Below are 57,314 nucleotides of genomic sequence, written 5' to 3'. Positions count from 1 at the left end.
CTGCACATCCAATTAGGGAGAGTGTTGATGCCCGTATTTATTCTCTGGGCCGTGCCGGCGATCGTTGTGATCGGCGGCGGCATCTATCTGATTGGCCACATGCACTAGGCCTCTCGCGGGAGGCGGGCGGACCTCTGCGTGCAGCGCACAGGCCCGCAAGCCTTCCGCTTTTACGAGAGCCGGAAGTGGCGCATGCGGCCTTGCGCCAGCAGGAACGCGAGTTGCAGTGCAACAGATCGCGCAGGCGCAGCTCTGCGACGAAGAGGAGCGACAACGTACGCGAAATGACTTCCGTCCCGCCGTAGTTTTTCATACGCTCCCCGAACGCCGGCCGTAAGCCGGCCGCGCTCACGCCCCGGCCACAGGGGCGGAGCATCAAAGGGAGGGGAGACGATGAAGCGAAGGTCATTTCTCGCTGGTATCGGTGCGACCGCTGCGGCGGCTACGATCGGCATGCCGTCGATCCTCAGGGCGCAAGCACCGATCACGCTGAACGGCGCCGTCCAGTTCAACGACGATCATGCCTTCAACCGGGCGCTGATCCGGTTCGAGGAGCTGGTGAGGAAGTACTACGGCAAGCCCGTCAACTTCACGCTGCACAAGAACTCCTCGCTCGGCCTCGAGAAGCAATATTTCGAGTATATGTCGCAGGGCAAGGCGGTCGATTACGGCATCGTCTCGCCGGCCCATATGTCGACCTTCGCCAAGGCGGCCCCATTCATCGATGCGCCCTTCGTGTTCAAGGGCATCGAGCACATGAACAAGGTCGTCGAGGCCAATATCCTGACACCGATCGCCGACGAGGTCGCGGCGAAGGCCGAGGTCGTTCTGATCGGTTATGCCGGCGGTGGCATCCGCAACATCTTCGCCAACAAGCCGCTCAAGAATCTCGCCGATCTTAGGGGTCTCAAGGTTCGCGTGCAGGGCGCGCCGATCTGGTCGAAGACGTTTGCGGCGGTCGGCATGAGCCCGACGGTGATCGCCTATAACGAGATCTACAACGCGATTCAGAATGGTGTGATATCGGCCGGCGAAAACGAGGCGGCCGGCGTCGAAGCGATGAAGTTCTATGAAGTGGCCCCGCATCTCAGCCTGACGCAGCACGCGGTGTCGATCCGGCCGATCTGCTTCTCGGTGAAGACGCTGAAGACCTTGCCGAAGGATCTGCAGGACGCGATCATGAAGGCCGGCAAGGAGGCAGGCGACTACGGCCGTCAGCTCGAGTCGAGCGAAGAGGTCGTCAAGCTCGACACGCTCGAGAAGGCCGGCAAGCTCAAGCGCGTTCCCTTCGAGGAGCGCGACGCCATGAAGAAGCTCGCCGATCCCGTGATGGCCACCTACGCCAAGGAAATTGGTGCCGAAGCCATTTTCGAGAAGATCAACGTCGTCTGAGGTCGCTCTGTCCGCCGACATTAGTCCGGGCAGGCCCCGCTTCTTGCCCGGAAGGCGGATGAACTGCCGCAGGGAGCCCCAATGTCTGAAATGCCCGTCCCGTCCACACCGTCGTTGTGGCGTCGCGTCACGGCGGCCTATGGGAAGCTGCTGGAATTCCTGCTGGCCGCCAGCGTCGGTATCCTGGTTCTTCCGGTCACGCTGCAAATCATCTCGCGCTACACGCCCTTCATTCCTTCCTACATCTGGACGGAGGAGATGGCGCGGTTTCTCTTCATCTGGACGATCATGATCGGGGCCATGGTCGGTGTGCGGGAAGCGCAGCATTTTGAGGTCGACGTGTGGCCCAATCTGTCGCGGCGATCGGAGGCCGCGGTGCGGATCCTCGCCCGTCTCGGCGTGCTGGCATTGGCGCTGGTGTTCCTATTGGCCGGCATGGAGTTTACCCGCTTCGCCTGGAACAGAACTTCGGAATTGGCCGATCTGCCGCTTTGGTTGATTCACATTGCCTGGCCCGTGACCGGCGCGACGTGGATCGTCTTTGCAGGCGAACAGATCATTGATGAAATGCGCGTTCTGGTTGGGGCGGGGCGATGAGCGGCAATGTACTCTCTGCTGGACAGGCCGCGATGGTGCTGTTCGGGGTTTTCATCGGCCTGCTCATCGTGCGCGTGCCGGTCGCTTTCGCGCTCGGCCTTGCCTGCGTGCCGATCCTGCTGATCGAGCCGCACCTGTCACTGATGACGCTCGCGCAGGAGACCTTCAACGCGTACAATTCATTCATCCTGCTCGCGGTCCCGTTTTTCCTGCTGACGGCGAATCTGATGAGCATCGGCGGCATCACCGACCGCCTGGTGGCGCTATCGCGATCGTTGGTCGGGCACTGGCCGGGATCCCTGGCGCAGATCAACGTCGTGCTGTCGGTGTTCTTTGCAGGAATCTCCGGGTCCTCCACCGCCGACGCGGCGAGCCAATCAAAGATCTTCATCGATGCACAGACCAAGGAAGGCTACGATCTCTCCTTTTCCATCGCCATCACCGCGGTTTCTGCGGTGCTGGCTGTCATCATCCCGCCGTCGATCCTCATGATCGTCTGGGGCGGGCTGATCTCGACCTCGATCGCGGCGATGTATCTGGCCGGCATCGTGCCGGGCCTGCTGATCGCGGGCGCGCAGATGGCAACGGTGCACGTCTATGCCGTGCGCCGCGGCTACCCGACCTATCCGAAGGCGACCTGGGTCGAGATGCGATGCGCCATTTGGCGGTCGATACCAGCGCTGATGACTCCGTTCATCATCGTCGGCGGCATTCTGCTCGGGTGGTTCACTGCAACCGAGTCCGCCTGCGTCGCGGTGCTCTATTCCGTCGCGCTCTCGGCGTTCTTCTATCGCGAGACAGGCCCGCGCGAATTATACAAGGCCCTGCTCGATACCGGGCGCCTTTCCGGCGTGGCGCTGTTTTGCGTCGGCACCGCGAGCGCGTTTGGCTGGCTGCTTGCCTATTACAGGATCCCGCAAGAGCTGCTGGCCAACGTCTCGACATGGGGCATGGGCAGCGTCGGGGCCGGCTTCTTCATCGCCTTCTGCTTCCTGGTGGTGGGCTGCTTCCTCGACGCCATCCCGGCGATCATCATCGTCGGCACGGTGCTGGAGCCGCTGGCTAAATCCGTCGACCTCCATCCGGTCCAGTTCGCGATCATCTCCATCGTCTCGCTGGCCTTCGGACTGGTGACGCCGCCCTATGGTCTATGTCTGATGATCGCCTGTTCGATCGCGGGCGTGCGGCTGCGTTATGCTCTGAAGGACACGGTGATCATGCTGATTCCGATGCTGCTCGTGCTGGCGGCGCTCATCGTTTGGCCGAGCGTGTCGCTGTTCTTGCCGCGTCTGATCGTGCCGGAGATGCTCAAATGAGCGTCTGATGGCGCGATCCCGCGGCCAAGGCCGCGGGATCCATTCCATCCCTTACAGATTGCTCTCGGTGATCGCGGCGTAGACCATGCTGCGCAGCTCGCGACGGATCGGATAGGCGCTCGAGGGCAATACCTGCGTCATGAAGATCGTGATCAGCTCTTCGGCGGGGTCGATCCAGAACGAGGTCGTCGCCGCGCCGCCCCAATTGTATTCGCCGGGGCTGCCGGCGATCAGCGTGTCGGCCGGGCGCATGGTCACGGCAAAGCCAAGGCCGAAGCCGATTCCGTTATAGGCAGCTTCCGAAAACAGCGAGCGTGACACCTCGGGCAGGAAGCGTCCGCCCGGAATGTGGTTGCTCGTCATCAGCGCCAGCGTCTTCGGCCCGATCAGCCTGACGCCGCCGAGCTCGCCACCGTTGAGCAGCGCGCGGCAGAAGGTGAGATAATCGGCGACCGTCGAGCACAGCCCGCCGCCGCCGGAGATGAAGGAGGGCGGCGACAGGAACGAGCTGGTTGCCGGATCATCCTGGAGCGTCAGGCCCTCGCGCCGCTGGCCGGCATGGAACGTCATTCCGCCGCCTGGATCGGCGGAATAGCAGGCCGCGAAACGATGCGCCTTCGAGGCTGGCACGTGGAAGTCGGTGTCGGTCATGCCGAGTGGATCGAGGATGCGCGCTTTCAGGAACTGCTCGAACGGCATGCCTGAAATCTTGGCGACGAGATAGCCGAGCACGTCGGTCGCGACCGAGTAGGTCCAGGCCTCGCCCGGCGAGAACTCCAGCGGGATCTTTGCAAGGCTCTCGATCATGGTCTGGAGCGTGCCGGACTTCTCGACCTCCCCGATCTTCTCGGCGCGATAGGCGGCATCAACATTGGAGCGCTGCTGGAAGCCGTAGGTGAGGCCGGAAGTATGGCGCAGGAGGTCGACGATCAGCATCGGCCGGGACGGCGGCCGGGTCAGGAAGGCCGGGTAGGTGCCGGCGACGAATACGCCGAGATCCTTCCATTCCGGAATGTACTTGGCGACAGGCTCGTCGATCGCGACGAGACCTTGCTCGACCAGCATCATGAAGGCGATGCTGGTGAGCGGCTTCGTCATGGAATAGATGCGGTAGATGGTGTCGTCCTTGACCGGCACTTTGCGCTCGACGTCGGCAAGGCCCTGAACCGAGCTGTGTGCGACCTTGCCGCGGCGGTAGACGAGGAGATGCGCGCCGGGGAACCGGCCCGCGTCGATGTACCGGTTCTTCAGATGCGTATCGACGCGGTCCAGTGCGGTCTTAGACATGCCGACGCATTCGGGCGAGGCGGGTGTGGGCGCGAGCATCTGTTCCTCCGGGCAGTTTTTGTCGCTCCGTTGATAGCCGAAATGGCGGGCTCATTCCAAGCTGGTCGCGCTTAACGCCGGGCGGCCGGTTAGTGTAGGCTCCAACCTGGAACGCCTCCAAGCAGCCCAAGAGATCCCAACGGGCCAACGAGAAAACGCAGGCAAACGCACCATGACCCAGTTCAACGAGACCGAGCTCACCGAAGCCGTCGTCCGGAGCTTTGACCAGACACCCGACCCGCGCGCGAAATTCCTGCTCCAGGAATTGGTGAAGTCGCTGCACGATTACGTGAGCAAGACCGGTCTCACCTTCGAGGAGTGGGAATACGCCATCGATTTCCTGACCCGCACCGGCCAGAAATGCACCGACACCCGCCAGGAGTTCATCCTGCTATCCGACGTGCTCGGCGTCTCCATGCTGGTCGACGCAGTCAATCACCGCGACCGCGAGGGCGCCACCCAGACCACGGTGCTCGGCCCGTTCTACGTCGGCGAGCACAAGGTGACCGCGCACGGCACCGACATCTCGCCGAACAATCAGACCGGCGAACGGATGTTCGTGCAGAGCCGCGTCACCGATCTCAAGGGCAAGCCGCTCGCGAATGTCCCCGTCGACGTCTGGCATGCCGACGATGACGGCTTCTACGATTCACAGAAGCCGAACTATGACGAGGTCGGCGCCTCAGCGCGGGCGCGCTTCATCACCGATGACGACGGCCGGTTCTTCTTTCGCACCATCCTGCCGTGCAGCTACCCTATCCCGACCGACGGTCCGGTCGGCGAGATGATCATGCAGACCAACCGCCACCCGATGCGCCCGGCGCATGTCCATTTCCTGGTCAATGCAAAGGGTTATGAGCCGCTGATCACCCACGTCTTCATGGATGGCGACAAATACCTGGATTCCGACGTGGTGTTCGGTGTGAAGGACGATCTGGTGGCCAAGGTCGAGCCGCGCAACGACCTTGAGATGCCCGACGGCACCAGGGCGAACGGGCAGTGGCACCTGATGAGCTATGAATTCCACCTCAAGCCGGGCGGCGGTATGGCGCCGAAGCCGCTGGGGACGAAGGCGGAGGAGCCGGCCTGACGGTCAGGCGCGAGCAGCGCGCGCCGCCTCTCAGCGCCCGATGAAGGCCGCCAACTCGTCAGGCGTCCCCATCGGAAAGGCTTCTTTCATGAAGTCGAGGAAGGCGGATACGCGCGCGCTCAAGAGCCGCCGCGATGGATAGAGCGTCCACAACGCGATCTCTGGTCCGTCGATGTTGCCCCAATGCACCAGCGTGCCGGCAGCCAGGTCGTGACTGACCAGTGACACGGGAAGGCGCGCGGCGCCGACGCCCGCCCGGACTGCATCGCGGACCATGACGAGCGATGACAGGCGAAGGACCGGATCAACCGTGATGCGCGATCGTCCGCCTGGCACCGTCACCTCCCAGGTTGTTAGCTGGTCGCCCGCTCCGCGCATGACAGCCGGCACAGCGATACCGTCCCGCGGTCGCTTCAAATCCGGGCTCGCCACGACCACTAGCCGGTCGCGCAGAAAGATCCGGCCCACAAGGCTCTCGTCCGGAGCCGGATTGACCCGAATGACGAGGTCATACCCTTCCTCCACCATGTCCACGGAGCGATCTTCCGTCGTGACCTCAAGACGGACCTCCGGATATCTGAGCGCGAACCCGGCCGCGAGATTCCCCATTGCAGTTTGCGAAAACAGCAAAGGCGCGCTGATCCGCAGGCGACCCCGCGGCCTGTCCCCACCCGAAGCGATTGCCGCGGCCGTCTCGTCGAGCTCGACGAGCAATGCCCCCGTCCGCTCGTAAAGGGCGCGTCCTTCCTGCGTGAGTTTCAGGGCGCGCGCGCCGCGCTCGAACAGGCGCAGGTCGAGCGCGGCCTCCAGCTCGGCGACCCGTCGGGACAGGGTGGCTTTCGGGCGCCCGGCGGCCCGTGCGGCGCGTCCGAACCCGCCGTGTCGGGCGACGAGGTTGAAATCGGCGAGTGCGAGCAGGTCCATCGTTCCACCAGTGAGACGGTCAGTCTACATATATCGTCTATCGGTTCAAATGTGGATCACTAATTTCCCTTGTGTCTTCTGCACCCAACCCGGAGTGATCCCATGACCATCCTCGTTACCGGCGCAACCGGCACCATTGGCCGCCACGTCGTCGAACAACTCGTCAAGCGCGGCGCCGATGTCCGTGCTCTCGCCCGCGATCCTGCAAAGGCAAACCTCCCGACAGGCGTCAATGTCGTGCAGGGCGACCTGCTCGATGTCGACGCGCTCCGCGGCGCGTTTAGCGGAGTCTCGACCCTGTTCCTGCTCAACGCAGTGGTGCCGGATGAATTCACGCAGGCGCTGATTGCGCTCAACGTGGCCCGCGAGGCCGGCGTCGAGCGGGTCGTCTACCTCTCGGTGATCCACAGCGATCTCTACGTGAACGTGCCGCACTTTGCCGGCAAGTTCGGTGTCGAGCGGATGATCGAGCAGATGGGCTTCAACGCCACCATCCTGCGCCCCGCTTACTTCATGAACAACGACGTCACGATCAAGGACGTGGTGACCGGATACGGCATCTATCCGATGCCCATCGGGAGCAAGGGACTCGCCATGATCGATGCACGCGACATCGGCGAGATCGCCGCCATCGAACTGATCCGTCGAGAGCGAGCCGCAGCCTCGCTGCCGCTCGACCGCATCAATCTCGTCGGTCCCGAAACGCTGACCGGCGCGAAAGCCGCCGCCGTCTGGTCGGAGGTTCTGGGTCGCACCATCGCCTATCCCGGCGACGATACCGCCGGCTTCGAGAAGAATCTCAGGCAGTTCATGCCGAGCTGGATGGCCTTCGACATGCGGCTGATGAGCGAGCGTTTCCTCACCGAGGGAATGGTGCCCGAGGCCGGCGACGTCGAGCGTCTGACCGCGCTGCTGCGCCGTCCCCTGCGCTCCTATCGCGACTTCGTCTCCGAGATCGCCGCCTCCGCCTGACGATACGGCACGCCCCAATCCTCACAAGGAATTCGATCATGATCGCTTCGACCGGCGCCGTTCCGGCGAATCCGGAGGGCGCAGCGAAGATACTGGTACTTGGCGCCACCGGCGCCACCGGCCGGCTGATCGTCAGCCAGGCGGTGGCGCGGGGGTACGAGGTCACCGTGCTGGTGCGTTCCGCCGAAAAGGCGAGTGACATCACGGGGGCGAGGAGACGCCCGCGACGAAACAGTTTTGCTCGAAGCCCTCGAAGGCCGTGACGCCGTCGTCAGTGCGCTGGGTACACCGGTAAGCCCGTTCCGCAAGGTAACGCTTCTCTCGAGCGCGACGCGCGCGCTCGTGAGCGCGAGTGAAGGCCAAACATGTCTCCCGTCTGGTTTGCATTACGGGGATCGGCGCCGGCGACGGCGCCGGGCACGGCGGCTTTCTCGCCGACAATGTGATCTTTCCGCTCCTCCTGAAGAAGGTGTACGCCGACAAGAACCGGCAGGAAGCCATCGTCAGAGACAGCGGGCTGGACTGGGGTCCTGGTTCCTCCTTCCGCCCTGAACAACAAGCCCGGCCGCGGCTCGGTGCGGGCCCTGACGGGTCTTTCGGACTTCCATGGCGGCAGCATAGCGCGCGCAGACGTCGCAAAATTCGTGCTGGATCAGGTGCGCGCCGATGCATGGCTGCATCAGTCTCCGCTGATCACGTGGTGAGCCCTGCGAGGCCACGCCCCTGATCAGCGCGCGTGCAATATCGCCAGCAGCACGACGACCGCGCAGGCGAGCGCCGCCGTGGTCAATTTCCAGAACATCAGCGGACTGCGCTCCAAAAGCGGCGTGATCCGCGTGTCGAGATAGACCGGATTGGGCGTGCGGAGCTCGTAGACGAATTCGGACAGATCCTCGTGCCGCTTGTAGGGATCGGGATGTAGCGCGCGCCTGAGCGCGCCGTCGACCCAGGCCGGCACATTGCGGTCCTCGTCGGCCGGGCGATACTGAAGTCGCCGCACGTCCGCCTTGCGCCGAATTCGGGCAACCTGGGTGCCATAGGGCAACTTCCCCGTCAGCATCTGGTAGCAGATCACAGCCAACGAAAACATGTCGGAGCGCGGCGAGCCGCCTTCGCCGAGAAAGTACTCCGGCGCCGTGTACTGGACCGTTCCCAGGATGTCGTCGGCCTCGTCTCGCGGCGCCGCTTCCGCGACGCCGGCCACCCTGACCGATCCGAAGTCGATGATCTTGGCGGTGCCGGTCTTGTCGATCAGGATGTTGTCCGGCCTGAGGTCCTGATGCAGCATCTCCATGCGGTGGAAGGCGCGTAAGCCCGCGGCGACCTGCTCGATCAGGCCGCGGACGGTTTCGAGATCGGGGCGTGGATTGTCGGTCATCCACTGCTTCAAGGTCTGGCCTTCGACGAATTCGGTCGCGATGTAGAGATAGCTGCGCCGTCTCGACTGTGACCGCGGCTTCAGCACGTGCGGGCTGTCGATCCGGCGCGCGATCCATTCCTCCATCAGGAAGCGCTTGAGATAGGCGGCGTTATCGCGCAGGTCGACCGACGGCAGCTTGAGCGCGACCGGCTCCTCGGTCTCGGTGTCGACGGCAAAGTAGATATGACTGCGGCTGCTGCCGTGGATCTCGCGGATGATCCGGTAGCCGTCGAAGATCGCGCGCGGTTCCGGCAGCGGAGGCAGCGGCAATTGGGACGTCTGATTGAAGATGCCGGCCGGCTCGCGCTGGGGCACTGCATCGATGCGCAGGATCTGGACCGTGATGTTGTCGTCGCTGCCGCGCCGGTAGGCTTCCTCGACGATGGCCTTGGCCGCCGCGTCGAGCTCGCCTGCGTGCTCGTTCAGCGCGCTCGTGACGAAGCGCGCGTCGACGAATTCGTAGGCGCCGTCGGTCGCCAGCAGAAAGGTGTCGCCCGCCTCGATCTCGAAGGCCTGATAGTCGATCTCGAGCTGCGGATTGATGCCGAGTGCGCGGCCGAGATAAGTCTGCTCCGACGACACGATGATCCGGTGATCGTCGGTCAGTTGCTCGAGCGCCTTACCGGCGACGCGGTAGACGCGGCAGTCACCGACATGGAAGATATGCGCGGTGGTCGCCTTGATGACCATGGCGGTGAGGGTGCAGACATAGCCCTTGTCGCGATCATAGGCGTATTGACTCTTGCGCGTCTGCGCGTGCAGCCAGGAATTGGTGGCATCCAGCACGCGGCGGGCAGACGTCTTCACCGTCCAGGATTCCGACGTGCAGTAATAGTCCATCAGGAAGCTCTTGACCGCCGACTCGCTGGCGATCTGGCTCACCGTGCTGCTCGAAATGCCGTCGGCGAGGACGGCGGCGATGCCCTTCAGGCTGAGCAGCGGCTCCTCTGGAATGAGGACGCCGTGAAAATCCTGGTTGAGGGGCTTGCGACCCTTGTCGGAGTGCTGGCCGACCGAAATCAGGAGTCCGGGGGTCATCGTCGTCACCAGGAAAGAGGAGCCTCACCCTGCGCAGGCGAGGCTCCTCTGTCGAGACGTATTCGATCAGGCCGCAACGCGGGGCTTCGTAGCCTTGCCGACCTCGCGCTTCGGCAGGGTCATGACGTGCGTAGCGTAGAGGGTCATGCCGGTGAAGGCGAGGCCGCCGACGAGGTTGCCGAGCACGGTCGGGATCTCGTTCCAGATCAAATAGTCCAGGATCGAGAACTTTGCGCCGAGCAGCAGTCCTGACGGGAACAGGAACATGTTCACGACCGAATGCTCGAACACCATGTAGAAGAACACCAGGATCGGCATCCACATCGCAATAACCTTGCCGGGGACCGAGGTCGAAATCATCGCGCCGACGACGCCGGTCGAGACCATCCAGTTGCAGAGCATGCCGCGCATGAACAGCGTCGCCATTCCGGCCGCACCATGCGCGGCGTAGCCGAGCGTCCGGCTTTCGCCGATGATCCCGATGGCGGTGCCGACCTTGTCAGGCGGCTGTGTGAAGCCGAAGGTCGTGACGAAGGCCATCATGAAGGCGACCGTGAACGCGCCGGCGAAGTTACCGACGAACACCAAGCCCCAATTGCGCAGCACGCCGCCGAGTGTGACGCCGGGACGCTTGTCGATCAGGGCGAGCGGCGAGAGCACGAACACACCGGTCAGGAGATCGAAGCCCAGGAGGTACAGCATGACGAATCCGACCGGAAACAAGAGCGCGCCGACCAACGGCTGGCCGGTGTTGACGTTGATCGTGACAGCGAACCATGCGGCGAGCGTGAGGATGGCGCCGGCCATGTAGGCGCGGATGATGGTATCCCGGGTGGACATGAAGATCTTGGACTCGCCCGCATCCACCATCTTGGTGACGAATTCCGAAGGCGCGAGATACGACATCAATGGATCCTTTTGCTTCGTAAGTGAGATCGACACACCCTCATGGAGAGCGCGCTGAACGTCTTGGCGTCGTGCGGGCTGGCCTGCCGCGCACGAGGGCTATGGAGTTGGAAGCCTTGGGAATCGCGTCACGACGAGCGAGAGGACCGCGAAGCAGTTGAGCTTCCGGAATGCAGCCGCCAGAGGCTGCAACCATGCGGCAAGCCGCAGTCTTCGTTGACGCCCAAGTAAATGCAAGTTGCGTGCCGCTCGTGCGCGGAGGAAAAATGAAGCGATATCAGCGGGATGTGTCTCTGCTCAAACGGTCCCCGAAGCGCCTGTCGGCCTCCTGCTTGAGCTGCTGCACAAGGTTTGTGCGTCGCACAAAGATTGAGCAGATCGCAAGTTTCACATGCGAAGCGGTGATGCGGCAGCCTGCCGCAATTCCAATAACATGTTGATTGTTCTTACCTATTATGGCCATCAGGCTTGGCACGAAGCTTGAATAGTTCCGTGCCGACGCCATTGAAGCCGTCCCGCGAGACTTCTCATCCGACTTGCCGACGCCACCGGACGGGGGTTTCCCCGGTCGTGCGTTCGCATGCGCCAAATACGGCGCCGCCGGACGGACGGGCTGATCGTGTGCACTGAAGCCATCAATTCTGCAACGACGCAAAGGACGACCTGCCTATGACCAAGCGCACCCGCCGGCCCTCGGATAACGGGCTTAGCCGCCGCCAATTGATGAAGGCGACCGGCGCTACCGCCGCACTTCTCGCCGCCGCAAAACTGAATTTTCCCGCCGGCGTCTTCGCGCAGGAGGCAGGCCCTGAGGTCAAGGGCGCCAAGCTCGGCTTCATCGCGCTCAGCGACGCTGGCCCGCTGTTCGTCGCCAGGGACAAGGGGCTGTTCGCCAAGCACGGCATGCCCGACGTCGACGTGCAGAAGCAGGCCTCCTGGGGCACGACGCGCGACAACCTCGTGCTCGGCTCCGAAGGCAATGGCATCGACGGCGCACATATCCTCACCCCGATGCCGTATCTGATCTCGGCCGGCAAGGTGACGCAGAACAACCAGCCGACGCCGATGTACATCCTGGCCCGGCTCAATCTCGATAGCCAGTGCATCTCCGTTGCGAACGAATATGCTGACCTCAAGCTCGGCGTCGATGCGACGCCCTTCAAGGCTGCGCTGGACAAGAAGAAGGCGTCCGGCAAGGCCGTGAAGGCGGCAATGACCTTTCCCGGTGGCACGCATGATCTCTGGATCCGCTACTGGCTCGCCGCCGGCGGCATCGATCCCGACAAGGACATCGAGACCATCGTCGTGCCGCCGCCGCAGATGGTGGCCAACATGAAGGTCGGCACCATGGACTGCTTCTGCGTCGGCGAGCCCTGGAATCTGCAGCTGATCCATCAGAATATCGGCTACACCGCGGTAACGACCGGCGAGCTCTGGAATAAGCATCCGGAGAAATCCTTCGGCATGCGCGCCGCCTTCGTCGACAAATACCCAAAGGCCGCCAAGGCGCTATTGATGGCGGTGATGGAAGCCCAGCAATGGGCCGACAAGGCCGAGAACAAGGCCGAGCTTGCCGCCATCATGGGCAAGCGGCAGTGGATGAACTGCCCGGTCGAGGACGTGCTCGATCGTACCGCAGGCAAGTTCGACTACGGCATCCCCGGCAAGGTGGTGGAGAACTCTCCACACATCATGAAGTACTGGCGCGACTTCGCCTCGTACCCCTTCCAGAGCCACGATCTCTGGTTCCTCACCGAGGACATCCGCTGGGGCAAGTACGAGGCGAATTTCGACACCAAGGCGCTGATCGCCAAGGTCAATCGCGAGGACATGTGGCGCGATGCGGCCAAGACGCTCGGTGTCGCGGCCTCCGAGATCCCGGCCTCCACCTCGCGCGGCAAGGAAACCTTCTTCGACGGCAAGGTATTCGATCCGGAAAATCCGGCTGCTTATCTGAAGTCGCTCGCGATCAAACGTGTCGAAGTCTGATGGGGGCCAGCGGCCGCCTTTGCGCGGCCGCATCGTCTTTTGAAGCCGGAGAGAGATTGCAATGAATATGTCCGCCGCCAAGATTGAGATTGAAACGGCGACGCCTGCGGCCAGCGCCGCGCCGGTCGTCGCGATGACGCCAAAGCGTCCCCCGCGCACCGAAGCTTACGCACGCATGGCGCGGCAGACGGCCGCGCGCGTGATCCCGCCGCTGGTCGTGATCGCGCTGCTGACGCTGGTCTGGGAGCTGGTCTGCCGCCGCGCCGGCTCGGCGCTGCCGCCACCATCAAAGGTGTTCAAGGACACCAAGGAGCTGATCCTCGATCCGTTCTTCGACCATGGCGGTATCGACAAGGGCCTGTTCTGGCATCTCTCCGCAAGTCTCCAGCGCGTCGCCTTCGGCTATTCGCTCTCAGCGATCGCCGGCATCGCGTTGGGCGTGCTGGTCGGACAGTCGGTCTGGGCGATGCGCGGGCTCGATCCGCTATTCCAGGTGCTGCGCACCATCCCGCCGCTCGCCTGGCTGCCGCTCTCGCTCGCCGCCTTTCGCGACGGCCAGCCCTCGGCGATCTTCGTCATCTTCATCACCTCGATCTGGCCGATCATCATCAACACCGCGGTCGGCATCCGCAACATCCCGCAGGACTATCGCAACGTCGCGGCCGTGGTGCAGCTCAATCCGCTCGAGTTCTTCTCCAAGATCATGATTCCGGCGGCCGCGCCCTACATTTTCACCGGCCTGCGCATCGGCATCGGCCTGTCGTGGCTCGCGATCGTCGCCGCCGAAATGCTGATCGGCGGCGTCGGCATCGGCTTCTTCATCTGGGACGCCTGGAACTCCTCGCATATCAGCGAGATCATCCTGGCGCTGTTTTATGTGGGCATCGTCGGCTTCGTGCTGGACCGCCTGATCGCGGGCATCGGCAAGTTCGTCACCCGCGGCACCGCGCAGAATTGAGAGGAGGGCACATGACCGCCTATTTGAAGCTCGACCACATCGACAAGGTCTTCACCCGCGGCGCGGCCACCACGGAGGTGCTCAAGGAGATCAACCTGACGATCGAGAAGGGCGAATATGTCTCGATCATCGGTCATTCCGGCTGCGGCAAGTCGACCCTGCTCAACATCATCGCAGGCCTGACCGGCGCGACCACCGGCGGCGTGCTGCTGGAGAATCGCGAGGTCAACTCGCCGGGGCCCGATCGCGCCGTCGTGTTCCAGAACCACAGCCTGCTGCCGTGGCTGACCGTCTACGAGAACGTCAGGCTCGGCGTCGATAAGGTCTTTTCCAGGACCAAATCCCGCGCCGAACGCGACGCCTGGGTGATGCACAATCTCAGCCTGGTGCAGATGGCCCACGCCAGGGACAAGCGTCCTTCCGAAATCTCCGGCGGCATGAAGCAGCGCGTCGGCATTGCGCGGGCGCTGGCGATGGAGCCGAAGGTGCTGCTGCTCGACGAGCCGTTCGGCGCGCTCGACGCGCTGACCCGAGCGCATCTCCAGGACTCCGTGATGGCGCTGCATCAGAAGCTCGGCAACACCATCCTGATGATTACTCACGACGTGGACGAGGCGGTGCTGTTGTCCGACCGCATCGTCATGATGACAAATGGGCCGAGCGCGCGCATCGGTGAGGTGCTGGAGGTGCCGCTAACGCGGCCGCGCAAGCGGCTCGAGCTTGCGACCAGCGCCACCTACTTGAAGTGCCGGCAGCGCGTGCTCGAATTCCTCTACGAGCGCCATCGCTTCATCGAGGCCGCGTAACCGAAGCGTTAACGCGCGACATGCGCGCGCCTAATTAATTGACATGTCGCTCAATCCTTGTGCGTCGCACAAGGATTGAGCGAATCGCAAATTTAGCGTGCGGAAAGGCCTTGCAAGAAATTCGGGCAATACGAATAACGTACTGAAATCCCTATATTTCCAGCGTGCGCGCAACTGGCACGGAAATTGAAATGTGATTGCGCGACGCCAACGACGACGTCCCTCAACATCATCAATCAGCATCGTGAACTCGCCACCGGGGTGACGCCTCGGAGCGTGCCTCCGTGGCCGGAGGCTGAGCCTGCAACGACGCAGCGGTGAGCCTAGAAGGGATACTCAATGACGAAGAATCCAACCTGGATTTCAGACTGGCGCCCCGAAGATGAGGCGTTCTGGAATACGACTGGCAAGACCATCGCGCGACGCAACCTGATCTGGTCGATCGTGGCCGAGCATATCGGCTTCTCGGTCTGGCTGATCTGGAGCATCGTCGCCACCAAGCTGCCGCAGGCGGGCTTCCACTACACCACCGACCAGCTGTTCCAGCTCGTCGCCGTGCCGGGCCTGATCGGCGCCCTGATGCGCTTCCCCTACACATTTGCCGTGACGACCTTCGGGGGCCGCAACTGGACCGTCTTCAGTGCAGCGATCCTGTTTATTCCGACGCTGTCGCTTGCCTATTTCGTGAGCCAACCCGACACGCCGTTCTGGCTGATGCTGCTGGTTGCCTCGGCCGCGGGCCTTGGCGGTGGCAATTTCGCCTCCAGCATGACCAACATCTCCTTCTTCTTCCCCGACCGGATGAAGGGATGGGCGCTCGGCCTCAACGCCGCCGGCGGCAATATCGGCGTCTCCAGCGTGCAGCTCTTGACCCCGATCTTGATGACGCTCGCGGTCATCAACCTGTTCCAGGCCACGCCCGTCGACGGCGTCTTCCTCCAGAACGCCGGCCTGATGTGGGTGCTGCCGATCGCGATCGCGGTGTTCGGCGCCGTGTTCTTCATGAACAATCTGACCTCGGCGAAATCGTCGGTGAAGAACCAGCTCGCGATCGTCAAGCGCAAGCACACCTGGATCATGGCGTACCTCTATATCGGCACGTTCGGATCCTTCATCGGCTACTCCGCCGCGTTCCCGCTGCTGATCAAGACGCAATTCCCGGCCGTGACGATCTCGATCGCGTTCATGGGACCGCTGGTCGGCTCGCTCTCGCGCCCGCTCGGCGGCTGGCTTGCCGACAAGATCGGCGGCTCGATCATCACCTTCTGGAACTTCATCATGATGGCGGGCGCCACGGTTGGCGTGCTCTACTTCGTGGGACAGAAGGATTTCATCGGCTTCCTGTCGATGTTCCTGATCCTGTTCGTGACGACGGGCATCGGCAACGGCTCGACCTATCGCATGATCCCTTCGATCTTTCGCGAGGAGAATCTGTTCAAGGTGCGCGGCAAGGGTGATACGGCGCGCGCACTCGCGCTGAAGACGGCGAGCATCGAGAGCGGCGCGGCGGTCGGCTTCATCGGTGCGATCGGCGCGGTCGGCGGCTACCTGATCCCGACCGGCTTCGGCAAGTCGATCGCCCTGACCGGCGGACCGCAGCTCGCGCTCGCGATCTATCTCGCCTTCTACGCCTCCTGCCTCGCTCTGACCTGGTGGTTCTACCTGCGTCGCAGCCCGCAGGGTGAAGGCGCGTCGAGCCTTGCGGAAGCAAGAGTGTGACACTCGGTACGAAGCTCGCTTCTCCCCGTACGCGGGGAGAAGCTCCACCGCAGGCTATGGAATAGGGAATTGCCATGAGTGAACCGCTCGTCATTGTCGGTAACGGTATGGCGGCCGCGCGACTGGTCGATGAGCTCGCCAAGACCGCGCTCGGCCGCTACGCGGTCGCCGTCATCGGCGAAGAGCCGCGGCTCGCTTACAACCGCGTGCTGCTCTCATCCGTGCTGGCTGGCGAGACCGGCTCGCACGAGATCGAGCTCCGGCCGGCCGATTGGTGGCGCCATCGCGGCGTCACGGTGCGCTACGGTTATCGGGTCACCGAGATTGATACCGGCCGCCGCGAGCTCAAGATCGCCGGTGAGGAGAGCATGGAATATTCCAAGCTGGTGCTCGCCACCGGCTCGACGCCGCTGCGGCTTAACGTGCCGGGCGCCGATTTAGCCGGCGTGCACACTTTCCGCGATACGCGCGACGTCGATCTGTTGCTGACGCTAGCTGCGGCGAAGAAGCGCGTCATCGTGGTCGGCGGCGGCCTGCTCGGTCTCGAAGCGGCGTATGGACTTGCCAAGGCCGGCGCGCCGGTGACGCTGCTGCATCTGATGGACCGGCTGATGGAGCGCCAGCTCGATGGGCCGGCCGCCGATCTGCTCAAGACGCTGGTCGAGCGCAAGGGCATCCGGATCCTGCTCAATGCCTCGACCGCCCGCATTCATGGCGAGGGCCGTGTCGAGGCCGTCGAGCTTGCCGATGGCAGCCGTATCGAGGCCGACGCCGTGATCTTCGCCGCCGGCATCAAGCCGAACGTTGCACTGGCCGAGGACGCCGGCATCGCTGTCAACCGCGGCGTCGTCGTCAACGATGTGATGCAGACGGCTTCGCCCGACATCTTCGCGCTGGGCGAATGCGCCGAGCATCGCGGCATCTGCTATGGCCTGGTCGAGCCGGCTTACGAGCAGGCGCGGGTGCTGGCGCGGCATCTGGCCGGCCGTCCGGCCGCCTACCAGGGCAGTGTGGTCTCGACCAATCTGAAAGTCTCTGGCGTCGGCGTGTTCTCGGCCGGCGACTTCATGGGCGGCGAGGGCAGCGAGAGCCTCGTGCTCACCGACCGCAGGCGCGGCACCTACAAGAAGCTCGTCATTGCTGACGGCCGGCTCACCGGTGCCGTGCTGATCGGCGATACCGTCGATGCGCTCTGGTATCTCGAACTGATCCGCAATCGCGACAAGGTGGCGGCGATCCGCACCGACATGATGTTCGGCCGCGCGCTAGCGCGTCCCTCCAAGGCGGCTTGACAAGGCGGCTTGATAAGGCAGTTCGATATGACGGCGATCGATCCCGCGCTCCGCACGACCAAGACGACCTGTCCCTATTGCGGCGTCGGCTGCGGCGTGTTGGCGACGCCGGACGGCAAGGGCGGCGCGGCTATCGCGGGCGACCCCGAGCATCCCGCCAATTTCGGCCGGCTGTGCTCGAAGGGCTCGGCGCTGGGCGAGACCGTCGGCCTCGAAAGCCGTCTGCTCTATCCGATGATCCGCTGCAAGGGCGTGCTCGAGCGCGTCGCCTGGAGCGATGCGCTCGATCACGTCGCCCACCGCATGCAGCACATCGTGGCGCGCGACGGCACCGACGCAGTCGCGTTCTATCTCTCCGGCCAATTGCTTACCGAGGACTATTACGTCGCCAACAAGCTGATGAAGGGCTTTGTGGGCACCGCCAATGTCGACACCAATTCGCGGCTGTGCATGTCGTCCTCGGTCGCCGGTCATCGCCGCGCCTTCGGCGCCGACACTGTGCCCGGCTGCTACGAGGATCTCGACCAGGCTGACCTGCTGGTCTTCGTCGGATCGAATGCGGCCTGGTGCCATCCCGTGCTGTTCCAGCGCATGCTGAAGAACCGGCAGGAGCGTGGTGCGCGGATGATCGTGATCGATCCGCGCCGCACCGACACCGCTGATGACGTCGATCTGTTCCTCGGCCTCAAGCCCGGAACCGACACCGCGCTGTTTTCCGGCTTGTTCATCCATCTCGCCGACAACGGCGCGCTGGATCAGAACTACATCGCGAACAACACCTCGGGTTTCGACGATGCGCTGGCTCGCGCGCGCAACATTGCTGGCAGCGTCACTGCGACCGCGCTGGCCACGGGCCTCTCCGAACAGGATGTTGCGGCCTTCTTTCAGATGTTCCGCGACACGCCGCGCGTCGTCACGCTCTATTCGCAGGGCGTCAACCAGTCGGCGCAGGGCACCGACAAGGTCAACGCGATCCTGAACTGCCATCTTGCGACGGGACGCATTGGCAAGCCGGGCGCTTCGCCGTTCTCGCTCACCGGCCAGCCCAACGCCATGGGCGGCCGCGAGGTCGGCGGCCTCGCCAATATGCTTGCCGCCCATATGGGCTTCACGCCGCCCGACATCGATCGTGTCAGACGGTTCTGGAAGGCGCCGCGCATCGCCACCCATGAAGGATTGAAGGCAGTGCAATTGTTCGAGGCGATCGACTGCGGCGAGGTCAAGGCGCTTTGGGTGATGGGCACCAATCCCGCGGTGTCGCTGCCCGATGCCGACTTCGTGCGCGAGGCGCTGAAGAAGCTCGAGCTGTTCGTGGTCTCCGAGAACGTGCTTTCCAACGACACGGTTGAGGCGGGTCCGCATGTGCTGCTGCCGGCGCTCGCCTGGGGCGAGAAGTCGGGCACGGTGACCAACTCCGAACGCCGCATCTCGCGCCAGCGCTCGTTCCTGCCGGCGCCCGGCGAGGCGCGCCCCGATTGGTGGATCCTGAGCGAAACCGCAAAACGTCTCGGCTTCGGCGACAGCTTCAACTACAGATCGGCCGCCGAGATTTTTCGCGAGCACGCGGCGCTCTCGGCCTTCGAGAACGACGGCAGCCGTGATTTCGACATCGGCGCGCTGACCTCGCTGTCGGACGAAGCTTTCGATGCACTCAAGCCGGTGCAGTGGCCGGCGCGCCAAGGCGAGGCGCCCGGCGCGCGCTTCTTCGCGAATGGCGGCTTCTTCACCAATGACGGCAAGGGCCGCTTCGTCGCGCCGGAAGTGCCGGCGTTGCGCAGCGAGACCGGCGCCTCGCGTCCCCTGAGGCTCAACACCGGACGCATCCGCGACCAGTGGCACACCATGACGCGCACGGGCCTCAGCCAGCGGCTCGGCGCGCATCTGCCCGAGCCGTTTGTCGAGATCCACCCGGACGACGCCAGCAAATACGGCATCGTCGATGACGGCTATGCCCGCGTCAGCACTGATTACGGCCAGTGCATCCTGAAGGTCGCTGTCACAGAACGCCAGCAGCGCGGCACGCTGTTCGTTCCGATCCACTGGAGCGCGATGAATGCCTCGCATGGTCGCGTCGGGGCGTTGGTGCAGTCGTTCACGGATCCGTTCTCCGGACAGCCCGAGTCCAAGGCGACGCCGGCCGCGATCGCGCCTTACGAATACGTCTTTCGCGGCTTTGCGCTGTCGCGACAGCAGCTCGATCTGCCGCCGAACCTGTTGTGGACCCGCGTCACGGTCCCCGGCGGTTTCGGCTATCTGCTCGCCGACAATGCGGATCTATCGCGCTGGCCGGCCTGGCTCGACGGCGTCGCCGGCGAGGACGTTGTCGAATATCGCGATTTCGGCGGCGGCATCTATCGCGCAGCCTCGTTCGCGGGCGATCGCATCGAGGCCTGCCTGTTCGTCGGCCCCGGGCATGATGCCGGCGATTGGGAAGTGGTCAGAAATGTCTTTGCCTCCGATCACGTCACCGACGAGCAGCGCCGCATGCTGCTGGCAGGCAAGTCGACGGAGGGCGCGGCCTCGACCGGGCCGATCGTCTGCGCCTGCTTCGGCGTCGGCCGCGGCACCATCTGCGACACCATCGCCGGCGGGGCGCGCACCGCGGTCGAGATCGGCGCCAAGCTTAAGGCCGGCACCAATTGCGGCTCCTGCATCCCCGAGCTGAAGCGGTTGATTGCAACGACGGAAGTGCCGGCGAAGCAGGGCAAGCTTGCGGGGGCGGCGGGGTAGCAGCGCGCTGCTTCCATCTCATCGCGCGCGGAACGGAACTGTCGCCACGGTCTTCTGTAACAACATCTCCCTGTGGTAATGGTCCTGCTTTCGTCAGGACGACATAGGCAGCGGAGATAGGATTGCAGATGAAATCAAACCCGTTCGGCACGACCGACGCCAACGTCTCCGTCATCGGACAGGGCACCTGGTATCTCGACCATGGCGACCGCAAGCGCGCCGTTGCCGCGCTTCAGCGCGGGCTCGATCTCGGCATGACCCACATCGACACCGCCGAGATGTATGGCGATGCCGAGCTCGTCATTGCGGATGCGATTGCGGGCCGTCGCGATGAAGTGTTCCTCGTCTCAAAAGTGCTGCCGAGCAACGCCTCGCGCCGCGGCACGATCACGGCGTGTGAGCGTTCGCTGAAACGGCTGAAGACCGATCGGCTCGACTGCTATCTGTTGCACTGGCGCGGCTCCTATTCGCTCGAGGACACCGTCGCCGCGTTCGAAGAGCTGGTGAAGACCGGCAAGATCAAGTCCTGGGGCGTCTCCAATTTCGACGCTGAGGATCTTGACGAAATCCTCGCCGTTGGGGGCGAGGGGCGGATCGCATGCAATCAGGTGCTCTATCATCTCAAGGAACGCGCGATCGAGCATGCCGTGATTCCCTGGTGTGAGCGGCATGGTGTCGCCGTGGTCGCCTATTCGCCGTTTGGTCATGACGATTTCCCGGACACGCGCAGCAAGGGTGGCGCCGTGCTCGGGCGCATTGCGGAGGCGCGTCGCGTGACGCCGCGTCAGGTCGCACTAAGCTTCCTCACCCGTGCAACTACGGTGTTCGCGATTCCGAAAGCCTCGTCTGCGGAACATGCCGGCGAAAATGCGGCTGCCGGCGATCTCGTGCTGACGAAAGACGAGATTGCGGCGCTCGATGCGGCGTTTCCGCGCGGGCCGAAGCCGCGCAGCCTGCCCATATTGTAATGCACAAACGCTCATTATTAATGGAGTATTGACGCGCGCGGGCGTCAGCGCATATCGGCATCCTGTTTTCGGAAGTTGCGGGCGCGGCGCATTTGTCGTTTTTTACGAGCGTTCTCGATTCGCATTTTCCCGGGTTCCAGCCGTGACACCGCCGCCCGCCGCAGCCGCAAGGCTCGACAATATTCCCATGCCCGTGCCGGAGAAGAAGCAGGAAGTTCGCCGCGCGCCCGCGCGCGTCGATCATCCCTTCAAAGGCATTGCGCTGGTGTTGGTGTCGACGGTGTTTCTCGGCACATCCGACGTCACAGCGAAATATCTCTCGACCAGCCTGCCGTCGATCGAGATCACCTGGATCCGCTTCGTCACCTTCGCGCTGATGTTCACGCCGGTGATGCTGCCGGGCTCGCCGCTGCATGCGATGCGCACCGAGCGCCTCGGCTTGCAATTGATGCGCGGCGCCGCGCTGCTCGGCTCCTCCCTGTTCTTCATCACCGGTCTCCGCTTCCTCCCCATTGCGGAAGCCTCCGCCACCGGCTTCGTCTCACCGCTGTTCGTCACCGCGCTGTCGATCATCTTCCTGAGCGAGAAGGTCGGACTGCGCCGCTGGATCGCCACCGCGATCGGCCTGACCGGCGTGATGATCATCCTGCGCCCGGGCTCCAGCGCATTTCATGCCGCGGCGTTCTTCCCGATCATCTCGGCGTTCTGCTGGGCTGCCGCGCTGATCCTGACGCGCATGATGAGCGGTCGCGAGGCGGTTCTCACCACCATGGCTTACTCGGCGCTGACGGGCGTTGCGATCCTTTCCGTGATGGTGCCGTTCGTCTGGGTCACGCCGAGCTGGACCGCGATCGGGCTTGGCATCGTGATCGGAGTTGCCTCTACCGTCGGCCAGTGGATCATCGTGCTGGCCTATCGCTATGGCGATGCCTCGGTGCTGGCGCCGTTCTCCTACACCCAGCTGCTCTGGGTCAGCATTCTGGGCTTCTTCATCTTCGGTGAGGTGCCTGACCTCTGGACCATCGTCGGCGCGGCCTTCATCGTCGCGAGCGGCCTCTACATCGCTCATCGCGAGCGGGTGCGCCGCGCCCAACTCCTGGTGCTGGAAGAGCGCTCTCCGAACCCCTGACGCAAGATCGCGCGTCGCGCGTCGTGGTACCAATGGCTCCAACACCACGGGAGGAGCCGGATGCGCGCTGCGATTTTCAGGAACGGTGAGATTGTTGTCGACCGGATGGCGGAGCCGACGCCGGGTCCCGGCCAGGTTCTGGTCAAGACGCTCGCCTGCGGCATTTGCGGGTCCGATCTGCACGCACGCCAGCACGCCCATCGCATGGTGGAGATGGCGCGGAAGACCGGCCGCAAGCCGATGGACCTCAGCCGCGACGTCGTGTTCGGTCATGAGTTCTGCTGCGAGATCGTCGACTACGGACCGGGCACCGAACGCAAACTGAGGCCGGGGACGCGAGTTTGCTCGCTGCCGGCCCTGGTGACGCCGCAGGGCATTGAAGGCATCGGCTATTCCAACGACAATATCGGCGGCTATGCCGAGGCGATGCTGCTGAGCGAGCCGCTGCTGCTCGAAGTGCCCAATGGCCTTGCGCCGGAACATGCTGCGCTGACCGAGCCGCTCGCCGTCGGCGTTCATGCCGTCGCAAAAGCCAATATCCGAGGCGGCGAGGTGCCGCTGGTGATCGGCTGCGGCCCGGTCGGGCTTGCGGTGATCGCTGCGCTCAAGCTCAAGGGGCTGCATCCGATCGTAGCCGCCGACTATTCGCCGGCGCGGCGCGCGCTTGCGGCCAGGCTTGGCGCCGATATCGTGGTCGATCCCCGGATGTCGCAGCCTTATGCGACCTGGGCCGAGCACGCCCAGATGTCGGAGGCCGAGAAGGCGGCGCGACCGCCGTTCCAGGCCATGCTGCCGGCGCTGAAGCCTGCGATCATTTTCGAATGCGTCGGCGTACCCGGCCTCTTGCAGCAGGTGTTCGAAGGCGCGCCGCGTGATGCGCGCGTTGTCGTGGTCGGCGTCTGCATGGAAACCGACAAAAGCGAGCCGATGCTGGGCATCATGAAGGAGCTCAACGTCCAGTACGTGCTCGGCTACACCCCGGACGAGTTCGCAGCGTCGCTGCGTCTCATCGCGGAAGGGCAGGTGGATGCGGCGGCGATGGTGACGGCGGAGGTCGGTATTGACGGCGTCGCAAAAGCGTTCGCCGATCTTGCCAATCCCGAGGCGCACACCAAGATCATCGTGCAGCCGTGGCGGTGATACGCTACACCGGCAGCGCGATCGAATACTTCACCTGGCTCAGCGCAAAGCTCGATTCGATCGAAGCGATGCCGTCGAGCCGGGTCAGCTTGGTCTTCAGGAACGTCTCGTAGGAGGCGAGGTCGGCGGCCACCACGCGCAGCAGATAGTCGCGATTGCCGGTCATCAGATAGCATTCCAGCACCTCGTCCCATTTCGAGATCGCGCGGGCGAAGCGGTTGAGGTCTTCCTCCTTCTGCCGCGCCAGCTTGATCGAGATGAAGACGCTGACGTGTAGCCCCAGCGCCTTCTGGTCGACGGTCGCAACGTAGCGCGAGATGACGCCGCGTTCCTCCAGAAGCTTGACGCGGCGGTGGCAGGGCGAGACCGAGAGCCCGACCTTGTCGGCAAGCTCCTGCATGGTCATGCGGCTGTCGGTCTGGAGCAGCGCGAGGATTTTTCGATCGATGGTGTCGAGCTCGGGCATTGGGATCAAACCTGTATATTTGGCCTTCCGTTGGTAAAGTATCCCAAGACAAGCGGGTATGGCGCGAAAAATTGAGAAGTCTGGCGCGGCCGGCAGGCGTATCATCGGCCGACCTGTTTCCGGGAGCATTGCCATGCCCGTTGATTCCGCCCGCCTCGACATCCTGACCGCCCTTAGCCGCAAAGCGCTGTGGCTCTCGTCTTGGACCATCCACCACGCCAACCACATCCGCCCGAGCGGGGACGGCCTCAAGGTCGGCGGCCACCAAGCCTCATCCGCCTCGCTCGCCACCATCATGTCGGCCCTGTATTTTAGCGTGCTGAGACCTGAGGATCGCGTCGCAGTGAAGCCGCATGCGAGCCCGGTGTTCCATGCCATCCAATATCTGTTCGGCCGGCAGACCCGCGAGAAGCTGGAGAATTTTCGCGGCTTCAAGGGCGCGCAGTCCTATCCCTCACGCACCAAGGATGTCGACGACGTCGATTTCTCCACCGGCTCGGTCGGCCTCGGCGTCGCGCAGACGCTGTTCGCCTCGCTGGTGCAGGATTACGTTAAGGCGCATGGCTGGATGAAGGATCGCCGCGAAGGGCGGATGATTGCGCTGGTCGGCGATGCCGAGATGGACGAGGGCAACATCTTCGAAGCCCTTGCAGAAGGCTGGAAGCACGGCCTGCGCAACACCTGGTGGGTGGTCGACTATAACAGGCAGTCGCTCGATGCCGTCGTGCGCGAAGGGCTCTGGGAAAAGTTCGAGACCATGTTCCGCAATTTCGGCTGGGACGTGGTGATCGTGAAATATGGCCGGCTAATGCGCGAGGCCTTTGCCGAGCCGGGTGGCGAGGCGTTGAAGCGCTGGATCGATAATTGTCCGAACGCGCTCTATGCGGCGCTGTGTTTTCAGGGCGGCGCGGCGTTCCGCAAGCATCTGCACGATGAGATCGGCGACCAGGGCCCGATCACCAAGCTGATTGACAAGCGCAGCGACGACGAGCTCTTGGCGCTGATGTCGAATCTCGGCGGCCACGACATGGCGAGCATGCTGGAGGCGTTCGAGTCCATCGACCACGATCACCCGGTCTGCTTCATCGCCTACACCATCAAGGGCGTCGGCCTGCCGTTCCAGGGTCACAAGGACAACCACGCGGGGCTGATGACGGTCGCGCAGATGGAGAAGTTTCGCGACAGCCAGAACATCCGGCCCGGGCATGAATGGGACAAGTTCGAGGGGCTCGCGCAAGACCCGGCCGAACTCGAAGATTTTCTGGCGCGGGTGCCGTTCAACCAGGATGGCCGTCGCTTGAGCGCGCCGGTGGTCGAGGTGCCTCAGCAGCTCGCGTTCAAGCCGTCACCGCAGATGTCGACCCAGCAGGGCTTTGGTCTCGTGCTGAACGAGATCGCGCGCAGCGACAGCGAGCTCGCGAAGCGCATCGTCACGACCTCGCCTGACGTGACCGTCTCGACCAATCTTGGCCCCTGGGTCAATCGCCGCGGCCTGTTCGCCCGCGCGGAGAAGGCGGACTTATTCCGCAGCGAGAAAATTCCTTCGACCTATAATTGGGATGCTTCCCCCAAGGGGCAGCATCTCGAGCTCGGCATCGCCGAGATGAACCTGTTCATCATGCTCTCGGCGCTCGGCCTGTCGCATCAGATCAACGGCGAGCGGCTGCTGCCGGTCGGCACGCTCTACGATCCCTTCATCGAGCGCGGTCTCGATGCGCTGAACTATGCCTGTTATCAGGATGCGCGCTTCATGGTGGCGGCAACGCCATCGGGCATCACGCTTGCGCCCGAAGGGGGCGCACACCAGTCGATCGCAACGCCGTTGATTGGGATGGCGCAGGATGGGCTCGCCTCATTCGAGCCGGCCTTCGTCGACGAGCTCGCGGTCATCATGGCTTTCGGTTTTGAGCACATGCAGCGCGAGGCCGGCGAGGGCGGCTCGATCTATTTGCGGCTGTCGACGCGCAGCATCGAGCAGGCGCAGCGCATCATGACTCCGGAGCTGAGGCAGGGCATCACCGAGGGCGCCTATTGGCTGCGCAAACCGGGGCCGAATGCCGAAGTCGTGATCGCCTATACCGGCGCAGTCGCGCCGGAAGCGATCGAGGCGACCGGCTTCATCGGCGAGAGTCGCCGCGATGTAGGCCTGCTCGCGATCACCTCGGCCGACCGTCTCCACGCTGGCTGGACCGCCGCGCGAAGATTGCGGCGCGACCGCCGCGGCGTGCAGCATCTCAGCCACATCGAGAAACTGCTGGCGCCGTTGCCGCGCGACTGCGGCATCGTGACCGTGATCGACGGCCATCCCGCCGCGCTCGGCTGGCTCGGCAGCGTCCGCGGCCAGCGCGTCGAGGCACTCGGCGTCGAGCAGTTCGGTCAGACCGGCACGATCGCCGACCTCTACCGGCACCACGGCATCGATGCCAACGCCATCATCGATGCGGCCGAAAGCCTCACCACCGGCGCACCGGTGCTGCACCGGAAGATGGCGGTATAGTTGAGTTGACTCCGCTGTCATTCCGGGGCGCACGTTAGCGCGAACCTCAGGTGCGCAATTGCGCACCGGGGAATCTCGAGATTCCGGGTTCGGCTCTTCGAGCCGCCCCGGAATGGACGATCGAGAGAACCTTGCCACGTTCCCACCGCCGGCTCATATAGCCTCAGTCCGCCGCAACGCTGGCCCCGCATATGGCGGGTTCAATTGCCGGCGCTTTCGTGCAAGGATGCCTGCCGAAACGCCCCCTCCAAGCCCCCAAGAAGAGGTTAACGATGGTCAATCGCATGCAATTCTATATCGACGGCGCCTGGGTCGATCCCGCCGTCAAGAAGTCCACCGCCGTGGTCAATCCGGCGACGGAAGAGGCGATGTACGAGGTTGCGCTGGGCTCCAAGGCCGACGTCGACAAGGCCGTTGCCGCCGCCAAGCGCGCCTTTGTAACGTTCTCCCAAACCAGCCGCGAGGAGCGCGTCGCGCTGCTCACGAAAATCATTGAGATCTACAAGGGCCGCCTCAAGGAGATCGGCGCCGCCGTCTCTGACGAGATGGGCGCGCCGCTGCCGATGGCAGAGAAGCTCCAGGCCGGCGCCGGCCTCGGCCATCTCATGACCACGCTCGACGTGCTCAAGAACTACCATTTCGAGGAGCCGGTCGGCACCGCCATGGTGCTGCGCGAGCCGATCGGCGTGGTCGGCATGATCACGCCCTGGAACTGGCCGCTGAACCAGATCGCCTGCAAGGTTGCGCCTGCGCTCGCCGCCGGCTGCACCATGATCCTGAAGCCGTCGGAGTTCACACCGACCTCGGCGCTGATCTTCGCGGAGATCCTGCATGAAGCGGGCGTGCCGAAGGGTGTGTTCAATCTCGTCAACGGCCTCGGCCCCGAGGTCGGCGCCGCCATGAGCGAGCACCCCGATATCGACATGATCTCGTTCACCGGCTCGACCCGCGCCGGCATCGACGTGGCGAAACGCGCAGCTCCGACCGTCAAGCGCGTCAGCCAGGAGCTCGGCGGCAAGTCGCCGAACGTCATCCTCGAAGGCGCCGACCTGCAGAAGGCGGTGACCGGCGGCGTGATGCATATGTTCAACAACTCCGGCCAGTCCTGCAACGCGCCCTCGCGCATGATCGTGCCGCTGTCGAAGATGAAGGAAGTCGCCGCGATCGCGAAGGCTGTCGCCGACAAGACCAAGGCAGGCGATCCCCGCGCCGAAGGCACCACCATCGGTCCGGTCGTCAACCGCGGCCAGTGGGACAAGATCCAGGCGCTGATCAAGAAGGGCATCGACGAGGGCGCGACGCTCGTTGCCGGCGGCCCGGGCCTGCCCGAAGGCGTCAACAAGGGCTTCTATGTCCGCCCGACCATCTTCGCCGACGTCACCAGCGACATGACGATCGCCCGTGAGGAAATCTTCGGACCGGTGCTGACCATCATCGGCGCCAAGGACGAGGCGGATGCGGTGAAGATCGCCAACGACACGCCATATGGTCTTGCCGGCTACGTCTCGGGCGCGACCGTCGAGGACGCCAAGCGGGTGGCGCGTCAGATCCGCGCCGGCAACGTCAACCTTCAGGGCGTGCCGAACGACCGCACCGCGCCGTTCGGCGGCTACAAGCAGTCCGGCAACGGCCGTGAGTGGGGCAAGTACGGCCTGGAAGACTTCCTCGAAGTGAAGGCCGTCGCCGGCTTCAACGCGGCGTAACCTTTATCGTCTGAACCAAATTTGACGCCGGAGCGGGAAACCGCTCCGGCGTATTTCGTTTCCGTCATTGGGAGGAGCCCTTGCGACGAAGCAATCCAGGCCGTCTCCGGGGAAACAGTCTGGATTGCTTCGCGGAGCCTGTCATCGGGCCGCGCTGCGCGCGGACCCGTTGGCTCGCAATGACGACCGGAGCACCTATCCCCCGAGCGCACCTTGCGTGTTCACGTACAACGCGTAGATCGACTGGCTCGCCGCCATGAACAGGCGGTTGCGCTTGACGCCGCCGAAGCAGAGATTGGCGCAGCGCTCGGGCAGCGCGATGCGGCCGATCATGACGCCGTCAGGCGCGAACACGACCACGCCGTCGAGCTCGGGATCCCCCATGCCCCAACCGCACCAGAGATTGCCGTCGATGTCGCAGCGCATGCCGTCCGGCGTGCCGGGACCTGCATCGATGTGGACGCGCTTGTTGGCGACCGTGGTGCCGTCCGCCGCGACGTCATAGGCGAGAATCTTTCGATTCGGCACGCCGCGCGATTCCACGACGTACAGAATCTTCTCGTCCGGCGAGAAGCACAGCCCGTTCGGTCCGAGCACGCCTTCTGCGACGATGGTCGCCTTGCCGCTCGCAGGATCGAGCCGGTAGACGTTCGGTTCGATCTCGGGCTCGGCCTTGTAGCCCTCGTAATTACCGAGCAGGCCGAAGGTCGGATCGGTGAACCAGATCGAGCCGTCGGACTTCACCACGACGTCGTTCGGCGAGTTCAGCCGCTTGCCATTGAACGAATCCATCAGCACGGTGATGGTGCCGTCATATTCGGTGCGGGTCACACGGCGGCCGCCATGCTCGCAGGTGACGAGCCGGCCCTGGCGATCCCTGGTGTTGCCATTGGCGAAATTCGAGGGTTTCCGGAACACGCTGACGGTGCCGGTTTCCTCCTCCCATTTGATGATGCGCTGGTTCGGGATGTCGCTGCACAAGAGGTAGCGCCCGTCGCCGAACCACACCGGCCCCTCGGCCCAGCGCAGGCCGGTCGCCAGCCGCTCCACCGCCGAAAGTTTTAGCCAGTATTTTTCGAAGCGGGGATCGAGTGCACGTATTGCCGGATCGGGGTAATAGGTCGCCGGCCGCCAGCCTTGTGTGTGGGACGATGCATCGTTCATGTGCAGGTCTCGTTGTTGCGTTCCCTCTGTGCAAGTCTGCTAGCATCAGATATCTACGGCCGCAAATCGGTCGCTACATACGAGGAACGACATGCCGCGCATTTTGATGACGGGAGCTTCGGGCGGGATTGGTACGCGGCTGCGGAAATTGCTGCCGCCGATTTACCCGGACCTGCTGCTCAGTGACATCCGCAAGCCTGCCGATCTCGGCCCGAATGAGCAGTTCAAGGCCGCCGACCTCGCCGACATTTCGCAGGTCGAGGCGATCTGCGAGGGCGTCGACGGCATCATCCATTTCGGCGGCTATTCGGTCGAAGGCCCCTGGGACGACATCCTTCAGGCCAACATCATCGGTTGCTACAATCTGTTCGAGGCCGCGTACCGCAAGGGCGTCAAGCGCGTGGTGTTTGCCTCGTCGAACCATGCCGTAGGCTTCTATCCGCGCCACCACAAGATCGGTACCGACGTCACCCCGCGCCCCGACGGCCGCTATGGCGTCAGCAAGGTGTTCGGCGAGGCGGTCGGCGCGCTCTACGCCGACAAGCACGGGCTGAAGGTGACTTGCCTGCGCATCGGCAATTTCGGCGACATGCCGCTCGACCATCGCCGGCTCGCGATCTGGCTCAAGCCCGACGACCTCGTGCAGCTCTGCCAGATCGGGCTCGAGCATCCCGACATCCATTTCGAGATCTTCTACGGCGTATCCCTGAACGAGCGCGCCTGGTGGGACAACCACCGCGCCTACGAGTTCGGCTATCGCCCCACCGGCCGCTCTGAGGATCATGTGGCGCACGCAATGGCCGAGCAGGCCAAGCTCAAGCCGGATCCGATCGGTGATCACTATCAAGGCGGCGCCTTCTGCAGCAACGAGTTTGACGGCGACGCGAGCCGGATCATCGACTGGAATAAGCGGTAGACGGGTTTCCCATGCCTGACATTTGCTGCAGTCGGACCAAGCGCCCGGCTGCGGCTCAAGGCGGGCAATTGTAGCCGATCAACGCATGTCCGCGAGCGCCGCGGGCAAATCGTTCGTGACGTGCTCGAACAAGGCGGAGCCCGTGTGATCGCATGAGCTGGCCCACGTCATTTTGCAACCCGCGCTTCCTGTTTCTTGGTCACATGCCAGAGCACCACATGGTAATGCGGCACATCCACGCCGGGGTGACCCGCGTTGAAGTAGAGGCTGACATGATCAACCGGTGCCGCGGACCCCGCCCCGTCCAATGACTTGTGATCTTCGACGTCCTTGTTCGGGACCATGTACACGGTCGCCACCAAGCGATCCCTGCGATCGAAGCACAGGAACGGCCCCAGCGGTAAAGTGTCGGGCTTGACGAAGATGATGCCGAGGCCCGGAAAGAACTTCGGGAAGTTCACGAGATCGCTGACCCGCTTGTATCCGTTTCTTTCGGCGACCTTCCGCTGATTTGGCGGCCGACGAACGACTTTGTGCTTCTCCTCGTGCTTCCTATCCGCCTTGCTGCTTCGGTGAGGGGCTGTCCTGGTTTGCTCGGTCGTGTCGGCCGGCGGCGCGGTGGTCGGTGCGAACGTCTGCGGCGCTGGCGGAAAGAAGGGAGCAAATTGGGCTGCAGGATGCCTCACGTCGGCGATCAAGGCGAGCAACGCAGCCAAGGCTGCGCTCACAAGCGCGTTGCGCATCGACACCTCCCGAAATTTGCCTGCCAAATTTTGGCTCATTTATCCGGATTGCGTTCTCGCCAGCGCAGGAAGTCCCGGAACAATTCTTCGCGGTCTGGCGGATTGGCGGTTGGCTTTCCCTCGAGGAACCGGCCGAACGCCTTGCGAAGCGCGGCCTCGCCGCCGGATTGCTGCTGGAGCCAGCGCTCTGCCGGTCGGAATCGTTGCCATCCCGGGAGCAGCGCGGCCAGGTTGACCTCGCGCCATTTGGGGTGATGTGCGTCGCCGAGAAATTCAGGAAAACGCGTGAACAGTGTCTGGACGAACAATTCCAGCAGCCGAAACCGTTCGCTGCGTGGCGGCCAGTTGTAGGCGAACAGAGCGGATTTGATCGCGATCGTGTCCACAGCTGCATTGAACCCGATGAGATCTGGGTAATCCTCGTGGCGAAGCGTCGATGGCAGATAGTTTTGCTGCAGCAGCTCGTTGGAATAGGGGATGGGCAAGAAGTGAATGCCCTTGGCCTGCCCGGCCCATGCGAGGAAGCTGACTGGTTTTCCTGAGACCAGTAGGGCGGCCGAGATGTCTCCCTTCCGCATCCCCTCCAGCGCGGCGTCCGGCCCCAGGTTCGATTCGCTGATCTTGACGCCCAGACGGTTCAGCACCTCGCGGCCAAGCACGGCGCCCGCACCGCCGTCCTCGCCAAGATTGACCCTCTTCCCCGCAAGATCCGTCAGGCTTGCGATCTCCGGCCGTGCGAGGAGATGGAACTCTTCGACATGGAGCGAGGCAATGTAGGCAAGCTTATCGGAGATGTCTCCGAACGTCTTTGCCTCCCGGAGCCGGTCGACCAGGATAACAGGTGCGATCGCCACGTCGGCACCTGCCAGAGTGAGCACGTCGAGGATGCTGCGGGTGCCGCCGTTTCCCACGATTGGCACGACCCGCAAAGCGACTTCGCCATGCGGACCCGTCTCCTGGCCACTGGCCAGTGTGGTCGCAATGTCCTGAGCTATTGCGAATTCAGTGCATTGCGGCGTACCGGTGACGAAGCCCACCGTAAATGGGTCCGCAGGTCGTCTCGTTTCTTTCCGGGGGGCGCTTTCTTTTCGCGGAGACGCTTTCCCGGATTCACTCGGAGACGCGGAAGGTTGCCGTTGTGCGAGGGACTCCTGGACCTGTCCGCCGAGCCAGGCCGCTGCAATCAGTGCGAAGAACAAACCGGCCCGCATCGCTCCGCAGACCCTTATGTTCAAACCTGTGCGGTAGCCAGCCCTCCCTTGGGCTGACATGTTCCGATCGATCGTCACCCGGCTACGCGCGCGAATGAATCTCGCTCGAGCCTTCCAACGCGCCCCGGCTAGCGGCGTTCCTTTTTGGACGTATACGGCTCGTTCGTGGCAGGTACTTGCTCACCTAGAGTCCGGCCCCATCATCGGCGATGCGCTTGAGGTAATCTTTCTTGCTGAACTGCATGTGATCCACGCAGAGTTGCGCGAGCGCCCAACTGTCGCGGCCCTTGAGCAGCTCGATCATCAGTTCGTGCTGGCGCCGCGATTGTGCGAGGCCCTCGCGATCGGCGAGGTTCTTCGCGCGCATCGGCAGCGTCAGGTTCATGTAGTCCTGGAGCGAGCGCACCAGATAGGGATTGCCGCAGGCCGAGAACAGCGCAAGGTGGAAGGCGTCGTTGGTCTCGTGAATGCCGCGCAGATCCTGCGCGTCGGCCCTTGCGCAGTATTGCCGTTGCAACGCGGAGAGTTCGTCGATCAGGCCTTGCGGCGCGGGCAGGGGGATCATCAGCGCAGCCTGCCGCGTCAGCATCTCCCGCACCTCGTAGATCTGATGGACTTCCTCGGCCGAGTAGAACCGTACGGTGGCGCCGACATTCTTCTCACGACGGATGATGCCGCGCCGCTCCGCATCCAGCAGCGCTTGGCGCACGAAGTGCCGCGAGGTGGCGTAGCGCGACATCAGCGCGTCCTCGGTAAGGCGCGCGCCCGGCGCAAGGCGGCCGAAGATGATGTCCTCTTCCAGGCGCGCGACGACGTCGTCCGGATCGTCGCGCCGGACCGGTATTGCCTCAGCAGTGCGAATGTCGGACATGCCCTTAGCCTCCCGACGGTCGGCCGGTTGGTCCTGTGGAGCAGGAGAGGCTTGGATTGTCAATAATCTGTGCCCCAAGCGGCGCCAAAAGCCAGAAGTGCGACAATATTGGCCAATCTTATTGACAATCCTGGGCGAGGCTGTACCACGATGGCAACTCGGAAGGAGTGGCATGATGACGAGTGGCCTGCGCAAGGGTTTGACGAGCTATGGCGATGCCGGCTTCTCGCTGTTCCTGCGCAAGGCGTTCATCAAGGCCATGGGCTATTCCGACGATGCGCTGGAGCGCCCGATCGTCGGCATCACCAACACCTATAGCGACTACAATCCCTGCCACGGCAACGTCCCGCAGATCATCGAAGCCGCCAAGCGCGGCGTGATGCTGTCCGGCGCGATGCCGTTCGTATTCCCGACCATCTCGATCGCCGAGAGCTTTGCCCATCCGACCTCGATGTACTTGCGAAATCTCATGGCGATGGACACCGAGGAGATGATCCGCGCCCAGCCGATGGATGCGGTGATCGTGATCGGCGGCTGCGACAAGACTCTTCCTGCGCAGGTGATGGCGGCGATCAGCGCCGATTTGCCGACCGTGGTCATCCCCGTGGGGCCCATGGTGGTCGGCCATCACAAGGGGGAAGTGCTGGGCGCCTGCACCGATTGCCGCAGGTTGTGGGCAAAATACCGCGCCGGCGACATGGGCGATGCCGAGATCGAAGCAGTCAACGGCCGCCTCGCGCCGTCCGTCGGCACCTGCATGGTGATGGGCACGGCCTCGACCATGGCCTGCATGATCGAAGCCATGGGCCTGTCGCTGCCGATGAGCGCGACGATCCCGGCGCCGCACGCCGAACGTTTCCGTCTTGCGGAGGCCAGCGGCAAAGTCGCCGCCGAGATGGCAAAGACGAAGGGGCCGAAGCCGAGCGAGTTGCTGACGCCGGCCTCGTTCCGGAACGCGCAGGTCGTGCTTCAAGCGATTGGCGGCTCGACCAATGGCCTGATCCATCTGACCGCAATGGCGCATCGCTCGCCGTACCGGCTCGATCTCGAAGTGTTCGACCAGATCGGCCGCGAGGTGCCGGTGCTGGTCGATCTCAAGCCGTCCGGCGAACATTACATGGAGCATTTCCATCACGCCGGTGGCGTGCCGAAACTGCTGGCGCAGCTCGGTGATCTCGTCGATCTCGATGCCGGGACGATCAGCGGCCAGACGCTACGCGACGTCGTGGCGAATGCGGAGCACGTGCCGGGCCAGGACGCGATTCGTTCGCGCGACAATCCGATCAAGAAGGAGGGCGGTCTTGCCGTCCTGCACGGCAATCTCGCGCCGCGCGGTGCGGTCATCAAGCAATCGGCCGCCAGTCCAAAGCTGTTGCAGCACACCGGGCGCGCGGTGGTTTTCGAATCCGTCGAGGACATGACCCTGCGGGTCGACGATCCCGACCTCGATGTCACGGCCGACGACGTGCTGGTGCTGCGCAATGCCGGCCCGAAGGGCGCGCCGGGCATGCCCGAGGCGGGCTATCTGCCGATCCCGAAGAAGCTCGCGCGGACCGGCACCAAGGACATGGTGCGCATTTCGGACGCACGCATGAGCGGCACCGCGTTCGGCACCATCGTGCTGCACATCACGCCGGAATCTTCTGTCGGCGGGCCACTCGCGCTGGTGCAGAACGGCGACATGATCCGCCTCGATGTGGCCAAGCGCAGCATTGAGCTGTTGGTCGATGCCGCCGAACTCGAGCGGCGCCGCGCCGCGTTGAAGCCGGCCGCAGCGCCGGAAGAGGCCCGGCGCGGCTACGCTTGGTTGTTCAATGAGACCATCATGCAGGCCGACGAGGGCTGCGACTTCGATTTCATGCAGAGGACTGGACCAAAGACTGAGAAGGAGTGAGGGACCAGCCCCACGGCAGCTACTTGCCCTTGCTGGTGAACTTCTTCACGGCGGCGCGGAACTCCTCCGTGTTCATCGCCATGATGATCTTGTGCTCCTCGGCATCCAACTGCTGCTTCACCGGCGTGGTCGCGGCCTGGTAGACGAGCGATTTGGTGCCGGTGATCGCCGCCGGCGGGTTTTGCGCGAGACGCTCGGCGAGTTTTTGCGTGGCTGCTTTCAGATCAGCGGCGGGAACGATCTTGGCAACCAGGCCCCACTCGTAAGCCTGCTGCGCGGTAAAATTATCCTCGGACAGGAAGATTTGTAGCGCGCGGCGGGAGCCGACCGTGCCGACGATGCCGACCGTGGAGCCGCCGTCCGGCGACACGCCGATCTTGGTATAGGCCGGCGTGAACTTGGCGTCGTCGGCGGCAATACAGAGATCGGTGACGAAGGCGAGCCCCATGCCGGCGCCGGCGGCAGAGCCGTGGACGCTGGACAGCGAGATCTTTGGCATGCGGCGGATGATCTCGATGAAGGCGTGATAGTGCTTCAAGAGCTCGCCGACCACGGGCGTCACCGTGCCTGCTTCGGCGGCTGCCCCGATCGTCTGAAGATCGCCGCCGGCCGAGAAGGCGCGGCCTTCGCCTTCGAGGACAACGACCTTGAGGTCGTCCGCGCCTTCGATATAGGCCGCGAGCTGCTCGAGCTTCTGCGCGATCGCCAGGTTGATGGAGTTGAACGCGGCAGGGCGGTTGAGCGTGATGGTCGCGATCGGGCCGTCGATCCGCAGCAGGGCGGGATCATCGGGCTGGGAGATAGGAGCTGGCATCTGAGAAAATCCCCGGCAAGAGGTTCGTTGCTGCAACTAAATCGCAGAAGGCGAGGGGTGACAATCCCCGCCCGCCGCTCTTGCGCTGGGCGGAACGATAGGCTCAAATGGGCCCGCCTTCGCCAAGGAACGGACACGAGCGCCGGCTCCTCGTCAGGCCAGCAAACCAAAATCAGCGAGAGAGGAGACGACATGGGTCACGCTCGTGTCTTGCGGAAGTGGGCTGTCCAATGACGGATGGTCCGGTGATCATCGTCGGGGCCGGCCATGGCGGCTACCAGGTCGCGGCATCCCTGCGCCAGGCGGGCTTTTCGCAGCGCATCTGCCTGATCAATGACGAGGCGCATCTGCCCTATCAGCGGCCGCCGCTGTCGAAAGCCTACATCAAGGGTTCGGCGGGGCCGGAGAGCCTGATGTTCCGGCCGGAGAAGTTTTACCAGGACCAGAAGATCGAGCTGATCGCCGGCCGCGCCGTCTCGATCGACCGCGCCGACCGCAAGCTGCATCTGGCCTCGGGCGAGACGCTGCCTTACGGTCACCTCGTGCTGGCCACGGGCGCGCGCAGCCGCCTGCTCGACCTGCCCAACGCCAATCTGCCCGACGTGAAATACTTGCGCATCCTCGACGACAGCGAGGCACTGCGCAAGGTCATCCCGTCGAAGACACGCGTCGTGGTCATCGGCGCCGGCTTCATCGGCCTCGAATTCGCGTCCACCGCGCGGATCAAGGGCCTCAAGGTCGACGTGCTCGAGCTCGCCCCGCGCGTGATGGCGCGCGCGGTGACGGCGGAGGTCTCCGAATATTTTCAGGCGCGGCATCGCGGGGCCGGCATCCGCATCCATCTCGGCGTACAGGCCACTTCCATCGAAGCCGAAGGCGGCAAGGTTACCGGCGTCTCCTTGAGCGACGGACGGCATCTGCCCGCCGATCTCGTCGTGGTCGGCGTCGGCGTGCTGCCGAACATCGAGCTCGCGGCTGAAGCGGGCCTTCCCGTTGCCGCCGGCATCCTCGTCGACGAATATCTTGCGACGGCTGATCCCGATATTTCGGCGATCGGCGACTGCGCGCTGTTCGCAAGCCCGCGCTTCGGCGGTTCGCTGCGGCTGGAATCGGTGCAGAACGCCACCGATCACGCCCGCTGCCTCGCGGCGCGGCTGACCGGCGACAGCAAGCCCTATGACAGCCATCCCTGGTTCTGGAGCGACCAGGGCGAGGACAAGCTCCAGATCGCCGGCCTCACCACCGGTTACGATCGCGTCGTGCTGCGCGGCAACCCCGCGAGCAAGGCGTTTTCGGCGTTCTGCTACAAGGGCGAGACGCTGCTGGGCATCGAGTCGATCAACCGCGCCGGCGACCACATGTTCGGGCGCCGATTGCTGGCCATGGACCGCTCGATCACACCGGAGCAGGCCGCGGACGAGAGTTTTGACCTGAAGAGCGCACTGGCGTGATCAGCTTGCGTCGATCACGGCAGCCACTTCCTTTGCCGTCGGCATCGACGGCCCCGCGCCCATCCGCTGCACGCTGATCGAAGCGGCCGCGTTGGCAAACGTGAGCGCGTCGCGCAGTGTCGCGCCGTCAGCCAGTTGCGCCGCGAGCGCGCCGACGAAGCAATCGCCGGCGCCGGTAGTGTCGACCGCCTTCACCGTGCGCCCCTGCACCGAAATCTCCTCGCGCCCCGCCAGCGCGAGCACGCCGCGCTTGCCGAGCGTGACGCAGATGGTCTGGTCCCGCCGCCCCTGAAGTTGTCGCGCGACGTCGATGATCCGCGCGGCCTCGTTGCCGTCGGAGAGCTCGGTCCCGGCGAGCAAGCCGAGCTCGGTCTCGTTCAGCACGAGGATATCGACCAGCGCGAGCAGCTCGCCGGGCATGGTTTGCGCCGGTGCCGGGTTGAGCAGCGTCGTGGCTCCGGCGGCGCGTGCCCGCTGGAAGAACGCGGCAATCGCCGGCAGCGGAATTTCGAACTGGCTGACCGCAACGTCGCCCTCCAGCAGCGGCACGACGCTGACGTCATCAGCGTCGACCAATGCATTGGCGCCGGGGATGACGACGATGGTATTGTCAGCCTCCGCCACCGTGATGATGGCCGTACCGGTGTGCGCGTCAGCCGTCTGCTGCACGTAGCCGAGATCGATGCCCTGACTGCGAAGGAAAGCCTTCAGCTCGGTCCCAAACGAATCCTTTCCCAGCCGCCCGATCAGCGTGGTCCTGGCGCCAAGCCGCGACGCGGCGACCGCCTGGTTCGCGCCCTTGCCACCCGGAAAATACAGCACCTGCTTGCCAGCAACGGTCTCGCCGAGGCGTGGATGGCGGTCGGCTGTTGCCACCACATCCATGTTGATGCTGCCGGCGACGAAGACGCGACCCATGACACACCCTTTGCGAACGCTAGACCCTGACCTCGAATTCGTGCCTGACCTTGGCGATGTCGACGAGCGTCGGCAGGCCGGCCTCGTTGCCGAGGCGCTGGATCTTGAAGGTGGAGGCGGCGCGGGCGAAATCAAAATGCTCGCGCCAGCTTTTGCCGGGATGGGCGAGGTAGGAATAGACATAGGCGCCGTGGAAGACGTCGCCGGCGCCGTTGGTGTCGATCACGCGCTCGCGCGGGATCGGCATCGCCGGCATCACCTGCACCGTCCCGGTCTCGTCGTACCAGAAGAGGCCCTTCTCGCCCATGGTGACGCCGCCGATCTTGCAGCCGCGGCTCTTGAGGTAATCGAGCATCTTCTCGGGCGTCAGGTCCATCTGCTCGCACAGCCGCTCGGCGACGATCGCGACATCGATGAACTCCAAGAGCTCATGGGTGTTGGTGCGCAGGCCGCCGCCGTCGAGCGAGGTCAGGATGCCGGCCTCGCGGCACACTTTTGCGTAGTGGATCGCGGCATCCGGCTGATGGCCGTCGACATGCAGCGCGCGGCAGCCGCCGAGATTGAGCATCGGAAACGGATGGATGTGCTCGTCGTCGCGGCAGCGGACGATGGCACGCTTGCCGTCCTTGGGCATGATGAAGGAGAGCGAGGACTGGTTCACCTTCCGCCCGTGCAGCGAGATTGCGTATTTCGCGCACATGTCCTGGAACATGCGCCCCAGCCAGTCATTGGCGACGGTTGCGATGAGATCGGGCACGATGCCGAGCTTGGCGCAGCAGAACGCCGCCGTCACCGCGTTGCCGCCGAACGAAACCGCGTAGTCCGAAGCTACGTGCTTCTCGTCGCCGGTCGGCATGTGGTCGGTGATGAAGACGACGTCGATATAGGTCTGTCCGATGAAGAGAGCCTGCATTGCTTGTCCGTGATGCGCTTGTGGTCCCGGCCGGCGCGTTTACTCTAGCACCGGTTCCGCTCCGGAGGGACGCTGAAATTATTCGCAAATCTGCCGCCCGGAGCGCTTGAGGTCAGCATGGTGCCGGAATACGACCATGACAGGCCAATGCCAAGCCCGGACAAACGCCGTCTTTCGGCCCAGGGGTTCCAGGTCAATTAAGAGTCGGTAAAGGGGGGAAGATGATCATCGGGCTCGATCACGTCGTCGTCCTGGTCAGGGATATCGCTGCGGCCAAAGCGGCCTATCAGATGCTGCTCGCCCGCGCGCCGGCCTGGCAGAACTCCGGCGAGGGCGCCGACCGGGTCCTGTTCACATTGGACAACATGACGATCGAATTGATGGCGCCGAGCGGCTTCAGTGTCGCCGCCGACCGCATGCGCGCGCTGCTCGACGATCAGGAGGGCGTGCTCGCCAGCCTGTGCTTTCGCGTCGCAGACATGAGCAAGACGCACCGCCGGCTGGAGCGCGTGGCCCTGAGACCGGATCCGGTCGCGGAGGTCGAAAGCAGCGATGCCGCATCCGATGCCGTGCTGCACTGGAAGCGCACGCGTGCCGCCACGGAGCTCACGCGCGGCGTGCGCATTTTCTTCCTCGAGCTCGCCGACGAGCGCCCCAAGTCCGTTGCGACCGACATCGCGCCGATCGAGGCGCTTGATCACGTCGTGATCACCACGGAGGATTCCGAGCGCGCCGCCGCTCTCTATGGCGCGCGGCTCGGGCTCGATCTGGCGCTCGACCGCTCCCACCAGGATTGGAGCCAGCTGATGTTCTTCCGCTGCGGCGATCTCATCGTCGAGGTGGTGCGCCGCCCGGTGGCAGGCGGCGATGCCGCGCACGACCTGCTCTGGGGCCTGAGCTGGCGGGTGGCCGACATCGACGCCACCCGCGCCCGCCTGATCGCTGCCGGTCTCGAGGTCTCCGAGGTCCGCAACGGCCGCAAGCCGGGCACGCGGGTGATGACGGTGCGGAACGGCACCTGCGGCATCCAGACCGTGCTGCTGGAGCGTTCGCCGAAGCCGGTGGATTGAGGGACGTCTTTCCTCCGTCATTGCTAGCCAACGGGTCCGCGCGAAGCGCGGCCCGATGACAGGCTCCGCGAAGCAATCCAGAAGCCCTCCGCGGTGGCAGTCTGGATTGCTTCGTCGCAAGGGCGCCTCGCAATGACGACTTCCTCGTGGTACACGCTGATCTGAGACCACCCAGCGAGCAACCGGTTTGGCGAAGGCAAAGCGAACTCTGAAATGGCAGCGCGATCCCGAGGGGATGCGGCTGCGTATTCTCGAGGCCGCCAAGCAGGAGTTTGCGGCCCACGGGCTCGCCGGCGCGCGCGTCGACCGCATCGCCGCCAAGGCTGGCGCCAACAAGCGTATGCTCTACTACCATGTCGGCAACAAGGACGAGCTCTATCTCGCCGTGCTTGAAGGTGCCTATGACAAGATCCGCAGCGAGGAGCGCGGGCTCGATCTCGAGCATCTCGACCCGCCCGAGGCGATCCGGCGGCTGATCGAATTCACCTGGAATTACTTCCTGCGCAATCCCGAATTCCTGTCGCTGCTCCAGACCGAGAATCTCGCGCGCGCAAAGCACCTGAAGCGCTCGACCAAGGTCAAGTCGATGCACTCGCCCTTCGTCGAGATGATCCGCACCGTGGTGCGCCGCGGCGTGGACAGCGGCGACTTCCAGGTCGCGGTCGATCCGGTGCAGCTCTACATCTCGATCGCGGGACTCTGCTTCTTCTATCTCTCGAATTCGGCGACGCTCAGCGTGATCTTCGGCCGCGATCTGCTGGACAAGAAGGCCAAGGACGAACGGCTGGCGCACATGGTGGGCCTCGTGCTGGCTGCGCTGACGGGTCAGTCCCTGGCGCTGTTCGAGATCGCGAAAGCGCCGAAATCGCGCAGCGTGGTGGTTCAGACAGCGTAGCTGCGCGTCCCCGCGCCCTGGCGGATTTGGCATTCGCCGTTCCTCAATCTCCGCTGTCATTCCCCGCTTTCGCGGGGAATGACACCGAGATTTTTCCCGGCAGTCCCGCTACGCGGCCCTTCACACGACATCCTTCACGTTCAGCGACTGGAACCCGCCCAAAAGGTCACAGGGAAAGCTCTGGACAGTATTTATCCAACGGGTTAATTTCTCCGCCAACGACAAAGATTGCCGGGAGTGAGACGTGGCTGAGTTGAAGCCGCAGAGTGCGGTGTCCAAGATGCTGAATGCGGCCTGGGTTCGGCCGTTTTTGTTCCTGGTCTTCATCGTCGTGGCTTGGGATCTGGCGATCCGGCTGTTCAAAATTCCCCCCTACCAGATCCCGTCGCCTGCCGACGTCGTGGCGGTGCTGCGCACCGAATGGCCGGAACTGCTGCGCCAGTCTTGGCCGACCACCTATGCGACCGTGTGCGGCTTCGTGCTGTCGGCGCTGTTCGGCATTCCCGTCGCAATGCTGATTGCCGGCTCCAAGACGGTGGAGAGCTACGTCTATCCGCTGCTGGTGTTCTCGCAATCCGTGCCGAAGATCGCGATCGCGCCGCTGTTCGTGGTCTGGTTCGGCTTCGGCATCATCCCGAAGGTGATCTCGGCGTTCCTGCTGGGCTTCTTCCCCGTCGTGGTCTCGGCCGTGCAGGGCTTTAAATCGGTCGATCCTGATATGGTCGATCTCGCCCGCGCCATGCAGGGCAGCCGCTTCCAAGTGTTCCGCGCGGTGAACCTGCCGCATGCGCTGCCCGCGATCTTCTCCGGTCTCAAAGTCTCGGTGACGCTCGCCGTGGTCGGCGCGGTCGTCGGCGAGTTTGTCGGCTCCAATTCCGGCATCGGCTACGTCATGCAGCGCTCGATCGGCACCTTCGACCTGCCGACGATGTTCGCTGCCCTCGTGATCCTGGCACTACTCGGCGTGGTCCTGTTCTGGATCGTGGACCGGATCGAGAAGCTGGTCATCCCCTGGCATGTGAGCCAGCGTGAGGACGTGATTTTCGCCTCTTAAGTAATTTTCGGCTCTGAAGTGAAGCAACGAACGGCCACCAACGGCCGACGCAATAACGACAAGCAAGGGAGAGTAACGATGAAGCGGTGGATAGGGGTCGTCTCGGCAGCGCTGATGGTGTTTGCGGCGATGCCGGCACAGGCGGCCGATAAGGTCGTGCTGATGCTGAACTGGTACGTCTATGGCGAGCACGCGCCGTTCTATTACGGCAAGGCCAAGGGCATCTATGCGGCCGAAGGCATCGACCTCGAGATCCAGGAAGGCCGCGGCTCGGCTGCGACCACGCAGGCCGTCGCCGCGAAGACCGCCGATTTCGGCTATGTCGACGTTCCCACCATGATGCGCGCCGCGATCAAGGGTGCGCCGGTGGTTGCGACCGGCGTGCTGCTCCAGACCAGCCCGATGTCCGCCATGGGCTTCGTCGACAAGAACATCAAGAAGCCCGAAGACATCAAGGGCAAGACGGTAGCGATCACGCCGGCCGATTCCATGACCCAGATCTGGCCGCTGTTCCTGAAGAAGACCGGCCTGAAGGAGAGCGACTTCAAAACCGTTGCCGGCGACGGCCAGACCAAGCTCAACGCCGTCATCAACGGCCAGGCGGATCTCTTGCTCGGCTACGTCATGGACCAGTCGATGAAGATCAAGGACGCCACCGGGAAGGACGTCTATCCGATCAAGTTCGCCGATTACGGCATCAACATGGTTTCGTCAGGCATCATCGCCAACACCGACTATGTGAAGGCCAATGCCGATCTGGTTCGCCGCTTCATGTCGGCGACGACAAAAGCGGTCGAGGCCGCCGAGAAGGAGCCGAACGCCGCGGCGCAATCGATCCTCGATGCTAATCCCAAGGGCGGCAAGATCGATACGCTGACACAGGGCTTCGAACTGACCATCCCGCTCTACCGGACCGCGGACACCAAGAGCAAGCGGCCGTTCCAGGTCACCGACCAGAACATGACCGAGACCGTCAATCTTCTTGTCGAATATGGCGGCCTCGATGCCAAGGCCAAGGAGAACCCGAAGGCGTTCTACACCAACGACTATTTGCCGAAGAGCGGATCGTGAAGATAACAACACCGTCATTCCGGGATGGTCCGAAGGACCAGACCTCAGGTGCGCAATTGCGCACCGGGGAATCTCGAGATTCCGGGTTCGGCCTTCGGCCGCCCCGGAATGACGGCTCACATTGTCGAGTGGACTTGACGAGATGACCCCAGCAACGAAGGTGGTAGGTGACGTCCAGCCGGCCGCGCATCTGCGTCTGGTGTTAGGCCGTGCCGGCGAGGCGTCGGGCATCAAACTGTCCGGCGTGTCCAAGACCTACCGGACGCGCGACGGCGATGTGCCGTCGCTGCGGCCGCTCGATTTCAACATCAATGATGGCGAGTTCTTCGTCGTGGTGGGCCCAAGCGGCTGCGGCAAGTCCACGCTGCTCAAGCTGATCTCGGGATTGCTGCCGCCGACCACGGGCGAGATCCTGGTCGAGGGCGAGAGGGTGACGACGCCGCACGGCAATGTCGGAATCGTCTTCCAGAACGCGTTGCTCCTGCCCTGGCGCAACATCCTCAACAACGTCATGCTGCCGATCGACATGAAGCGGCTGGCGCGGGCCAAATATCTCGCCCGCGCCAAGGATCTGTTGAAGCTGGTCGGGCTCGAAGGCTTCGAGAAGAAGCTGCCATGGCAGCTCTCCGGCGGCATGCAGCAGCGCGCCTCGATCTGCCGAGCGCTGGTGCACGATCCCAAGATCATGCTGATGGACGAGCCGTTCGGCGCGCTCGATGCGCTGACGCGCGAACGCATGAACGTCGAATTGATGCGGATCCAGCGCGAGACCAGGAAGACGGTGCTGCTGATCACGCATTCGATTCCGGAAGCCGTCTTTCTCGCCGATCGCGTACTGGTCATGACCGAGCGCCCCGGTGCGATCGCCGCGATCTATGATGTGCCGCTGCCGCGTCCGCGCTCGCTCGACGTGATGGCCGATCCCGTGTTCACCGATCTCGTGCAACGCATCCGCAAGCATTTCTTCTCCCAAGGTGCATTGGACTGAAGCCATGGGATATCTCGGTCGCGACCACCAAGCCGGTGCGCTCCCTCCCCCGCCTGCGGGGGAGGGCTGGGGAGAGGGTGTCTTGGCTGGCAAGAACCCCCAAGAGGATAGAACCCTCACCCGGCGCTTCGCGCCGACCTCTCCCGCAAGCGGGAGAGGCGCGTCGCCCGCGGCCATACCGCTCGCACCAAGTTCAACTCGTTTTGTCATTACACCATGTCACCCCGTCTGAAGCTGCGAGATATCGCATTCTTCGAACGTCCCGTGCATTTCGCGCGGCCGTTCCGCTTTGGCGCGATTGCCATCAGCGCGACGCCGCAGCTGTTCGTGCGGGTCGAGATCGAGGTCGAGGGCAAGGGAAGCGCGGTCGGCGCCAGCGCCGAGCTGCTGGTGCCGAAATGGTTCGACAAACGGCCGGAGCTGTCGCCGGCGCAGACGGTCGATGGTTTGCGACGCTCGCTGGAGATTGCGCGCGGACTTTATCTGGCGCGGACTGGATATTTGACGGCGTTCGATCTGCATGCCTCGTGCATCGGCACCCAGGTCGCGACCTGCGCGAAGAAGAACATTCCGGCGCTTGCCGCGGTCTATGGTCCAGCGGAAATCGACAAGGCGATCCTCGATGCCCTGCTCCGCGCCGCCGAGACCAGCTTCTTCGATGGGATGGCCGCTAATATCGCGGGCATCGATGCGCGGCTGTCGCCTGACCTGAGCGAAAGGGACATCAGAACGTTTCTCTCGAGCCGGAAGCGGCTGGAGCGTGTTGCCATCAGGCATACCGTCGGCCTTGATGATGCCGTTGAAGGTGAGGGCGGAGTTGCCGACTCACGCGAGAACGCCGGTGCTCGCTATTTCAAGCTCAAGCTGTCGGGCGATCCCGCCGCCGACGCGGCGCGGCTGGCGCGGATCGGCAAGGAGCTCGATACGCTCGGACATGATTACAAGGCGTCGCTCGACGCCAACGAGCAATACGCCGATCTCGCCGCGTTGCAGGCGCTGGTGGATCGCCTCGATCATGATCCCGCGTTGCGGCCGATCGCCGCGCGCCTGCTCTATGTCGAGCAGCCGATGCCGCGCGACATCACGAGGCAATCGCCACTGGGCTCGCTCGGCGCGCGCGGTTTCATCATCGACGAAGCCGACGATAGCTACGATGCGTTCCCCACAGCGCGGGCCCTTGGCTATCGCGGTATCTCCTCGAAATCGTGCAAGGGTCTCTACAAGGCCCTCGTCAACGCCACGCGCGCGGCGAAATGGAGCGCGGAAGGCGAGGCGTTCTTCGTCACCGCCGAGGATTTGACCTGCCAAGCCGGCCTTGCCGTGCAGCAGGACCTTGCGCTCGGTGCCCTGATCGGCGTCACTCATGCCGAACGCAACGGCCATCACTATGTCGACGGCTTTGGCGATACGCCCGCCGCTGAAGCTGCGGCCTTCGCGGCGTTGCATCCCGATCTCTATGCCGATGCCGGGCAGGGCATCCGTCTCTCCGTTCACGACGGCGATCTCCTGACGGGATCGCTTCATGCTGCGGGCTTCGCCACCTCGGTCCATCCGGACTGGTCGGCGCTTCGCCCGCTCGAACAGCCAAAATCACTTCAGGAGCAATTGGCATGACCACTCAACGCCTCGGCCTCATCATGAACGGCGTCACCGGCCGCATGGGGCTCAACCAGCATCTGATCCGCTCGATCGTCGCGATCCGCGACCAGGGCGGCGTCCGCTTGAAGAACGGCGACCGCGTGATGCCCGACCCGATCCTGGTCGGCCGCAGCGCCGACAAGGTCGAGGCCCTAGCCAAGCGCTACAACATCACGCGCTGGACCACTGACCTCGACGCCGCGCTCGCCGACAAGAACGACACCATGTTCTTCGACGCCGCGACCACGCAGGCCCGGCCGGGCCTTCTGACCCAGGCCATCAATGCCGGCAAGCATGTCTATTGCGAGAAGCCGATTGCGACGAATTTCGAGGCGGCCGTGGAGGTCGTGAAACTCGCTAACGCAAAGGGCGTCAAGCACGGCACGGTGCAGGACAAGCTGTTCCTGCCCGGCCTGAAGAAGATCGCCTTCCTGCGCGACTCCGGCTTCTTCGGCCGCATCCTCTCGGTGCGCGGCGAGTTCGGCTATTGGGTGTTTGAAGGCGGTTGGCAGGAGGCGCAGCGGCCGTCCTGGAATTACCGCGACGAGGACGGCGGCGGCATCATCTTGGACATGGTCTGCCACTGGCGCTACGTGCTCGATAATCTCTTTGGCGAGGTCGAGAGCGTGAGCTGCATCGGCAACACCGACATTCCCGAGCGCTACGACGAGCAGGGCAAGAAATACAAGGCGACTGCGGACGACTCGGCTTACGCGACGTTCCAGCTCAAGGGCGGCGTCATCGCCCACATCAATATGTCCTGGGTGACGCGGGTCTACCGCGACGACCTCGTCACTTTCCAGGTCGACGGCACGCTCGGCTCCGCGGTCGCAGGGCTCACCGATTGCGTGATCCAGGCCCGGCAGGCGACGCCCCGTCCGGTGTGGAATCCCGATGAGAAGCGGCTGCACGATTTCTACGGCGACTGGCAGAAGATGCCCGACAACGTCTCCTACGATAACGGCTTCAAGGAGCAGTGGGAGATGTTCATCCGCCACGTCTACGAGGATGCGCCATACAAGTTCACGCTGCTCGAAGGCGCCAAGGGCGTGCAGCTCGCCGAGTGCGCGTTGAAGAGCTGGAAGGAGCGGCGCTGGATCGACGTCGCCCCGATCACGGCCTGAAGTCGAGTCCTAGTGTCAGTTGAGCCGTCATTGCGAGGAGCGAAGCGAAGCAATCCAGACTTTCTTTGCGGAGACGTTCTGGATTGCTTCGCTTCGCTCGCAATGACGGAGAGAGGTCAAAAATCATGAACAAGCCCGTCCAGCCCAAGCCTGCGCCTTCAATGTCGTCATTGTCGCTCAAGCTGCCGAAGGCCGATCGTTCGATCGAGACCTACCGGCTCGCGGCCTCGCGCACGTTTCCCGCAAAGCTCGAGGGCCCGCTGAGCCGCATCGCCTTCTCGGCCGTGCACACGGTCGCCGACCCCTTCGCCGACAACGATCCCTGGCTTTCGGTCGCTGTCGACTGGGACAGGACCATCGCCTTCCGCGAGCACGTCTGGGACCTCGGTCTCGGCGTTGCCGAGGCGATGGACACCGCGCAGCGCGGCATGGGGCTGGACTGGCCGACCTCGCTGGAGCTGATCACACGGTCGGTCGCTGCCGCCAAGCGTCGCAACGCACTGGTGTTCTCCGGGGCGGGCACCGACCATCTCGCGGTCGAGGATGCCAAGACCATCGACGACGTGATCCGCGCCTATGAGGAGCAGATCTCGGCGGTCGAGAAGGTCGGCGGCCGCATCATCCTGATGGCGTCGCGGGCGCTTTCCAAGCTCGGCCGCAATGCCGATGATTACGCCAAGGTCTATGATCGCGTGCTCTCGCAGGTCCGAGAGCCCGTGATCATCCACTGGCTGGGCGATATGTTCGATCCGGCGTTGACGGGCTATTGGGGTACCAAGGATCTCGACAACGCAATGGATATTGCGGTCGCCATCATCAACGCCAACGCTGCCAAAGTCGACGGCGTCAAGGTCTCGCTGCTCGACAAGCAGCGTGAAATCGATATGCGCCGACGCCTCGACAAGCGCATCAAGATGTACACTGGCGATGATTTCAACTATGCGGAGCTGATCGCCGGGGACAGCGAAGGCTTTTCGCATGCGCTGCTTGGCATCTTCGACGCCATCGCGCCGGCAGCATCCTACGCGCTGTCGCGGCTGGCGGCCGGCGATGAAGCCGGCTTCCACGACGTGCTGGGACCGACCGTTCCCTTGTCGCGCCACATCTTCAAAGCGCCGACGCGCTTCTACAAGACCGGGGTGGTGTTCATGGCTTATCTCAACGGCCACCAGGACCACTTCACCATGGTGGGTGGCCAGGAGAGCGCGCGCTCGATGCTGCATCTGGCCGAGCTGTTTCGCCTTGCTGACCAAGCGGGCCTGCTCGCCAATCCGGAACTCGCGACACAGCGGATGAAGTCTGTGCTGGCCTCGCACGGACTTGAATCCTGATGCGCGATTTCTCGTCCGACCATCGCTGGCTGTCGCTGAACACGGCGACGGTCCGCAAGCAGGGTGACCTCATCGAGATCATCGATGCCTGTGCGAAGCAGGGCATCCGCGCCATCGATCCCTGGCGCGACCAGGTTGCTTCTGTCGGGCTCGACCGCGCGGTACGCGCCGTGCGCGACGCCGGCCTCGATCTCTCAGGTTATTGCCGCGGCGGCATGTTCACCTCGGATTGTTCGCGCCGGGGCGAAGTGCGCGACGACAACCGGCGCTGTGTGGATGAGGCGAAGGCGCTCGGCGCGCCCTGCATCGTACTCGTGGTCGGCGGCCTGCCGCAATATTCGCGGCCGGGCAGCAAGGCCTCGAAGGACATCGCCGCAGCGCGCGGGCAGGTCGAGGAAGCGCTGGCCGAGATGCTCGATTACGCCAAGCAGGCAGGCCTGCCGTTGGCGATCGAGCCGTTGCACCCGGCCTATGCAGCCGACCGCGCCTGCGTGAACACCACAAAACAGGCGCTCGACATCTGCGACCGGCTCGACCCCGGCCGCAGCGGCATGCTCGGCGTTGCGCTCGACGTCTATCACATCTGGTGGGATCCGGAGCTGATGGGCCAGATCGCGCGCGCCGGCCAAGATCGCCTGCTCGCCTTCCACGTCTGCGATTGGATGGTGCCGACCAAGGACATCCTCAACGACCGCGGCATGATGGGCGACGGCGTCATCGACATCAAATCCGTGCGTCAAGCGGTCGAAGCGCAGGGTTTTGCCGGCTATTCGGAGATCGAAATCTTCTCCAATGACTGGTGGGCCAAACCGATGGACGAGGTGCTGCGCACCTGCATCGCGCGGCACAAGACGGTGGTGTAGGTCACGCGCGCGCTGCCCTTACGGTCCTGCAACCTGTTGCAGCGTGTTGAAGCGCGCCTTCTGCTCGCTGCTCAGCGTCGCGTAGAACTCGTCCAGTGCGGGTTGCACCAGCTTGGCGGCGGCGAGCATGGCTTGGAGACGATCCGCCATGGCTTCCAGGCGTCCGACTGGTGTCAACGGCACACTGTCCGGGCAGACGGCTTGCAGTGCTGCGACTGCCTGCTTCGTCGCATCGTCCAAGCGCTCGAGCGCATCCTTCTGCTTGCCTGCCGGACGGACAACGGCGTCGATGCGTTCGATCGGCAACTGGGTCAGGCCGGACTTCGGATCGCCGCAACCCTCGGCACTGGCTTCCTGCTGCTGTGACGAGCGGTCGCCGACAGGGGGCCCAAGCGCGTTGAAGCGCGCTTGCTGTTCGTCGCTGAGCGAGTTGTAGAATTTCTCCAGTGCCGGTCGCACGATCTTGACCGCTTCCAGTGTCGCGCTGATGCGATTCATCATCGCGCGCAGGCGGCCAGGCGGCGTCAATGCATAAGTCTCCGCGCAGGAATCCTTGAACACGGCGGCCGCGTTGGCCGCCGCGGTCTTCAACTCGTCGAGCAGCGCGCGTTGCTCCGGCGTCGGCTGCACTGCTTTCGCGATATCGGCAAGCGGCCAAGCCGTCACGCCCTTGTCTGGTGTGCCGCACAATTGCTGTAGCGTCTGCGGGCTCACGCTGGCGCGCGGGCGCGCCCGGCGGCCGCCGCCGGCTTGCGGATAGTCATACGGGTTGGTGCTGGCATAGGCGGAATAGGGGCCGTCACCGCCCCAGAACACGGTGTCGACGAAATCGTCATACGCGTACGCCCAATAGCCGGGCTCATAAGCATAGGACCAGAACGTGTAGTTGAAAATGTCGGAATAGGCGTATGGCCAGAACACCGGCCCAAGCCACGCCACGAAAGCCGCGGGATGGCGGTGACGCCAGGCCTGCCGGGGAGCCCAGCCGCTCTGGCGGGTGAGGAGGGCCGCTTGGGTCTGCGGATTGGCCTGCTCACGGAAGCGCGCGGCAAACCGCCCGCGCTCAGCAGCCTGCGCGGTGGTCGTGGTGGTCGGGGTGCGCGCGGCCGGGGCCTGGAGGCCAAGCCGCTGCTGGCGCGCCAGGTCGCTCTGCTGCGCGCGCTGCTCACGATCAAGCAAGCGGTTCTGCGCCTGGAGCGTCCTTTGCTGCAGGCGTTGCGCCCGCACGGTTTCCGGCTTTTGCGATTGCAATTGCTGCACACGCTGCTGGAGTCGTTCGATACGGGTCTGACGCTCCGTCGTCTGGCGGGACAGCATCTCGCGCTGCCGCTGCTGCACCATCTGCTCACGCTGCTGGACTTGCTGCTGGCGCTGTTGCGCGCGCTGTTCAATCTGATCCCGCCGCGACAGCCGCTCGCTCGCGGCCGGCGGTCCGCTGGGGCGCGATGGGGCCGCGATGTGCGGCATCGGCCGAGGCGCCATGGCCGGACGTTGCGGTGCTGCCGGCGCCCGATGGAATTCAGGCCGCGGTGTCGCCACGTGCGGGGCTGCCCGCGGCGGTGCAGCGAAATGTGGGGACGGGCGCGGTGGCGGTGAGGCAATACGCGGCGCCGGATGTGGCGCCATGGCTGGTCGCTGCGGCATGGCCGGCCGCTGCATGGCCGGGGGATGATGGAAAGCCGGCGCTGCGGGGCGTGCCATGGCTGGCGGCGCCGCCGGATGGGCCATGGCCGGTGGTGCTGCTGGCCGAGCCGCCGGTGCTGCGGCCGGACCGGGTGGTCCGCCCCTTCCGTGTCCGAGTCCTTGGGCGAAAGCGCCGGCGCTCGTCGCCAGCACCGAGACACCAACTAAAAAAGCCGTAAGGCAAACGCAACGCGGAAGCATGGTTCTAGCTCCCAGCTCGTCATCGCCCACGACGTTCAACGCACAGATGGCGGGATCGTTCGTTCTTGACCGCGGCCGGCATTGCGATCTTCCGACGCAGGCAGCCTCAAGAGAAATCCTGGGTCAGGGTGGTGGCGAGCCGCTCCAGCGCCCAGTCGACCTGGTCGCTGGTGATCACCAGCGGCGGGGCGATGCGGATCGTGTATTCATGAGTATCCTTGGCGAGGATGCCCTTGCCCTGGAGCGCCTCACAATAACGGCGTGCTCCCCCGGCCTCTGGATGCAGCTCGACCGCCAGCATCAAGCCGCGTCCGCGCACCTCGCGGATCGTGTTGGCACGGATGCCCTTCAAGCCTTCGAGAAAGCGCGCGCCCTGCCTGGCCGCGTTCTCGATCATGCCTTCCTCGACCAGCACGCGCATCGCCGCGCGCGCCACCGCGCAGGCAAGCGGATTGCCGCCAAAGGTCGAACCATGCTGTCCGGGTCTCAGCGTCCCGAGCACGTCGTTGTTCGAGAGCACGGCCGACACGGGGTAGAAGCCACCGGACAGGGCCTTGCCGAGCAGCGTCACGTCCGCCTCGATTCCCTCGTGCTGTTCGGCGAGCAGCTTGCCGGTACGGCCGAGCCCGGTCTGGATCTCGTCGAGCACCAGCATCACGTTATTGACGGTGCAGAGCTGGCGCACCTTCGTGAAATAGCCGGCTGGAGGAATGACGAGACCGGCTTCGCCCTGGATCGGCTCGACCAAAAAGGCGACGGTGTTGGGCGTGATTGCGTCTTCCAGCGCCACGGCATCGCCGAACGGGATGATCCTGAAGCCAGGCGCGAACGGACCGAAATGTGTGCGTGTCTCGGGATCGGTGGAAAAGCTGACGATGCCCAGCGTGCGTCCATGGAAATTGTTGGCGCAGACGATGATCTCGGCCTGGCCGTCCGGCACGCCCTTCACCTCATAGCCCCATTTGCGGACCGACTTGATCGCGCTTTCGACCGCCTCGGCGCCGCTGTTCATCGGCAGCACCTTGTGCGAGCCGGTGAGCGCCGCGATTTCCTCGTAGAACAAGGCGAGCTGGTCGTTGTGAAAGGCGCGCGAGGTCAGCGTCAGCCTGTGCGCCTGTTCGACCAGCGCTGCCAGGATCTTGGGGTGGCAATGGCCCTGGCTGACCGCCGAATAGGCCGAGAGGCAATCGAGATAACGGTTGCCTTCGGTATCCCACACCCAGACACCTTCGCCGCGGGACAGGACGACCCCGATCGGCTCGTAATTGTGGGCCCCAAAGCGTGCTTCTGTTGCGATGAAATCAATGACCGACGCACTCATCTGTCGTCACTCCAAGGCCGCGCACGGGGGCGTCAAGCGACTGCACCGCCGGCGGCCCTCAACTTGATCTGGGTATCAGCTTGCCGCACCGGAAGCCTTCATGCGTCCGATGGCTGGCCCTCCCGATTTGCCAGAAATATCAGAGGTTCCCTACTGTGCATGGGGTTGTTTTCGTCATTTTTGTTTGGAGGCTTCATCCGATCGCGCAGGGCACGCTCAAAAAGCCGCGAAACCGGACCCGCCCGCCCCGCACCGGCTGCCCGGTCACGGCATAGTTTGGGAAGCGCGCCAGGAAGCGCGAGATCGCGATCGCGCCTTCCAGCCGCGCCAGGGCCATGCCCGCGCATTGATGCGCGCCCGTGGCGAAGGCGAGGTGCCGGTTCGGCGTGCGCGCGATGTCGAAGCGTTCGGGCTCCGGAAACTGTGCGGGGTCGCGGTTGGCCGCGCCAATGCACAGCGTCACCGAGGTGCCGGCGTCGAGCATGACGCCGCCGAGCTCGACCTTCTCCGTGGTCATCCGATTGCCGAGCTGGTTGGAGCTCTCGTAGCGCAGCATCTCCTCGACGGCGGTCTTGATCATGTCGGGGTTGTCGATCAAGCGCTGCTTCTGGTCCAGATTGCGGTGCAGCGCGACGAGGCCGTTGCCGATCATGTTGGTGGTGGTCTCGTGGCCGGCATTGAGCAGGAAGATGCAATTGTGCAGCAGCTCCTTCTCGGTCAGCCGCTCGCCGTTCTCCTCGCCGTTCCCTTCTCCTTGGATCAGGCGCGTCAGCACGTCGCGCTCGGGATTGCCGGGCTTTCGGCGCCGGCGCGCGACCAGCGTCTCGAGATAGGCGAGGAAGTCCTGCACCGCTCTGTTGCCGCGCGCGGCCGCTTCGGGCGACACCACCGGTTCGAGCGCCCCCAGGATCGCCAGCGACCAGTCGCGCAGCGGCGCGCGTTCCTCGTGGGGCACGTCGAGCAGATTGCCGATCACCTCGATCGGAATGGAGGCGGCAAAGTCCTCGATCAGCTCGCAAGCTCCCTTGGCGGCGATGGCGTCGAGCAGGCCGTCGACCAGCTTGACGAGGTCGCCCTCCATGCCGGCGATGGCGCGAGGCGACAGCGCGCCCATGATCAGGCGGCGCACACGGGTATGGGAGGGCGGATCGTTGAAGACGAGGCTCGTGGTGTGATGCTCGTAGAGCAGGCTGTCGCCGTATTTCGGCGCGAACTCGCGCTTCTTGTCCGAGCTGAACGATTTGGTGTTCTTGTAGGTGGTGACGAGATCGTCATAGCGGGTCAGGAACACGGTGCCGTTCGGCAGGCGTTTGACCGGTTCGTTCTCCCGCAGTGCACGGTAGGTCGGATAGGGGTTGTCGTAGAACTCGGGCGTCAGCTTCTCGAGATCGAAGCTTGCCGCCAGCTCCTTCGCATCTGCGTTCATCCCGTTATACTCGCCGGTTAAAGCCGATATGCCGTTTTTGTTGTTCTGGCCGACGCGCGCATGCGTCTACAGTCGCGCCGTCTTTGCTATCTGACCGGACAGGAAAATGCACGCGCGCGCTGACGCTCCCGACACGGCCCCGGAAGCAAGTGTTCTTTGGCCCGACGATATTTTCGCGACATTGCAGCGCTTCGACGTCCGGCAGGTGCCGTACGTGCCCGATGCCGGTCACTCGAAGCTGATCCAGCGCGTGCTGGCTTCCTCCACGATGCGCGGCATTCCGCTGACAACGGAGGAGGAGGGCGTGGCACTTCTCGCCGGCGCCTGGGCGGGCGGACAGCGCGGCGTGTTGCTGATGCAGTCGAGCGGTGTCGGCAATTGCATCAACATGCTGTCGCTGATCCCGATCCTGCGCTTTCCGTTCCTCACGCTCGTGACCATGCGGGGCGAGTGGGGCGAGTTCAATCCGTGGCAGGTGCCGATGGGGTCGACCACGCAGGGCGTGTTTGAGCTTTCCGGCGTCAAGGTGCTGCGCGCCTCGAACGCGGCCGAGGTGCCGGCCGTGCTGGAGGCGGCCGCAGCGCAGGCCTATAACGCACTCACTCCCACCGCCGTTCTTCTGTCGCAGCGCCTGATCGGTGCCAAGGTTTTCACCAAATGAGCAAGGCCAATCTCCTCGACCGCCGCCAAGTGGTGTCCACGCTGCTCGCGGAGCGCAAGGATGTGATCGCGATTGGCGGCTTGGGTGCCTCCACCAACGACATGTGCGCGGCCGGCGACCACGCGCGCAACTTCTATCTCTGGGGTGGCATGGGCGGAGCTGCGATGATCGGGCTCGGGCTCGCGCTGGCGCAGCCAAAGCTTCCGGTACTGGTCATCACGGGTGATGGCGAGATGCTGATGGGCATGGGCAGTTTGGCCACCATCGGGCTGCAGAAGCCGGGCAATCTCTCCATCGTCGTGCTCGATAACGAGGCCTATGGCGAGACTGGCGGCCAGACCAGCCACACCTCTGCGGCCGCCGACCTCGTCGGCATCGCCCGGGCCTGCGGCATCGAGGACAGCCGGGCCGTCACGACCATGGCCGAGGTCGAGGCCTTCGCCAAAGCCGTCCACGACGTTTCCGCGGGGCCACGCTTTGCCAATGCGAAGATCGACAGCGCCAGCGTTGAGCGGATCTTGCCGACCCGGGACGGGACCTACATCGTCAACCGGCTCCGGGGCGACCTGGGCTTCCGGCCGATCTAGGGCCGGCCTTGCCGATGGCGTCGTCCTGCTCGTGCGCCGTGTGGGCGAGCCAGTTTCGACCCAATCTAGAGGTTGCGGTGCAGCATAGTGCTTGACTTTTGCGTGGGTGAGTGCTTACTCACTAGCATGAGCTCATTGCGTATGACGAGCGACCTGAGGCGTCAATTGATCCTCGGTGCCGCGAAACGTTGCTTTGCCCGACACGGCTATAACGGCACCACGACCAAGAGCGTGGCGGCCGCCGCTGCTATCTCCGAGGCGCTGCTGTTCAAGCATTTCCCGTCCAAGGCGGCGCTCTACGCCGAGATCCTGAGCGACGAATGCGAGGCGGATCCGGCCCTGATGGAGCTGCTCGAACGGGAGCCCTCGACTGCCACCCTGGTCGAGGTGATCCGCGGCATGGTCGAGCATTTCCTTCACATCGCCGACGGGCCCGACCAGGAGGAGGCGCAGCGCCTGCGACTGATGGCCACGAGCCATTTGGATGATGGCGAATTCGCCCGTTTGCTATATGCCAAGATCGAGACGCTGATCGGGGCTGTCTTCGTCGCCTCACTCGAGCGCGCGGTTGCCGCGGGGGACGCACGGCCGTGCACTGGCGATCCACTCAACCTGTTCTGGTTCGCGCATCATTCGGTGATGACGGCGGCGCTGACCAGGCTGCCGGCCACGCCCTGTCTCGCTTACGGCAAGGCAAACGATCTGGAGCGGCAGCTCTGTGAATTTCTCCTGAGAGGTATCGGACTTAACGACGCCGCAATTGCTGCGCATCTGGGCCACAATCAGGCCGCGAATGCCGGCAAGACGGCGATTGCAGAAAGTGCATGACATGAACATCGTAGCCGAACACAAGATTTCGGGCCAACCGATCGACAACAAGGCTCCCAAGCGTCCGGTCCGGCCGGTGCTGTGGTTCATCATCGTCGGCGCGCTTCTCGCCGCGCTCGTCGGTGGCCTCGTCTGGTTCAATTATTTCCGCGGCCAGATGATCAAGCAGTTCTTCGCCAACAACAAGCCGCCGCCGACCGCGGTGAGCGCGGCCGAGGCGAAGTCGGAGGTGGTGCCGAACCTGCTCACCGCGGTCGGCAGCCTTGTCGCCGTGCATCAGGTCGACGTCAGCGCCGATGTCAATGGCCGCGTCACCGAGATCAAGTTCGAGCCCGGTACGCGTGTCGAAGCCGGCACGCCGCTGGTGCAGCTGTTCGACGCACCGGAGCAGGGCGATCTCGCCAATTACAAGGCGCAGGCGACCGTCGCGCAGCTGTCGCTCGACCGCGCCAAGCAGCTGGCCTCGCGCCAGTTCGGCCCGCAGGCGACCGTCGATCAGGCTCAGGCTGCCTACGACCAGGCGCAGGCCGGCATCGCCAAGACCGAGGCGCTGATTTCGCAGAAGCTGGTCCGCGCGCCGTTCTCCGGCGATCTTGGCATGCGCAAGGTCGAGGTCGGACAATATCTGACGGCCGGCACGGCGATCGTCTCGCTGACCGACTTGTCCGAGCTGTGGGCCAACTTCACGGTGACGGAAAAGGACTCTGGCAGCCTGAAGGTCGGCCAGACTGTCCGGCTCAGGGTGGATGCCTATCCGGGCCGCACCTTCGAGGGCAAGATCACCACGATCGAGCCGCAGATCGCGACCGATACCCGCAACATCCGCGTGCAGGCGACCATCGCCAATCCGGAGAAGATCCTGAAGCCCGGCATGTTCGTCACCACCACGGTGGTGCTGCCGGAGAAGCCGGCCGTGATCACCGTTCCGGAGACAGCGGTCGACTACACGCTGTACGGCGACTCGGTGTTCGTGATCACCGAGAAGAAGGAAGAGGACGGCAAGACCAGTCTCTCTGCGGTACGCACCTTCGTGCAGACCGGCAATCGGGTCGAAGGTCGCGTCGAGATCGTCAAGGGTCTGAAGCCGGGCGACAAAGTCGTCGCCGTCGGCCAGCTCAAGCTGCAATCGGGCGCGCCGGTGTCGATCTCGACCGACCCGGCCCCGGCAATCCCGGCGCAGCCGCCGCGCTACTGACCCATTACATTCGCGTGATCCGGCTCGGCCGGATCACGCTTCTTGAGACATAGAAATCGAGATCGCCGCGATGGCCTTTACCGACATTTTCATCAAGCGACCGGT

General features: G+C 64.0%; 48 protein-coding genes and 1 pseudogene (1 of these 49 running past the window's edge). 34 read left to right on the top strand and 15 right to left on the bottom strand.

The annotated features are described in order from the left end of the window. From IVA96_RS11965 to IVA96_RS11950, 4 genes are all read left to right on the top strand, one after another. Positions 1-16, top strand: the 3' end of a protein-coding gene (locus tag IVA96_RS11965) for a hypothetical protein (protein WP_247279284.1). Its footprint begins 218 nt before the window's first position; 16 of the gene's 234 nt are visible here — the last part of the coding sequence; its start codon lies beyond the left edge, outside the window; its stop codon occupies positions 14-16. A gap of 377 nt (positions 17-393) precedes the next feature. Further along, entirely contained in the window at positions 394-1,392 is a 999-nt protein-coding gene (locus IVA96_RS11960; protein WP_247279285.1) for a TRAP transporter substrate-binding protein, read from the top strand. A gap of 81 nt (positions 1,393-1,473) precedes the next feature. Beyond that, the gene (locus IVA96_RS11955) at positions 1,474-1,989 is read left to right on the top strand and encodes a TRAP transporter small permease (RefSeq protein ID WP_247279286.1); all 516 of its coding nucleotides are present in this window, start codon (positions 1,474-1,476) and stop codon (positions 1,987-1,989) included. Next, on the top strand, positions 1,986-3,305 hold the full coding sequence (locus tag IVA96_RS11950) for a TRAP transporter large permease (protein ID WP_247279287.1): 1,320 nt from the start codon (positions 1,986-1,988) through the stop codon (positions 3,303-3,305). The genes IVA96_RS11955 and IVA96_RS11950 overlap by 4 nt, the downstream gene beginning before the upstream one ends. A gap of 51 nt (positions 3,306-3,356) precedes the next feature. On the opposite strand, the gene IVA96_RS11945 is transcribed toward IVA96_RS11950, so the two are convergent. Continuing rightward, positions 3,357-4,631 carry a serine hydrolase domain-containing protein gene (locus tag IVA96_RS11945; RefSeq protein ID WP_247417313.1) on the bottom strand — a complete coding sequence of 425 codons (1,275 nt, stop codon included), beginning with the start codon at positions 4,629-4,631 and terminating at the stop codon, positions 3,357-3,359. Positions 4,632-4,803: 172 nt separating this feature from the next. On the opposite strand from IVA96_RS11945, the gene IVA96_RS11940 reads away from it, so the two are divergent. Then, positions 4,804-5,721, top strand: a complete 918-nt coding sequence (locus tag IVA96_RS11940; RefSeq protein ID WP_247279289.1) for an intradiol ring-cleavage dioxygenase — start codon at positions 4,804-4,806, stop codon at positions 5,719-5,721. 30 nt (positions 5,722-5,751) lie between these two features. Here the strand turns inward: IVA96_RS11940 and IVA96_RS11935 are convergent, their stop codons facing one another. Beyond that, entirely contained in the window at positions 5,752-6,645 is an 894-nt protein-coding gene (locus IVA96_RS11935) for a LysR family transcriptional regulator (RefSeq protein ID WP_247417310.1), read from the bottom strand. Between the two features lie 102 nt (positions 6,646-6,747). On the opposite strand from IVA96_RS11935, the gene IVA96_RS11930 reads away from it, so the two are divergent. Beyond that, positions 6,748-7,617, top strand: coding sequence for an NmrA/HSCARG family protein (locus IVA96_RS11930; protein WP_247417308.1), 870 nt, complete (start codon positions 6,748-6,750; stop codon positions 7,615-7,617). 38 nt (positions 7,618-7,655) lie between these two features. Further along, a pseudogene (locus IVA96_RS11925) lies at positions 7,656-8,321 on the top strand (SDR family oxidoreductase). A 23-nt stretch (positions 8,322-8,344) separates the two neighbouring features. On the opposite strand, the gene IVA96_RS11920 reads toward IVA96_RS11925, so the two are convergent. Both IVA96_RS11920 and IVA96_RS11915 read right to left on the bottom strand, forming a co-directional pair. Continuing rightward, a complete protein-coding gene (locus tag IVA96_RS11920) occupies positions 8,345-10,075 on the bottom strand; it encodes a bifunctional protein-serine/threonine kinase/phosphatase (RefSeq protein ID WP_247279292.1) in 1,731 nt (576 codons plus the stop codon). Positions 10,076-10,141: 66 nt separating this feature from the next. Next, on the bottom strand, positions 10,142-10,981 hold the full coding sequence (locus IVA96_RS11915; RefSeq protein ID WP_247279293.1) for a formate/nitrite transporter family protein: 840 nt from the start codon (positions 10,979-10,981) through the stop codon (positions 10,142-10,144). A gap of 669 nt (positions 10,982-11,650) precedes the next feature. Between IVA96_RS11915 and IVA96_RS11910 the strand changes: the two genes are divergently transcribed. The 9 genes from IVA96_RS11910 to IVA96_RS11870 all read left to right on the top strand — a co-directional run bounded on the left by IVA96_RS11910 (position 11,651) and on the right by IVA96_RS11870 (position 23,712). After that, complete coding sequence (locus IVA96_RS11910; RefSeq protein WP_247279294.1) at positions 11,651-12,970, top strand: CmpA/NrtA family ABC transporter substrate-binding protein; 1,320 nt, start codon at positions 11,651-11,653, stop codon at positions 12,968-12,970. Positions 12,971-13,031: 61 nt separating this feature from the next. After that, positions 13,032-13,928, top strand: coding sequence for a nitrate ABC transporter permease (gene ntrB / locus IVA96_RS11905; RefSeq protein ID WP_247279295.1), 897 nt, complete (start codon positions 13,032-13,034; stop codon positions 13,926-13,928). Positions 13,929-13,939: 11 nt separating this feature from the next. Beyond that, positions 13,940-14,734 carry an ABC transporter ATP-binding protein gene (locus IVA96_RS11900; RefSeq protein WP_247279296.1) on the top strand — a complete coding sequence of 265 codons (795 nt, stop codon included), beginning with the start codon at positions 13,940-13,942 and terminating at the stop codon, positions 14,732-14,734. A 339-nt stretch (positions 14,735-15,073) separates the two neighbouring features. After that, positions 15,074-16,453 carry an MFS transporter gene (locus IVA96_RS11895; RefSeq protein ID WP_247279297.1) on the top strand — a complete coding sequence of 460 codons (1,380 nt, stop codon included), beginning with the start codon at positions 15,074-15,076 and terminating at the stop codon, positions 16,451-16,453. 74 nt (positions 16,454-16,527) lie between these two features. After that, a complete protein-coding gene (locus IVA96_RS11890) occupies positions 16,528-17,745 on the top strand; it encodes an FAD-dependent oxidoreductase (protein WP_247279298.1) in 1,218 nt (405 codons plus the stop codon). 27 nt (positions 17,746-17,772) lie between these two features. Next, positions 17,773-20,475 carry a nitrate reductase gene (locus IVA96_RS11885; RefSeq protein WP_247417303.1) on the top strand — a complete coding sequence of 901 codons (2,703 nt, stop codon included), beginning with the start codon at positions 17,773-17,775 and terminating at the stop codon, positions 20,473-20,475. 128 nt (positions 20,476-20,603) lie between these two features. Then, positions 20,604-21,443 (top strand): aldo/keto reductase, encoded by an 840-nt coding sequence (locus IVA96_RS11880; protein WP_247417469.1) that lies wholly within the window; start codon positions 20,604-20,606, stop codon positions 21,441-21,443. A gap of 187 nt (positions 21,444-21,630) precedes the next feature. Further along, positions 21,631-22,572, top strand: coding sequence for a DMT family transporter (locus IVA96_RS11875; protein WP_247417467.1), 942 nt, complete (start codon positions 21,631-21,633; stop codon positions 22,570-22,572). 60 nt (positions 22,573-22,632) lie between these two features. Then, positions 22,633-23,712, top strand: coding sequence for a zinc-binding dehydrogenase (locus IVA96_RS11870; RefSeq protein WP_247417301.1), 1,080 nt, complete (start codon positions 22,633-22,635; stop codon positions 23,710-23,712). 4 nt (positions 23,713-23,716) lie between these two features. Here the strand turns inward: IVA96_RS11870 and IVA96_RS11865 are convergent, their stop codons facing one another. Next, positions 23,717-24,178: an Lrp/AsnC family transcriptional regulator gene (locus tag IVA96_RS11865; RefSeq protein ID WP_247279301.1), complete on the bottom strand. Its 462-nt coding sequence runs from the start codon at positions 24,176-24,178 to the stop codon at positions 23,717-23,719. A gap of 133 nt (positions 24,179-24,311) precedes the next feature. Between IVA96_RS11865 and IVA96_RS11860 the strand changes: the two genes are divergently transcribed. Next, positions 24,312-26,675 (top strand): transketolase, encoded by a 2,364-nt coding sequence (locus IVA96_RS11860; protein ID WP_247417298.1) that lies wholly within the window; start codon positions 24,312-24,314, stop codon positions 26,673-26,675. Between the two features lie 272 nt (positions 26,676-26,947). Continuing rightward, the gene (locus tag IVA96_RS11855; RefSeq protein WP_247279303.1) at positions 26,948-28,378 is read left to right on the top strand and encodes an aldehyde dehydrogenase family protein; all 1,431 of its coding nucleotides are present in this window, start codon (positions 26,948-26,950) and stop codon (positions 28,376-28,378) included. A gap of 195 nt (positions 28,379-28,573) precedes the next feature. Here the strand turns inward: IVA96_RS11855 and IVA96_RS11850 are convergent, their stop codons facing one another. Further along, complete coding sequence (locus tag IVA96_RS11850; protein ID WP_247279304.1) at positions 28,574-29,542, bottom strand: SMP-30/gluconolactonase/LRE family protein; 969 nt, start codon at positions 29,540-29,542, stop codon at positions 28,574-28,576. A 91-nt stretch (positions 29,543-29,633) separates the two neighbouring features. Between IVA96_RS11850 and IVA96_RS11845 the strand changes: the two genes are divergently transcribed. After that, positions 29,634-30,458: an NAD(P)-dependent oxidoreductase gene (locus IVA96_RS11845; protein WP_247417295.1), complete on the top strand. Its 825-nt coding sequence runs from the start codon at positions 29,634-29,636 to the stop codon at positions 30,456-30,458. Between the two features lie 167 nt (positions 30,459-30,625). On the opposite strand, the gene IVA96_RS11840 is transcribed toward IVA96_RS11845, so the two are convergent. The 3 genes from IVA96_RS11840 to IVA96_RS11830 all read right to left on the bottom strand — a co-directional run bounded on the left by IVA96_RS11840 (position 30,626) and on the right by IVA96_RS11830 (position 33,283). Beyond that, positions 30,626-31,201, bottom strand: a complete 576-nt coding sequence (locus IVA96_RS11840) for a hypothetical protein (RefSeq protein ID WP_247417293.1) — start codon at positions 31,199-31,201, stop codon at positions 30,626-30,628. 35 nt (positions 31,202-31,236) lie between these two features. Further along, complete coding sequence (locus tag IVA96_RS11835) at positions 31,237-32,238, bottom strand: TAXI family TRAP transporter solute-binding subunit (protein ID WP_247417291.1); 1,002 nt, start codon at positions 32,236-32,238, stop codon at positions 31,237-31,239. Between the two features lie 358 nt (positions 32,239-32,596). After that, positions 32,597-33,283, bottom strand: coding sequence for a GntR family transcriptional regulator (locus IVA96_RS11830; RefSeq protein WP_247417289.1), 687 nt, complete (start codon positions 33,281-33,283; stop codon positions 32,597-32,599). A gap of 175 nt (positions 33,284-33,458) precedes the next feature. Here IVA96_RS11830 and IVA96_RS11825 point away from each other — a divergent pair, with 175 nt between their 5' ends. Continuing rightward, a complete protein-coding gene (locus IVA96_RS11825; RefSeq protein WP_247279340.1) occupies positions 33,459-35,177 on the top strand; it encodes an IlvD/Edd family dehydratase in 1,719 nt (572 codons plus the stop codon). A 19-nt stretch (positions 35,178-35,196) separates the two neighbouring features. Here the strand turns inward: IVA96_RS11825 and IVA96_RS11820 are convergent, their stop codons facing one another. Continuing rightward, complete coding sequence (locus IVA96_RS11820) at positions 35,197-35,991, bottom strand: enoyl-CoA hydratase/isomerase family protein (RefSeq protein ID WP_247417287.1); 795 nt, start codon at positions 35,989-35,991, stop codon at positions 35,197-35,199. Positions 35,992-36,221: 230 nt separating this feature from the next. Here IVA96_RS11820 and IVA96_RS11815 point away from each other — a divergent pair, with 230 nt between their 5' ends. Next, positions 36,222-37,442 carry an FAD-dependent oxidoreductase gene (locus IVA96_RS11815; protein ID WP_247417285.1) on the top strand — a complete coding sequence of 407 codons (1,221 nt, stop codon included), beginning with the start codon at positions 36,222-36,224 and terminating at the stop codon, positions 37,440-37,442. On the opposite strand, the gene rbsK is transcribed toward IVA96_RS11815, so the two are convergent. Continuing rightward, positions 37,443-38,360, bottom strand: a complete 918-nt coding sequence (gene rbsK / locus IVA96_RS11810; RefSeq protein ID WP_247417283.1) for a ribokinase — start codon at positions 38,358-38,360, stop codon at positions 37,443-37,445. A gap of 19 nt (positions 38,361-38,379) precedes the next feature. Next, positions 38,380-39,273 carry a sugar kinase gene (locus tag IVA96_RS11805; RefSeq protein WP_247279312.1) on the bottom strand — a complete coding sequence of 298 codons (894 nt, stop codon included), beginning with the start codon at positions 39,271-39,273 and terminating at the stop codon, positions 38,380-38,382. Positions 39,274-39,494: 221 nt separating this feature from the next. On the opposite strand from IVA96_RS11805, the gene IVA96_RS11800 reads away from it, so the two are divergent. From IVA96_RS11800 to IVA96_RS11760, 9 genes are all read left to right on the top strand, one after another. Beyond that, positions 39,495-40,343, top strand: a complete 849-nt coding sequence (locus IVA96_RS11800; RefSeq protein WP_247417281.1) for a VOC family protein — start codon at positions 39,495-39,497, stop codon at positions 40,341-40,343. Positions 40,344-40,530: 187 nt separating this feature from the next. Further along, positions 40,531-41,238 carry a TetR/AcrR family transcriptional regulator gene (locus IVA96_RS11795; RefSeq protein ID WP_247279314.1) on the top strand — a complete coding sequence of 236 codons (708 nt, stop codon included), beginning with the start codon at positions 40,531-40,533 and terminating at the stop codon, positions 41,236-41,238. A 244-nt stretch (positions 41,239-41,482) separates the two neighbouring features. Next, the gene (locus IVA96_RS11790) at positions 41,483-42,292 is read left to right on the top strand and encodes an ABC transporter permease (RefSeq protein ID WP_247279315.1); all 810 of its coding nucleotides are present in this window, start codon (positions 41,483-41,485) and stop codon (positions 42,290-42,292) included. Between the two features lie 78 nt (positions 42,293-42,370). After that, complete coding sequence (locus IVA96_RS11785) at positions 42,371-43,363, top strand: ABC transporter substrate-binding protein (RefSeq protein ID WP_247279316.1); 993 nt, start codon at positions 42,371-42,373, stop codon at positions 43,361-43,363. 142 nt (positions 43,364-43,505) lie between these two features. Then, positions 43,506-44,351, top strand: a complete 846-nt coding sequence (locus tag IVA96_RS11780; protein WP_247417278.1) for an ABC transporter ATP-binding protein — start codon at positions 43,506-43,508, stop codon at positions 44,349-44,351. Positions 44,352-44,567: 216 nt separating this feature from the next. After that, positions 44,568-45,965 carry a hypothetical protein gene (locus IVA96_RS11775; protein WP_247417275.1) on the top strand — a complete coding sequence of 466 codons (1,398 nt, stop codon included), beginning with the start codon at positions 44,568-44,570 and terminating at the stop codon, positions 45,963-45,965. Beyond that, positions 45,962-47,113: a Gfo/Idh/MocA family oxidoreductase gene (locus tag IVA96_RS11770; protein WP_247279319.1), complete on the top strand. Its 1,152-nt coding sequence runs from the start codon at positions 45,962-45,964 to the stop codon at positions 47,111-47,113. The genes IVA96_RS11775 and IVA96_RS11770 overlap by 4 nt, the downstream gene beginning before the upstream one ends. Before the next feature lie 125 nt (positions 47,114-47,238). After that, positions 47,239-48,444 (top strand): dihydrodipicolinate synthase family protein, encoded by a 1,206-nt coding sequence (locus tag IVA96_RS11765; protein WP_247417272.1) that lies wholly within the window; start codon positions 47,239-47,241, stop codon positions 48,442-48,444. Next, a complete protein-coding gene (locus IVA96_RS11760; protein ID WP_247279321.1) occupies positions 48,444-49,307 on the top strand; it encodes a sugar phosphate isomerase/epimerase family protein in 864 nt (287 codons plus the stop codon). The genes IVA96_RS11765 and IVA96_RS11760 overlap by 1 nt, the downstream gene beginning before the upstream one ends. A gap of 18 nt (positions 49,308-49,325) precedes the next feature. Here the strand turns inward: IVA96_RS11760 and IVA96_RS11755 are convergent, their stop codons facing one another. The 3 genes from IVA96_RS11755 to IVA96_RS11745 all read right to left on the bottom strand — a co-directional run bounded on the left by IVA96_RS11755 (position 49,326) and on the right by IVA96_RS11745 (position 53,938). Next, positions 49,326-50,774, bottom strand: a complete 1,449-nt coding sequence (locus tag IVA96_RS11755) for a Spy/CpxP family protein refolding chaperone (protein WP_247417269.1) — start codon at positions 50,772-50,774, stop codon at positions 49,326-49,328. A gap of 523 nt (positions 50,775-51,297) precedes the next feature. Then, complete coding sequence (gene rocD, locus IVA96_RS11750; protein ID WP_247417267.1) at positions 51,298-52,512, bottom strand: ornithine--oxo-acid transaminase; 1,215 nt, start codon at positions 52,510-52,512, stop codon at positions 51,298-51,300. 193 nt (positions 52,513-52,705) lie between these two features. Further along, on the bottom strand, positions 52,706-53,938 hold the full coding sequence (locus tag IVA96_RS11745) for a cytochrome P450 (RefSeq protein WP_247417264.1): 1,233 nt from the start codon (positions 53,936-53,938) through the stop codon (positions 52,706-52,708). Between the two features lie 106 nt (positions 53,939-54,044). Between IVA96_RS11745 and IVA96_RS11740 the strand changes: the two genes are divergently transcribed. The 4 genes from IVA96_RS11740 to IVA96_RS11725 all read left to right on the top strand — a co-directional run bounded on the left by IVA96_RS11740 (position 54,045) and on the right by IVA96_RS11725 (position 57,209). Further along, on the top strand, positions 54,045-54,599 hold the full coding sequence (locus tag IVA96_RS11740) for a phosphonopyruvate decarboxylase (RefSeq protein WP_247417262.1): 555 nt from the start codon (positions 54,045-54,047) through the stop codon (positions 54,597-54,599). Further along, on the top strand, positions 54,596-55,186 hold the full coding sequence (locus IVA96_RS11735; protein WP_247417259.1) for a thiamine pyrophosphate-dependent enzyme: 591 nt from the start codon (positions 54,596-54,598) through the stop codon (positions 55,184-55,186). Before IVA96_RS11740 ends, IVA96_RS11735 begins: the two co-directional genes overlap by 4 nt. Before the next feature lie 126 nt (positions 55,187-55,312). Continuing rightward, the gene (locus IVA96_RS11730) at positions 55,313-56,014 is read left to right on the top strand and encodes a TetR/AcrR family transcriptional regulator (RefSeq protein WP_247279327.1); all 702 of its coding nucleotides are present in this window, start codon (positions 55,313-55,315) and stop codon (positions 56,012-56,014) included. A 1-nt stretch (position 56,015) separates the two neighbouring features. Then, positions 56,016-57,209 carry an efflux RND transporter periplasmic adaptor subunit gene (locus IVA96_RS11725; RefSeq protein ID WP_247279328.1) on the top strand — a complete coding sequence of 398 codons (1,194 nt, stop codon included), beginning with the start codon at positions 56,016-56,018 and terminating at the stop codon, positions 57,207-57,209. The last annotated feature ends 105 nt before the right edge of the window (positions 57,210-57,314 follow it).

Source organism: Bradyrhizobium sp. 159 (assembly GCF_023073795.1).
Classification (GTDB): Bacteria; Pseudomonadota; Alphaproteobacteria; order Rhizobiales; family Xanthobacteraceae; genus Bradyrhizobium.
This window is presented reverse-complemented; position numbering and strand designations above follow the sequence as displayed.

Excerpts from the sequence above, each read along its gene's own strand:
- IVA96_RS11945 (WP_247417313.1), bottom strand. The coding sequence starts at position 4,631 with ATGCTCGCGCCCACACCCGCCTCGCCCGAATGCGTCGGCATGTCTAAG.
- IVA96_RS11725 (WP_247279328.1), top strand. The coding sequence starts at position 56,016 with ATGAACATCGTAGCCGAACACAAGATTTCGGGCCAACCGATCGACAAC.
- IVA96_RS11960 (WP_247279285.1), top strand. The coding sequence starts at position 394 with ATGAAGCGAAGGTCATTTCTCGCTGGTATCGGTGCGACCGCTGCGGCG.
- IVA96_RS11865 (WP_247279301.1), bottom strand. The coding sequence starts at position 24,178 with ATGCCCGAGCTCGACACCATCGATCGAAAAATCCTCGCGCTGCTCCAG.
- IVA96_RS11910 (WP_247279294.1), top strand. The coding sequence starts at position 11,651 with ATGACCAAGCGCACCCGCCGGCCCTCGGATAACGGGCTTAGCCGCCGC.
- IVA96_RS11885 (WP_247417303.1), top strand. The coding sequence starts at position 17,773 with ATGACGGCGATCGATCCCGCGCTCCGCACGACCAAGACGACCTGTCCC.
- IVA96_RS11850 (WP_247279304.1), bottom strand. The coding sequence starts at position 29,542 with ATGAACGATGCATCGTCCCACACACAAGGCTGGCGGCCGGCGACCTAT.
- IVA96_RS11870 (WP_247417301.1), top strand. The coding sequence starts at position 22,633 with ATGCGCGCTGCGATTTTCAGGAACGGTGAGATTGTTGTCGACCGGATG.
- IVA96_RS11765 (WP_247417272.1), top strand. The coding sequence starts at position 47,239 with ATGAACAAGCCCGTCCAGCCCAAGCCTGCGCCTTCAATGTCGTCATTG.
- IVA96_RS11880 (WP_247417469.1), top strand. The coding sequence starts at position 20,604 with ATGAAATCAAACCCGTTCGGCACGACCGACGCCAACGTCTCCGTCATC.
- IVA96_RS11815 (WP_247417285.1), top strand. The coding sequence starts at position 36,222 with ATGACGGATGGTCCGGTGATCATCGTCGGGGCCGGCCATGGCGGCTAC.
- IVA96_RS11900 (WP_247279296.1), top strand. The coding sequence starts at position 13,940 with ATGACCGCCTATTTGAAGCTCGACCACATCGACAAGGTCTTCACCCGC.
- IVA96_RS11920 (WP_247279292.1), bottom strand. The coding sequence starts at position 10,075 with ATGACCCCCGGACTCCTGATTTCGGTCGGCCAGCACTCCGACAAGGGT.
- IVA96_RS11950 (WP_247279287.1), top strand. The coding sequence starts at position 1,986 with ATGAGCGGCAATGTACTCTCTGCTGGACAGGCCGCGATGGTGCTGTTC.
- rbsK (WP_247417283.1), bottom strand. The coding sequence starts at position 38,360 with ATGGGTCGCGTCTTCGTCGCCGGCAGCATCAACATGGATGTGGTGGCA.
- IVA96_RS11785 (WP_247279316.1), top strand. The coding sequence starts at position 42,371 with ATGAAGCGGTGGATAGGGGTCGTCTCGGCAGCGCTGATGGTGTTTGCG.
- IVA96_RS11830 (WP_247417289.1), bottom strand. The coding sequence starts at position 33,283 with ATGTCCGACATTCGCACTGCTGAGGCAATACCGGTCCGGCGCGACGAT.
- IVA96_RS11825 (WP_247279340.1), top strand. The coding sequence starts at position 33,459 with ATGACGAGTGGCCTGCGCAAGGGTTTGACGAGCTATGGCGATGCCGGC.
- IVA96_RS11860 (WP_247417298.1), top strand. The coding sequence starts at position 24,312 with ATGCCCGTTGATTCCGCCCGCCTCGACATCCTGACCGCCCTTAGCCGC.
- ntrB (WP_247279295.1), top strand. The coding sequence starts at position 13,032 with ATGAATATGTCCGCCGCCAAGATTGAGATTGAAACGGCGACGCCTGCG.
- IVA96_RS11775 (WP_247417275.1), top strand. The coding sequence starts at position 44,568 with ATGTCACCCCGTCTGAAGCTGCGAGATATCGCATTCTTCGAACGTCCC.
- IVA96_RS11955 (WP_247279286.1), top strand. The coding sequence starts at position 1,474 with ATGTCTGAAATGCCCGTCCCGTCCACACCGTCGTTGTGGCGTCGCGTC.
- IVA96_RS11855 (WP_247279303.1), top strand. The coding sequence starts at position 26,948 with ATGGTCAATCGCATGCAATTCTATATCGACGGCGCCTGGGTCGATCCC.
- IVA96_RS11780 (WP_247417278.1), top strand. The coding sequence starts at position 43,506 with ATGACCCCAGCAACGAAGGTGGTAGGTGACGTCCAGCCGGCCGCGCAT.
- IVA96_RS11760 (WP_247279321.1), top strand. The coding sequence starts at position 48,444 with ATGCGCGATTTCTCGTCCGACCATCGCTGGCTGTCGCTGAACACGGCG.
- IVA96_RS11875 (WP_247417467.1), top strand. The coding sequence starts at position 21,631 with ATGCCCGTGCCGGAGAAGAAGCAGGAAGTTCGCCGCGCGCCCGCGCGC.
- IVA96_RS11755 (WP_247417269.1), bottom strand. The coding sequence starts at position 50,774 with ATGCCGCACATCGCGGCCCCATCGCGCCCCAGCGGACCGCCGGCCGCG.
- IVA96_RS11895 (WP_247279297.1), top strand. The coding sequence starts at position 15,074 with ATGACGAAGAATCCAACCTGGATTTCAGACTGGCGCCCCGAAGATGAG.
- IVA96_RS11845 (WP_247417295.1), top strand. The coding sequence starts at position 29,634 with ATGCCGCGCATTTTGATGACGGGAGCTTCGGGCGGGATTGGTACGCGG.
- IVA96_RS11840 (WP_247417293.1), bottom strand. The coding sequence starts at position 31,201 with ATGCGCAACGCGCTTGTGAGCGCAGCCTTGGCTGCGTTGCTCGCCTTG.
- IVA96_RS11915 (WP_247279293.1), bottom strand. The coding sequence starts at position 10,981 with ATGTCGTATCTCGCGCCTTCGGAATTCGTCACCAAGATGGTGGATGCG.
- IVA96_RS11745 (WP_247417264.1), bottom strand. The coding sequence starts at position 53,938 with ATGAACGCAGATGCGAAGGAGCTGGCGGCAAGCTTCGATCTCGAGAAG.
- IVA96_RS11730 (WP_247279327.1), top strand. The coding sequence starts at position 55,313 with ATGAGCTCATTGCGTATGACGAGCGACCTGAGGCGTCAATTGATCCTC.
- IVA96_RS11770 (WP_247279319.1), top strand. The coding sequence starts at position 45,962 with ATGACCACTCAACGCCTCGGCCTCATCATGAACGGCGTCACCGGCCGC.
- IVA96_RS11930 (WP_247417308.1), top strand. The coding sequence starts at position 6,748 with ATGACCATCCTCGTTACCGGCGCAACCGGCACCATTGGCCGCCACGTC.
- IVA96_RS11935 (WP_247417310.1), bottom strand. The coding sequence starts at position 6,645 with ATGGACCTGCTCGCACTCGCCGATTTCAACCTCGTCGCCCGACACGGC.
- IVA96_RS11740 (WP_247417262.1), top strand. The coding sequence starts at position 54,045 with ATGCACGCGCGCGCTGACGCTCCCGACACGGCCCCGGAAGCAAGTGTT.
- rocD (WP_247417267.1), bottom strand. The coding sequence starts at position 52,512 with ATGAGTGCGTCGGTCATTGATTTCATCGCAACAGAAGCACGCTTTGGG.
- IVA96_RS11820 (WP_247417287.1), bottom strand. The coding sequence starts at position 35,991 with ATGCCAGCTCCTATCTCCCAGCCCGATGATCCCGCCCTGCTGCGGATC.
- IVA96_RS11940 (WP_247279289.1), top strand. The coding sequence starts at position 4,804 with ATGACCCAGTTCAACGAGACCGAGCTCACCGAAGCCGTCGTCCGGAGC.
- IVA96_RS11735 (WP_247417259.1), top strand. The coding sequence starts at position 54,596 with ATGAGCAAGGCCAATCTCCTCGACCGCCGCCAAGTGGTGTCCACGCTG.
- IVA96_RS11890 (WP_247279298.1), top strand. The coding sequence starts at position 16,528 with ATGAGTGAACCGCTCGTCATTGTCGGTAACGGTATGGCGGCCGCGCGA.
- IVA96_RS11800 (WP_247417281.1), top strand. The coding sequence starts at position 39,495 with ATGATCATCGGGCTCGATCACGTCGTCGTCCTGGTCAGGGATATCGCT.
- IVA96_RS11805 (WP_247279312.1), bottom strand. The coding sequence starts at position 39,273 with ATGCAGGCTCTCTTCATCGGACAGACCTATATCGACGTCGTCTTCATC.